Here is a 48,126-nt window from a genome sequence, read left to right on the forward strand (position 1 = left end):
AAGGGCTCAGATGCGCTCAAGCGTGAATTTGGTGACAATATTGTCGCCCGGTATACTGGCATCGAGGGCAAGAAGGGGATTGATTTCTCTTCGGCAACCGAGGTGGCAGACAAGGTTCTGGCGCTGTATGACGAAGGCGAATTCGACGTCTGCACGATCTTCTACAACAAGTTCGTGTCCGCGATTTCGCAGGTGGCAACCGCTCAGCAGCTGATCCCGTTCGCGGGTGAAGAAGTTGACGGCGAGGAAGAAGCAACCGGTTCTTCCGCGGTTTATGACTACGAACCGTCCGAAGAAGCCATTCTGGCTGATTTGCTGCCGCGTAACGTTGGCGTCCAGATCTTCGGTGCTATGCTTGAAAGCAGTGCATCTGAACACGGCGCGCGTATGTCCGCGATGGATAACGCAACCCGCAATGCCGGCGACATGATCGACCGACTGAGCATCCAGTACAACCGCTCACGTCAGGCTCAGATCACCAATGAACTGATTGAAATCATTTCCGGCGCCGAGGCTTTGTAAGCGGGTCGCAGGAAGTTAACGGATAGCTTTGTCCGAGCAGGAGACAATACCTATGGCGAACAAGAAGGCGGGGAAAATTTCCCAGGTAATGGGCGCCGTCGTCGACGTTAAATTCGACGGCGAACTGCCTCCCATTCTGAACGCGCTGCATGTTGACAACAACGGTCAGCGCCTGGTTCTCGAAGTTGCACAGCACCTTGGTGAAAATGCGGTCCGTACGATCGCAATGGACACCACCGAAGGTCTGCAGCGCGGTCAGGAAGTCATCGATACCGGTGACGCGATCTCGGTTCCGGTTGGTCCGGAAACCCTTGGTCGTATTCTGAACGTTATCGGTGAGCCGGTTGACGAGCGTGGTCCGGTTACTGCAACCAAGACCGCACCGATCCACCGTGAAGCACCGGACTTCATCGACCAGTCCACCGAAACCGAAATCCTTGTGACCGGCATTAAGGTTATCGACCTTATCGCGCCGTACACCAAGGGTGGTAAAATCGGTCTGTTCGGTGGTGCGGGCGTTGGTAAAACCGTCCTTATCATGGAACTGATCAACAACGTGGCAAAAGGCCACGGTGGTTACTCGGTCTTCGCCGGTGTTGGTGAACGTACCCGTGAAGGTAACGACCTCTATCACGAGATGATGGAATCGGGCGTTATCAACCCGGAAGGCGAATCCAAAGCCGCACTGGTTTATGGCCAGATGAACGAACCCCCGGGAGCCCGTGCACGTGTTGCTCTGACCGGTCTGACCCTTGCGGAATACTTCCGTGATGAAGAAGGCCAGGACGTTCTGTTCTTCGTCGATAACATCTTCCGCTTCACCCAGGCTGGTTCGGAAGTGTCGGCACTTCTCGGTCGTATCCCGTCTGCTGTGGGTTATCAGCCGACGCTGGCAACCGACATGGGTGCGCTGCAGGAACGTATTACCTCGACCAAAAAAGGTTCCATTACCTCGGTCCAGGCAATTTACGTCCCGGCCGATGACTTGACTGACCCGGCACCGGCAACCTCGTTTGCTCACCTTGACGCAACCACCACGCTGAACCGTCAGATTGCCGAGCTCGGCATCTACCCGGCAGTTGACCCGCTCGACTCCACTTCGCGTGCTCTGGATCCGGGCGTTATTGGCCAGGAACACTACGAGACCGCTCGTGAAGTTCAGCGTGTTCTCCAGACCTACAAAGGTCTGCAGGACATCATCGCCATCCTCGGCATGGACGAGCTTTCGGAAGAAGACAAACTGATCGTGGCACGTGCCCGTAAGATCCAGCGTTTCCTTTCGCAGCCGTTCCACGTTGCAGAAGTCTTCACCGGTACTCCGGGCGTGTTTGTTCAGCTCGAAGACACCATCAAGGCTTTCAAAGCGATCTGCGCTGGTGAATATGACCACATGCCGGAACAGGCATTCTACATGGTCGGCACCATCGAAGAAGCCATCGAAAAAGCCAAGAAGATGGCCGAAGCTGCCTAAGGCAGCTTTGGTCCCCCTCCGGCTAAGGAGCGAGGATTGTCATGACTGATACGACTGTACTGGAACTTGTTTCACCGTCTGCCCTGCTCAAGTCTGAGCCGGTCGAGATGGTCGTTGTTCCGGGCACGGACGGGAATTTTGGTGTTCTGCCCAAGCATTCGCCGATGATCTCGACCATTCGTCCGGGTGTCATCGACATCTATGCAGGTGGTAAGGTTTCCGAACGTATCTTCGTTGCTGGCGGTGTTGCAGAGGTTAATCCCGAGCGTTGCACCATTCTGGCAGAAGAAGCGGTTCCGGTTGCCGATTTGAAAGCTGACGAAGCACAGGCCCGTCTTGAAGAGGCTCAGGCCGCTCTCAAGTCTGCCGAGACTGCACACGACAAAGCCAATGCCGAGCGTGCGCTCGACATTGCCCGTGCACAGATCCAGGCCCTGAGCAACTAAGCACTGCTTTCAGAAAATCATTTAAAAAAGGCCGTCCTGATGGGGCGGCCTTTTTTGTTGTCTGACGTGATTTTTGATCGTCTTGGGGCTTCCGGGTTTCGGCCTAGCCGCGCCAACCCGTCTGTGCGCGTAAACTTGCGGCCTGCAAAATCCAGCCGCCACCAAACCCAAGCACTACGATTGTGCCAAAAGCCGCTGCAATCAGGGGGCCCGCGATTGTCACGACCTGTGCGAGATCGATGGTGCCGATGGCCTGTGCTGCGATAATTGCAATCCCGCTGCCGGCCATCAGACCGATCAGGCCACTGATCGCAACCATCAGTCCGGTTTCAAGCGCCCCGGTTTGGGTGATTTGACGCGGCCGGATACCAAGGGCACGCAGCATGGCAAGTGTCTCAGTCTGGCGCTGGCGCAGCGCGATCAGCCCGCAAATAATCACCAGAACCGCACCAAGGGTGGCAAGTGAGGTGATCGCGAGCATTCCTGCAACAACGCCGTCAAACAAGCGGGTCAGTTTTGCCAACACGTCGTTGACGAAAATCACCGGGATGTTGCGATAAATCTCAGGGATCGGGTCCATCGACGCCCTTGCATCCATTGTGTCATTGAGCCGCACAGCACCGATCACCCCATGGTCAAAGGCCGGCGACATTGGCGACAGCACAATCGGGAAATCAAGGTCAAGTCGGGTCCAGTCAATCTGACGCAGATTGGCAATGCGGACGTTATGGGGTTTTCCCATGATATTGACCGTCAGGCTGTCCCCTACCGCTGCACCGATTGCCTTTGCGACACCGGCGTCGATGGATGCCAGCCCTTCATTAACGCTCTCTGGCGCCCACCACTGGCCATCTGTAAGCGTGCTTTGGCTCATGTATGCTGTCGGACGATCCATCCATGACATGCCCCGGTCGCCGCGCAGGAACCAGTGATAGCGCCGTGGTACTAGGGCCTGCGTCAATGGCGTGCCATTCAGATGCGTGACCCGACCGTGCAGAAACGGCATCTGGGTGATGCTTTGAACACCATCAGCGCCCAGGACATCTGCCTGAAAGGCGTCTTGTTCTGTGGGTGGGATATCGAAAAACACTACATCCGGGGTCTGGGACGGCAAGACGGATTTCAAATGCTGACCCGCCAAGCTGCCAAACAGCATAACCGCGGTCAGACATGCCATTGCCAGACCAAAGGACGCGGTGATGGTCACGGTCGGCGCAGATGGCCGGGCGATATTGCGCAATGCCAGACGAAGGGTGGGGGAAAGGCGATGTCGCGTTGATAACCTTCCTGCGATGGCCCGGATTATCTGCCCGAGACCGACAAAAAGAACCTGACAGCCGACAAGAACCGCCAACAAGACAAGCGAAAGCCAGCCAAGGTCAATCAGGGCACCGGCAATGCCAAGCAAGCAGCCTGCAATGAGGGCCTCTATGATTATGAGCTTGGTCCAACGGCGTTTTAAGGGGCTTTGCGTTTCACGTTGATCCTGATGGCGAAACAGGCAAGCCGGCGAAGCACCGCTGGCGTCGCGGATCGGGTTGATAGAAACAAGGGCAACAAAGCCGAAAACAAAGCCCGCAATCAGCGGGATATTCTCGAAAGTTGGCCTTGCGTCAAAGCCAATCATTTCGGCGAACAACGGACCAAGCACCGCGCCCGCGATTACAGTCAAAACAACCGCGATCAGGATGGCGAAGCCAGTAATAAGTCCCATTTGCCAGATAATGCTGGCGGCCACTTCCTGTGGCCGGGCGCCCAGACTGCGCAGGGTCGCAAAGCGCGGACGTCGCGTGGCAAGGTCGGCTGTCAGGGCATTTCGGATGGCACTTGTCGCGATGGCAAAGATCGCAATTCCCATCAGGCTGACGAAGGCAGATGCGAAATCCCCGATGCGTTCGAGCCCGGGGACGCCGTCCGCGGCACTGACAATCCGCCATCCGCTATCTGGAAATCGGCCTTCGATGGCAGCAATAATCTGATCCGGCGATCGCGTGTTATTCGGTGGCAGTTTGATCCGCAAATACCAATAAACCTGCTTGCCCGGTGCCAAAAGTGGGCTGTTGCGATACGCGTTGAGCCCGACAATCACGCGGGGACCAAGCGAGAATAGCCTGAATTTGCGTTCGGGCTCAGCGGCGATGCGCGCGCGGATCTGATAAGGCTGACCCCCAAGATAAAGAGTATCGCCAACTCTGTACCCGCCCTCTTCAACCAGTTCGGGGCCAACAACAATGCCGGGAGTGCCATCGCTGGTGCCAAGGGCTTCCGAAAGGGGAATGTCTGGCGACAGTGCCAGATGACCAAAAAGCGGATAGGCGGCATCAACCGCCTTCAGTTCGGAAAGTACGGCCGTTTGATTATCGGATGGCTGGACCATCACCCTTTGTTCGATTGTCAGGCTGAGTGTGCCAAGCGTTTCAAGGAAAGCAATTTCATCAATCCTCGGTGCCCGGTGAAACAGGCGCAGCGAGATATCCCCGCCGATGGTCTGTTGTGCCGACTGGCGCAACCCATCGCGAACCGACTGGGTCAGACTGACGGTCAGGACCAGAATGGTCGCGGCAAAGACAAGGGTGGCAAACAGGGTGGCAATGCCGATACCGGGCTTGCGCAATTCACGCAGCGCAATCCTAAGGCTCGTCGGGATGGGCCGGGATGTCAAAAGCAGAGATGTCGGGCGGCGCACGGCAGTCTCTCTGGCAGGGGGTTACGGCGTGGGGGTCAACGCCAGTCCCAGCCAGAAGGATTCGATCATTTTCATCAGTTCGATGAATTCTGTCACATCAACCGGTTTGCGCAAATAACAGTTTGCCCCGGCGGCATAGCACAGATCAACGTCGTGCTCGGCACCGGATGTTGTCAGAACGATTACCGGAATGGATGCGCAATTGGGATCATTGCGGATATCGCGCAACATTTCGCGGCCATCCTTGCGCGGCATATTGAGATCCAGAAGAATCAGGCGTGGGCGCGGTGAATTGCGATACGGACCATCTTGCTGCAAAAACTGCAGTGCGGTCATCGCATCCTTTACGTGATGCAATTCAACCGGTTGTTTGAATTCCCGAAGTGCTTCGCGCACCAGGCGCGCATCACCAGGATTATCTTCAATCAACAACAGGTTGTTTATTGAACCGTTCTTTTGATCCGGCATGCTGATCCGCTATCCTTAGGGATGAGCTTTTGGTGCGCATGGTCATCCCTGATCTTTTGTTTTGTGAGCCTGTCAATATTTTGATCCTAAAGAAAAAGATGGCCCCCACCATCGAAAGGTATTCTTTGGAATCACATATATGATGTATTTCTTATCTATCCTTAAGTCTTAATTTCATACCTCAGCACGAAGTTCAATTCAATAAGACTTCAGTAAAGTTGCAGATATTATCCGACTGTATGGGATATAATGGTTCAAAAGTGCAGGGAAAAGAGTTTCTGCAAAACAATTTTTATCGGCAATATTACCGATAAATGCCTGCTCAGTTCGCCGAGATGCCGATTTCTTGTACCAGCGAGTCGAATCGGGCAATCAGCTCCGGCTGGTCGGCAAACACCGTGCTGGCCTTCTCGAACGCCGCCTTGGCATCGTCTTCCCGGCCCAGCACCATATAGGCCTGCATCAGGCGGGCCCACCCGTCGGGATTGTTCGGCTCAGCCTCCAGCCGTTCGGCCAATCCATTGACCATCGACATGATCATTTGCTGCTGCTCTTCAGGTGTCATTTCCTGCGCGGCGGCGATGTCTTCCTGACTTGGGCCGGGGGAGTTGTTTTCGGCAATGTTCAGGCGTCCTTCAATGTCGATCCCCTGGGCAAGGGCGGCTTCATTGATCCGGCCAACCACCATCGGCAACCACGGGGCATCGCCCGGGGCACCATTGGCAAGCGCGATCCAGCGATCAACCGCCGCACCGACATTGCCTTCCTGTGCATCGGCAAGGCCAAGATAAAACTGGATGCGCGGATCGGTACTGTCGGTTTTTTCGGCTTCGCGCAGCACGCCACGGGCTGCTGTGTTGATTTGGCCATTATTGCTGCGGATCAGGCTTTCGGCATACATGGCCAGATAGTCACCGTCGCGTCCCGACCGTTTGACGGTTTCAAGAAACGCGGTTTGCGCTTCTTCCGGGCGGCCAAGCGCCATCAGGCTGGCACCCAGCAATTCCCAAGCCCGCAGATCATCTGGATTTTCCAGAAGCCTTTGCGACAGATCGCTAACGGCACGATTAAGCACCGACTGGCGGTCTTCATCCGCGGTCTGGGCCATGCGCACGGCATTGATTTCATCGGTGCGGCTGGTGATCGGGCGGTCTGGCATGGTCGGATTGCCAAGATCAAGATAAAGCCCGAACCCGCCTGCAATGAACAGCACAATAAAACCGGCGGCAATGGCCCGGACGGGTTTGTTTGCCGATGTCTGCGCGATGGTGTCAGTGGGCTGTTGCTTTTTGATGCGCTGATCGGCCGCCAGAATACGACGCTGAACTTCGGTGCGCGTCGCATCGGCCTGCTCGGCGCTTAGAACCCCGCGTTCAATATCACGGTCAATCTCGGAAAGCTGATCACGATAAACCGCAAGGTCGCGCGAAAGCTCGTTTTCCGGGCTGCCATCTTCAAGCTCCGATGCGGACGGCGCATCGCTTGCCTCATCCGACGCCGCTTTACGACTGCCGCCAAAAATCGGCCACAGAATGAACCCCGCAAGCAGCAGGGTAATCGCGCCAAGAACAATCCAGATGGTCATTATTTAGGTATCCTGTCCTTGGCTTATTCTGCGGGCACTGCTTTGGCGGCAGTTTTGTGGGAACGGGTTGGTGCCCCGATGCGATAACGACGATCCGAAAGCGACATCAAACCGCCAAACACCATGACAAGCCCGCCAAACCACATCCATGGGATCAGCGGTTTGACGTAAAACCGCGTGATCCATTTGCCACTTTCATCCTGATCGCCGATGACGGCATAGATATCGCCGGTGAAGCTTGATTGAATGCCGGCCTCGGTGGTTGGCATGCCTTCGACCGTATAGACGCGTTTTTCCGGTGTCAGGACAACGGTGCGTTCGCCCGGTGTGGTGATGGTGATTTCCGCTTCGCGGGCGGCATAGTTCGGCCCCTGATATTCGCGGATGCCAGACAGGATAAAGGTATGCCCGGCAAGTTCGGTGCTTTCGCCGACGGCAAGTGACTGAACGGCTTCCTCGGTCCAGGCCTGTGATCCGGTGATACCGGCCACCACGATTGCCACACCGGCATGGGCCAGCATCGTGCCGTGGGCCGAGCGCGGCAGATTGCGCATGCGGCGCAGGCTGGTGCCAATTGGCTCGCGGAACAATTTGATCCGGCCCGACCATTCAAGGATCGATCCGACAAACAGCCAGGCTGCAAGCCCCATCCCGAACAGGGCAAAGGCCGGGCCACCCGAAAGCCAAAGTGTCACCAGCACGACAACGGCGGCAACCGCAAGGGCGATCTTGAGCTTGTTAAACACGCCCAGAAGGTCGGCACGTTTCCACGGCATCAATGGCCCAAAAGCCATCGCGACAATCACCGGCGTGATGATCGGAACGAAGGTCGCATTAAAGAACGGTGCCCCGACCGAGATTTTCTCGCCAGTCAGGGTTTCAAGCAGCAACGGATAAAGCGTGCCGAGCAACACCATGGCGGCGGCAATCGACAAAAGGACATTGTTAAAAATAAGCGCCCCTTCGCGCGAAATCGGCTGAAACAGCCCGCCGCCCTTCAATGTCGGTGCCCGCCAGGCATAAAGTGTTAGCGACCCGCCAACCGCAATGAACAGCAGGAACAGGATAAACACCCCGCGCGTCGGATCGGTGGCAAAGGCATGCACCGAGGTCAGAGCACCCGACCGCACAAGAAACGTCCCCAGAAGCGAGAAGGAAAACGCCAGGATCGCCAGAAAGATGGTCCAGCTTTTCAGTGCGTCACGCTTTTCCACTACGATGGCCGAATGCAAAAGCGCAGTCCCCGCAAGCCATGGCATGAAGGATGCGTTTTCGACCGGGTCCCAGAACCACCAGCCGCCCCAGCCAAGCTCGTAATAGGCCCACCAGGAACCAAGCCCGATGCCAGCGGTCAAAAAGACCCAGGCTGCCAGTGTCCAGGGGCGCACCCAACGTGCCCAGGCCGGATCAACCCGGCCTTCAATAAGGGCTGCGACTGCAAAGGCAAAGGCGACTGAAAACCCGACATAGCCGAGATAAAGGAACGGCGGATGAATGGCGATGCCCGGGTCCTGCAACAGCGGGTTCATGCCTTCCCCATCCAGCGGCGGGTTCAAGACGCGCTCAAACGGGTTCGAGGTCAGAACAATAAACAGGATAAAGCCAGCCCCGATCAGCCCCATCACACCCAGCACACGGGCCAGCAGGGTAGGCGGAAGATTGCGGCCAAATGCCGCAACCGCGCCACCAAACAGGGTCAGGATCAGCACCCAAAGCAGCATCGATCCTTCGTGATTGGCCCAAACACCGGTGATCTTGTAGATCATCGGTTTGGAGGTGTGGCTGTTAGCCAGAACGTTAAGGACCGAGAAGTCGGAACTGACATAGGCATAGGTCAGCGCAAGGAAACTCGCCGCGACCAGTGCAAAGCATGCCAAAGCCAACCGTGGTGCGACGGCCAGAAGTGCGGCGTCACGCCGCGATGCCGCCAGAAACGGTACGGTGGATTGGGCCACTGCCATCACCAATGACAGTATCAGCGCGTAATGTCCGATCTCTACAATCATATTATCGTTTCTCGTCCCTAGCAGGCTTTACAGTATCAATTATGTGCCCGGATGCGACATATAATCCCTTTAAAAAGGCTTGGAAACCTTGCGGAATATCAAATATGCGCTATTTGCTGCCCTAGGACGGGCGAAAATATGGCAATAGACATTACATATTGTACGCAAACAGGCTATAAAACGGTGGTCAGTAAGCGTATTGGTAGGCCAGAGGTTGACAACTGATGAGTCAATGTCCCGTCATTGACATAGCACAGAAAGAGACTTGGGCGCGTCGTGCAACGACGGCCTCCATTGTCATTGCTGCGACACTGATCCTGATCAAGGCTGTCGGCTGGTTTCTGACCGATTCCGTCAGCCTTCTATCTTCGATGATTGATAGCATGCTTGACGTTGGTACCTCTGTGATCAACTTCATGGCGGTGCGGTCGGCCTGGCGTCCGGCGGATTACGATCACCGGTTTGGCCATGGCAAGGCAGAACCGCTTGCCGGTCTGTTCCAGTCTGCCTTCATGATTGGGGCTGCGATCCTGGTTCTGGCAGAGGCGGCATCGCGCATCACCGAACCCATGCCGATTTCCTTTGCCGTCGAAGGCCTTTGGATCATGGGCGTTTCGCTGATCATGACCATTGGCCTGGTTTTGCTTCAACGCAAGGCGGTGCGGATTTCAGGCTCCGCCGCAGTCGAGGCGGACTCGCTTCATTACAGCAGCGATATCCTGTCCAATCTGGCGGTGATGATTGCCCTGTTTGGCGGGATGTCGGGCCTTGCCTGGGCCGATCCGGCGATTGGTGGACTGGTTGCGATCTTCCTGCTGTATTCCGCGGTCAAGGTTGGTCGGACCTCGGTCAAGGTTTTGATGGATGCGGAACTACCCGAATCTGATAGCCAGCGCATCATCGAACTGACCATGAAAAACCCCGATGTCATCGGTATCCACCGTCTGCGGACCCGGTCATCGGGCGTGCATCGCTTTGCCGAGATCGAATTGATCATGGATGGCGGCATGCTGATGCGCGAATCGCACACCATCTGTCATCAGGTGATGGACAGCATCCGTGCCGAATATCCTGATCTCGATATCACCATCCATCCCGAACCGCCCGAAGACATCCATCTTGATGAATTCAGCGGCTATACCGAGGATCCGGAATTCTGGCACACCGGTCGTGCCAAACGTGCCGGGCAGCACGACATCCCGGTCAATAACAGTGGCGGCGAAGTCGCGGCCATGGGGCGCTAGGCGCCAGCCGGTTTCACAGATGACCACAAAAAATGGCGGACCCTTTCGGGCCCGCCTTTGTTTTATGCAGTGTTTTTGCAGTTTGCTGTGTTGAAACCTAAAGAACGGTCAACATGCTTGCGACCAGCGGGTGACGGACGATGTCCTTGTCACGCAGCTGGACACAGGCGACATCCTCGACATTTTCAAGACGTTCGGACATCTCCGAAAGACCCGACATTTCCGGCAGAAGGTCGGTCTGGTCCGGGTCGCCGGTCAGGATCATGGTGGAGTTCCAGCCAAGGCGGGTGACCAGCATCTTAAGCTGTCCGTATGTGCAGTTCTGCGCCTCGTCGATCACCACAAAGGCGTTGTTGAGTGTGCGACCCCGCATATAACCGATCGGTGCAATCTCGATTGTGCCGTCGGAGATATAAGTCTTAAGGCGCTTGGCCCCCAGACGATCATTGAGCGCATCATAAAGCGGGCGCAGATACGGGGCCATTTTGGCTTCGACATCGCCTGGCAGGAAGCCGATATTTTCCCCTGCTTCAACGGCCGGGCGGGCCAGAACGATGCGGGCGATATCGCCGTTATCAAGGGCTTCGACCGCCTTGGAAACCGCGATATAGGTCTTGCCGGTGCCGGCCGGGCCAAGGGCCATGACCAGATTGTAATTGTCGATGGCATCCATCAGGGCTGCCTGGTTTTCACTTTTCGGGCGGATGTTGCGGCGGTAGCTTTGATCGCGTTGTCCTTTCTGTTCTGTTCCGGTCTGATCCGACCCGCCAAGCGGGTGCCAATCAGCATTGTTTTCATCAAACAGTTCATGAACATTGTTATTAGACTGCTGCGGACGGTTACGACGACGTGCTGCGCGCTTACCCATGACAATCACCTCAACAAAGTGGCCAAAAAAGCAAAACGCGCCATTCCGTTATGGAAAGGCGCGCATTCAATTTTCATCTCGCGATGGAAGTGGCGGTAGGAGTTTCCGCCGGTCACAGCATGTTGCATGTGCGATCCGGGGGGCGAAAATTCTCGGTTTAAGACGCTTTTTCGCGGCACTCGGGAACTCCTCCTGCGGTCCAGTTATTGACCGTTAATTGGAATCGTACCCCTATATGCAGTGTCTTGTCACGGCTTTTTGCGCGATTAAAGTTTCATGAATTCGCTTTATGAGTCTTTTCAGGTATTTATCCCGCATCTGCGAAGGAAGTTTTTTCCAATCAACCGTGTGTTGGTGTCGCTGAGCGCGATGGCAACGCGGCACTGATCACCCAGGCAAGGGTTAAAAACGCGATTGATGTCACAAGACACCCGACCAGTCCGCCATACAGATACGCCACCCCCGAAAGCACCGTTCCGGTCAAACGCCCGATGGCGTTCGACATATAATAGAACCCGACATTCATCGCGACCTTGTCGCCCTCGGCATAGGCAAGGATCAGGTAGGAATGCAGCGATGAATTGATCGCAAAGACAATCCCGAACACCAATAATCCACCCAGAACGGCAAGTTCCGGGGCAAAGTCCTGTGTGATGGCGATGGCAATAGCAGCAGACACGGCAATAAGGGCGGCGATCCAGATTTGCGCAGTTCGGCCATCGGGTTCACGGGTTTTCGCACGCAGCATCTTCGGTGCAATGGCCTGAATAAAGCCATATCCGATCACCCAAAGCGCCATGTAACTGCCGACCTCAATATGGCCCCAGCCAAGCTCTGACGCCAGAAACACCGGAAGGCCCACGACAAACCAGATATCGCGCGATCCAAACAAAAACAGCCGGGCGGCGGACAGCACATTGATCTTGCGATCACGCGAAAAGACATCGCGAAATTTCGGCTTCATGGCGCCCGCCGGGCCTGCCATCGCAGAGCCGAGCGATATGGCAACCGCCACAAGTGTCAGCGCAAGACCCGCTGCCATCGCCAAAAGCGCACCGGAAAAGCCAAGCCAGGACAGCAACGCACCACCCATGAAAAAGCCCACACCCTTGAGTGCGTTCTTCGATCCGGTCAAAAGCGCGACCCAGCGGAAAAGCGCCCCTTCGGCATTTGCCGGGACCAGGACTTTGATTGCCGATTTGCTCGACATCTTGGTCAGATCCTTGGCCACCCCCGATGCCGCCTGAAGCCCCATGACATAGGCGACCGAAATGGCAGGGAGCCAATCAGGATTGGTAAATGAAAGCGCGGTCAGCGATGCAATTTGTAATACCAGTCCGGCAAACAGGGTAAAGCGCAATCCGCGTGCCTGTGCTAGCCATCCACCGACCAGATTGGTGACGATCCCGGCCACTTCATACAGGATGAACAAAAGCGCGATTTCAAATGCCGAATAGCCCAGCGCATGAAAGTGCAACAGCACCAACATACGAAGCGCCCCGTCGGTCAGGGTAAAGCCCCAATAGGCCCCGGTGACCAACGCATAGTTGCGGATTGCGGCCGACATTTTTGCTATTTCCCCAACAGGTGTTGCGCGACTTTGGCCGCCAAATCCGCCATCCGGCAGACATATCCCCATTCATTGTCATACCAAGCCAGGATTTTGACCTGCCGCTTGTCGATCACCATGGTTGATCCGGCATCGATAATCGAAGACCGGCTGTCATTAAGGTAATCGGCACTGACCAGCGGGCGTTCTTCATAGCCAAGAATACCGGCAAGATAGGTTTCAGATGCCTCGCGCATCAGACGATTGACGGTCTCGGCATCGGTGTCTTCTGCGACTTCAAACACGCAATCGGTCAGCGACGCATTCAGCAACGGGACACGCACGGCAATACCGTTGAGCTTGCCCTTGAGTTCCGGGTAAATCATCGTGATCGCAGTCGCCGACCCGGTGCTTGTCGGGATAAGCGATTGCAGGCACGACCGCGCACGGCGCAAATCCTTGTGCGGCAGATCGACAATCGTCTGGGTGTTGGTCACATCATGAATGGTGGTGATCGATCCATGCACGATGCCAAGCTTTTCATGCATAACCTTGACCACCGGTGCCAGGCAATTGGTCGTGCAGCTCGCCGCCGTCAAAAGGTGATGCTGCGTTGGGTCATAAAGATCATCATTCACGCCATAGACGATGTTAAGCGCACCTTCCTTGACCGGGGCGGCAACGATGACCTTTTTAACCCCCTGATCGAAATAGGGCTGCAATGTCTCGGGCGTTTTGAATTTGCCGGTGCATTCCAGAACAATGTCGCACCCCATGCCAACCCAATCGGTCTCTCCGGGGGTGGCGTTTTCGCTAAAACTGATCTTGTGCGTCTGATCGATCACCACATGATCATCGATGCAGGCAACACCATTGCCCCAGCGGCCATGGACCGAATCAAATTCCAGCAAATGGGCTGCGGTAACAGCCCCGCCCTTGATTTCGTTGATGTGGACAAATTCAAGGTCCGGGTGTCCCCATCCTGCGCGCAGAACCAGACGCCCCATGCGGCCAAAACCATTGATGCCAATGCGGATTTTGCGGCTCATATCAGGGCTCCCTTAGTTTGCAAGTTTCGATGGGGTGAACCAGCTACGGGTGCGGTTGGCAATGGCGACAAGCGACAGCATCACCGGCACTTCGACCAGCACACCAACCACGGTGGCAAGGGCTGCACCCGATGAAAAGCCAAACAACCCGATGGCGGTCGCCACAGCCAGTTCAAAGAAGTTCGATGCCCCGATCATCGAAGACGGGGCGGCGATTTTATGCTCCACACCCAGCACCTTGTTGGCGACATAGGCGATGGCGGCAATGAAATAGGTCTGCAAAATGATCGGCACCGCCAGAAGGGCAATGATCATCGGCTGGGCAATGATCTGCTGTCCCTGAAAGGCAAACAGCAAAACCAGCGTGCTGAGCAACGCAATCATCGATACGGGTTTGAGCTTGGCGTCAAAGCTATTGAATGCCGCGACCCCGCCTTTCATGATGCGATTTCGGATGATCTGGCCGGCAATCACCGGAATAACGATAAACGCCACAACAGAAATGGTCAGCGTTTCCCAAGGGATGGTGATTGCCGAAATGCCCAGCAACAGGGCCACAATCGGCGCAAAAGCAAAGATCATGATCGTGTCATTCAGTGCCACCTGGGTCAGCGTAAAGTTCGCATCCCCCTTGGTCAGGTGTGACCAGACAAACACCATCGCCGTGCAAGGGGCCGCCCCCAAAAGGATCAGACCGGCGATATAACTTTCAATTTGTGACTCGGGCAAAAGCGGGCGGAACAGAAAGCCGATAAACAGCCAGCCAAGGGCCGCCATGGTGAACGGCTTGATCAGCCAGTTCACACCAAGCGTCACACCGATCCCGCGCCACTGCCGACCCACTTCATGAAGCGCACCAAAATCGACTTTCATCAACATCGGAACGATCATCAACCAGATCAGAACCGTCACCGGCAGATTGATCTCATAGGCGGTCAGATTGCCAATCGCCTGAAACAGTTGGGGAAAAAGTTCGCCAAGGATGATGCCGACTACGATGCTGACCGCAACCCACATGGTCAGAAGACGTTCAAACAAGCTCATTGGGGCAGATTCATTGTTGGCGTCGCTCATACTTCCTCGCTGGTCGAGATTTTCCCGATCTTGTCGAGTTCATTTTGAAGTGACATCCGGTCAAGCGACTTGAACGGGAGGCTGGTGAAGATCGAAATCCGATTGCGCAACATGCGATAGGTTTCCGCAAATGCCAGGCGTTTTTCTGCTTCGCTACCTTCGGCCTCCGCCGGATCGGGCACACCCCAATGGGCGGTCATCGGCGAACCGGGGAAAATCGGGCAGTCTTCATTGGCCGTGGCGTCACAAACCGTAAAGACGAAATCAAATTTGATTTCATCCTGACCCGAATAGGTTTCCATGTCTTTGGAGGAAAGCGTCGTCATATCATGACCCAGACTTTCCAGAAGGTCACGAGCATGGGGATGTATTTCGCCGCGCGGGTGTGATCCGGCGCTATAGCCAAAGAAATGATCGTGACCTTCTTTGTTCAAGATGGCCTCGGCCATGATGCTGCGTGCCGAATTGGCACGGCACAGGAAAAGCACGTTATAGGTACCACCAGACATGTCTTTTCGTCCTCTGTAAAGGCGTTGTGAACTAACAGCAGTCCTTGTCTGTTGCCCGAACAATCCCGCAAAGTTCCGGGCGGCCATAACAGCAGTCATCGGCAAGGAAGCTCAAAAGATCGCGCATCGCATCGGGAACGATCCGGTAAATGATCGACCGGCCTTCGCGGGTGCTGGTAATCAACCCGGCCTGACTAAGGGTTGTCAGATGCGATGACATGGTGTTGTGCGGAATGGATATCTGCCGGGCCAGTTCGCCCGCGGCAATACCGTCATTCCCGGCCCGGACCAGCAACCGAAATGCTGCCAGTCTGTGTTCCTGTGCCAGGGCGCCAAGGGCGCTGATTGCGTGTTTTGTTTCCATGTGTCGGGAAATATCGACATATTGTCACGCTGGCAAGTGACATTTGTATTGCAGTACTGGTCAAACCCAAGTGTGATATCAAAAAGGATATTTGAATCAGTCAGATGCGGGAGTTTCAGAAAATGTGTTTAAATAACTAGAAATATAGTTATAATGGTGGCATGAGCGAAAAAACCATTGCACCGGCCTTTGCCGCACTGGGCCACGAAGCCCGTCTGAAAATCTATCGTCTGCTGGTCAAGGCCGGGGACGAAGGGCTTAATATTGGCGATATCGGGCGGGTGCTTGGCCTTCCGGCATCGACCCTTTCCCATCATCTGGGCACCCTGGTTCAGGCTGGTCTTGTCAAACAGGAAAAGCTGGGGCGCGAAACCCGTAACCGGGCGGATTTCGATGTCATGCGCGATCTTGTCGGCTTCATCACCGACGAATGCTGCAGCGGTGTCGATCTTGATGTCGCCGGTGAAACGGAAAAGGCCTGCTAGGGCGGGTCTCTTTTTTTGGATCAATATAACTAATTTTCTAGGGATATAGATATGAGTGCCCTGACATTTCAATTGCGCCGCATCGGCACTTCTGCCCGACAAACAGACCGGGTTTTGCTGGCAGCCTGCATCATCCTTGCCGCGATCTTTATCTTTGACGCGCCGCAATTTGTCCCAAGTGTGCAGTTCACGGCTGAGTCCCTTGTTGGCACGGCACCGTTTCTGGTGCTCTCAATCGGTATTGCCGCCTATGCGACGGCAACCGGGGCCGATAACCTGATTTCGCGCGCCTTTGCCGGGCGTCCGGTAAGGATGGTGTTTACCGCGGCCGCCTTTGGGGCACTGTCGCCATTTTGCTCCTGCGGGGTGATCCCGCTGATCGCGGCCCTGCTTGCCATGGGGGTTCCACTGGCACCGGTCATGGCGTTCTGGTTGGCCTCACCCGTGATTGACCCGGCAATGTTTGTTCTGACCGCGGGCACGCTTGGGACGGAATTTGCGGTGATTAAAATGATTTCGGCGATTGGTCTTGGTTTGATGGGCGGCTTTGTCACCCTGTGGCTGGGGTCGCGAGGCTTCCTTGCCGATCCGTTGCGTGACGGCGTTGGTAATGGTGGCTGCGGCGGGGCCAAGGTCCGTTCGCACAAGGCGGTTGTCTGGAAGTTCTGGCACGATGATGAACGGATCAAAAAGTTCAGATCGTCCGCCATTGCCAACATGCTCTTTTTGGGCAAATGGATCGCCTTTGCCTTCCTGCTTGAAAGCATCATGGTCGCCTATGTCCCGGCCGAAAATGTCAGTGGATTGCTTGGTGGCGACGGGATTGGCCCGATTGCGATTGCCACCCTTGTCGGGGTTCCGGCCTATTTGAATGGCTATGCCGCCCTTCCGATCATGGAAGGCCTGATTGCGCAGGGTATGCAATCGGGCGCGGCGATGGCGTTTTTGGTGGCTGGCGGGGTATCGTCCATCCCGGCGGCGATTGCTGTTTTTGCGCTGGTCAAAAAGCCGGTCTTTGCGCTGTATTTGGTTTATGCGCTGGTCGGTTCGTTCGCAATTGGCGTTATTTCGCAAGCCTGGCTGGGTTAAACCGCCCGCTTCATGTCCGATATGATGATTTCACGGTGGCAATGACGTTAAAAATCGCTACATTGCGCGCCAAGAAATTCATATCGGATTAAAGTTGATAACCATGTCGATGATTGACAAGCAGGTATCGCGTCGCCGTACCTTCGCTATCATTGCTCACCCGGATGCGGGTAAAACCACCCTGACCGAAAAACTGCTTCTTTTCGGGGGTGCCATCCAGATGGCTGGTGCAGTGAAGGCGAAAAAGGAACAAAAGGGTGCCCGTTCGGACTTCATGAAGATCGAACAGGATCGCGGTATTTCCGTGTCCTCTGCCGTCATGACGTTCGAGTTCGAAGAAAATATCTTCAACCTGCTTGATACGCCGGGCCACGAAGACTTTTCCGAGGATACCTATCGCGTGCTGACCGCCGTTGACTCGGCTGTCATGGTGATTGACGGTGCGAAGGGCATCGAGGCCCAGACGCGCAAGCTGTTTGAGGTCTGCCGTCTGCGTGACGTGCCGATCACGACGTTCGTTAACAAGCTTGACCGTGAAGCCCGTGATTCGTTCGAACTGATTGATCAGATCGAACAGGATCTTGCCCTTGATGTCTCGCCGGTTACCTGGCCGATTGGCTCGGGCCGTGATTTCCATGGCTGCTACGATCTGGTCAATGATCAGCTTCTGTTCATGGAAAAAGGTGGCAACGTCGTCAAGGAAGCCATTCCGATCAAGGGGCTTGATGATTCAAAGCTTGATGAACTGATCCCGGATTACCTTCTGGAAAAGCTGCGCGAAGAAGTCGAAATGGTGCGCGAAATCTGTCCGCCATTTGATTTGCAAAGCTACCGCGAAGGCCATCTGACCCCGGTCTTCTTTGGGTCGGCAGTCAATAACTTTGGCGTGCGTGAATTGTTGCGCGGCATTGGCGAAATCGCACCGACCCCGCGCCCGCAAGAAGCGGCAACGCGCCTGGTCGAGGCGATCGAGCCAAAGGTCGCGGGCTTCGTGTTCAAGGTACAAGCCAACATTGATCCGAACCACCGTGACCGTATTGCCTTCATTCGTCTGTGCTCGGGCCATTTCAAACGCGGCATGAAGCTTAAGCATGTGCGCGCAGGCAAGCAGATGGCGGTGCATAACCCGATGCTGTTCTTTGCCAATGAACGTGATATTGCTGAAGAAGCCTGGCCGGGCGATATCATCGGTATTCCGAACCACGGCACCTTGCGCATTGGCGATACCCTGACCGAGGGCGAAGATCTTCGCTTCCGCGGGGTTCCGGCCTTTGCACCGGAATTGCTCCAGAAAGTCCGACTTGATGATCCGCTCAAGGGCAAGCACCTTCAGCGCGCGCTTGAACAGCTCGCCGAAGAAGGCGCATCGCAGGTCTTCAAACCGATGATGGGCGCGGACTGGATTGTCGGCGTGGTCGGACAGCTTCAGTTCGAGGTTCTCAAGGAACGTATCTCGGCCGAATACGGCATCAAGGTGCATTTCGAACCGACCCCGGCCTATGCCGCCCGCTGGGTGGTGGGTGATGATCCGCTTGAAATCAAGAAATTCCGGGATGCCAACCAGTCGGCGCTGTTCGAAGACCATGACGAAACACTGGTCTTCATCGCGCGTAACGCCTGGCATCTTGAAACCACACAACGCGACTGGCCGAACCTCAAATTCGAAGCCACCCGCGAACAGAACCTGATTGCAGCGTAATCAACTTAAAATGTAACTGAGCAAAACAAGACCACTGATCAAGTCAGTGGTCTTGTTCCTTTTGGCTATATTGCTCAATAAAACCATAAGTTTGAGTAATTTTATCAGTACTGACAGGTCGTCGTTTAGAGGCATGTGAACTCCTTTTTGTACTAAGTTCACACGCAATTATAGGGACGAACTGAGTTGACAATACCGTCATGTTCAGGAGCTCAGCCGCTAATTAAATAGCGGCCGACACCAACCAGAACCATGCCCACCGTCATGGCGGCAAACAGGTTGCGCGCAAGCGCCATGGTAATCACGGTGGCTGCTGCCCCGGCAATGCCGATGGCCCCTGCCGAAAGCGCGCTTGGTACCCAGACGGAAATCAAAACCGCACCGGGCAGGCGTTCCAGCACATGCGCCCAGCGGCCATGCTGCGGCAAACGATCGGCCATCAAAAGCCCACCCAGACGCATGCCATAGGTCACAGCCGCCATACCAAGGATGGTCAGAACGGCCTCAAGGCTGAAACTTGTCAGATCGGGGAATTGGCTCATTGGCCGGTCTCCATTGCAGTCTCCGTCGCAGGTTTGGCGGCGTTTGTGCCTTCGGGTGCGCCATAGGCGTCCCTGCCTTCAACGGCAAATTCGGCCTCAAGGCTGTCATCATCCATGTCTTCACGCCATGTCAGGGCGGCGACAAGGACACCGGCACCCGCACCGGCCAAAATTGACCAGGTGCCGGGCAAAGTGTAATGGCCGATGACCGATCCGATCGCTGCGGCAATCCATGGCAAAAGGTCAACCTTGCCCTTCCACATTCCAATGGTCAGCGCGGCAAAGACGGCGGTAAAGGCGAAATCAAGCGCATAGACTTCCGGGTCGGGAATGCCCCCGCCAAGCAGGTAACCCACCGTATTGCCGGTCGCCCAGACCACGCCCAGGAAAATTCCGCCACCCAGCAAAAAGCCCGGATTGGCCAAATCCTTTTGCGTCATCGAAACGGCCCAGTTTTCATCGGCGACCATATGCATGCCGGTCACCTTGACCCACAGCGGACGACCGCGAAACACCGGGCGCAGTGACGCCCCGATCAGGATATAGCGCATATTGATCACCGCTGTTGCGATGATGATGGTCGCACTCGGAATGGTTTCTCGCCAAAGATCGACCGACACGAACTGTGCCGATCCGGCAAACACGGCGAGGCTCATGAACAACAGCTCGCCAAGCGACAAGCCGCGCTGTGCGGCCAGCACCCCAAGCACCGCACCAAAGATGATGGTGCTGGGCAAAAGCGGCAGGCAGGCAAGTGCACCGCGCCGGATGGTATCGGCGTCGAAATGCCCGATCTGGGTCTGGGGCTGGGGTTGGTTCTCGGTCTGACTTTCGGTCTGTCCGGGGCGTGACATTTCCGACGTTTCCTGTGGTTGTTGGTGCCGGTTCGTTTTGGCGACCGGCACTTTCATGGGCGTAAACGGGTGGGCGAGGAGCCATCATTTCAGGCACCATACTGCCCGATATCAAATAGGCGGTATTGGACGATATTGCTATCGGTTGTTGCTGCCGGTTTTGGGCCTGCGGCTCAGGCCCGTTCGGTGGCGAAATCGGCGATCAGCATATCAAGGAACAGCTTGGTGATCGGATCAGGTTGCTTGCTGTCATCAAGGCTTGCCTGAAAGGTGACTTTGACCTTCAACCGATCCGGCAGGACCATGCGCATGCGCCCGGCCTCGACAAATTGCCTGGCGTAATGTTCGGGCAAATAGCCCAAAAAGGCGCCTGACAGGATCAGGCGTGCCTCCGCCTCCATGTCCGAGACGGTCGCATGCGGGCGCGAAATGGCGAATTCCTTGAGGTCGCGACCCAGCCAGGATTTCCGCCCGATCAGGCGATAACGCCGGATTTCATCAATATCAATTTCCGCATCATCCAGCGCAAAAAGCGGATGGTCTGACCCGCAATAGAACCGGTGGATTTCGTCATAAAGCGGGATATAGCGCAGACCCAGCACGGTCTTTGGAAAGCTGCAAATACCGATCTGGATATTGTCAGTCACCACCTCGCGCAGCAGGTCATTGGGCGGATAGGTCACGACATTGAGTGTCACATCCGGTGCGCGTTCCATAAACCGTGCAATAGTCTTTTCGATCCGCCGTGCTCCCGGATCGGTGATGGTGTTATCGGTAAGCCCGATGGTCAGGGTTCCGCTCAGCTTGTCACGCAGCGCCCGCATCTTGGTTTCATATTGCGCGACCGATTTGAACAGCCGGTGGGCTTCTTCAAACACCGCCTGGCCTTCGCGTGTCAGGGCAAAACCACCCCGCCCGCGTTTGCAAAGCGTAAAGCCCAGCCGTGTTTCAAGGGCGGTGACATAGCTTGAAATTGTTGAAAGTGACAGATTGAGATCACTTTGCGCCGCGGCAAAACCCCCGGTCTCGACGATGGTCAGGAAGATGCGCAAAAGCTTGAGATCGGCCTGTTCCGTGATCATCGGGCGGGGTCCGTGTGCAAGGGGCATTACTTTGAGGATTGCCAAAGTAAAGTTCAGAAATACGTGATTTTTAACTACCGCGCAATTTGATCTGATCGGGCCAACAAAAACATCCGGCCATTGGTTCAGATCGTACCGAACCGATGTGCCACTTCAGGAGGTCCCATGTTCACCGACGACAAGCTTGCAAAACTGCGTGAAAAATACAGCAACGCCAAGGGTGCCGACATCTGTGATCCGCATTTCCGTGAAGTGGCGGCATCGCAGTTTTCCGAAAGTGGCGGGCGCAAATGGCCGTTTGCCGGGGTGCCGACTTTCCTCGATGCACCTTTTGCCGCCGATGCCGAGAAAGATAATTTTGCAGACCTCGACATAGCACTTGTCGGCGTGCCGATGGATCTGGGTGTCAGCAACCGTGCCGGTGCAAGACTTGGCCCGCGCGCGGTGCGCAATATCGAACGCATCGGGCCGTATGAACATGTCCTTCGCATGGTGCCCGGTGCCATGGCCCGCATTGCCGATATTGGCGATGTCCCGTTCAGAAGCCGCTATTCGCTTGAAAGCTGCCACGAGGATATCGAAGCCTATTTCAGCAAGATTGTTGGCGCTGGCGTCATTCCGATTGCCATCGGCGGTGACCATTCGATCAGCTACTCAATCCAGAAGGCGGTGGGCAAGGATCGCCCGGTTGGCATGATCCATCTTGATGCCCATTGCGACACCTGCGGGGCCTATGACGGTTCGCGCTTCCATCATGGCGGCCCGTTCCGCGAGGCGGTGATGGATGGCGTGCTTGATCCCGAACGCACCATCCAGATCGGTATTCGCGGCGCGTCGGAATATGTTTGGGAATTTTCCTATGACAGCGGCATGACCGTGATCCACGCCGAAGAAGTGCCGAAAATGGGCATTGATGCCGTAATCGCCAAGGCCCATGAAGTGGTCGGAGATGGCCCGGTTTATCTGTCCTTTGATGTTGATTGCCTTGATCCGTCCTTCGCACCGGGTACGGGCACGCCAGAGGTCGGTGGCCTCACCTCGCGCGAGGCACTGGCGATCCTGCGCGGGCTCAAGGGGCTTGATTTTGTCGGTGCCGACGTTGTCGAAGTTGCCCCGCAATATGATGCCACCACCAACACCGCCCATATCGCCGCACAGGTCCTGTTCGAAGAACTGTGTCTGGTGGTCGATGCAATGAAGCGCCGCGACGCTGGCGCGTAAATACAACTGATGTCTCCTGCCCAGGGCATTCGTATGACGGGCAGGCGATGTTGGTTTTGTTCTGGTTTAAGGATCAAGACTTGCGATAAACGCGCCTGGGCTGACGCCCCACATCGCCTTGAAATGCCGGTTCAGGTGACTTTGATCGGCAAAGCCGGTGGCGGCTGCCGCATCGGCAATGCTCGCCCCGTCAAACAGCAACCGCTTGGCACGTCGTAACCGCATGTGATTGAAATAGGTATGCGGCGGAAGCCCGGTTGCCGCCCGAAACACGCGCAACAAATGAAACCGGCTGAGCCCGGTAATCATCGCAAGATCATCAAGCGACATATTGGCATCCAGATGTGCGGCCATATAGTCAATCACCGCCTGAACACGTTTGTCTTCTAACCCCGGCTGATAGAGATAGGGCGGGGCATCGGCATGGCGCAGCGCAAGGCGGGCGGCGCTATAAAGAAGCTGACTGTCGCGTTCCAAAAGGCTGTTGGCACCATCGTCATCCGGGCGAAACAGGCGATGCAGGTCTTGCAGTTGCAAATGCAGTTCCGGGTCATTGACGACGCAGTTTCCAAAAAACGGCAGGCCGCTGTTCTTGGGCGAAAGCTCCGTCACCAGATCGCCAAATACCTTCGGGTCAATGAACATGATCTGGTATTGATAGCCATCATCGGATGCCGGGCCGCCATCATGCACCTGCATCGGGTTCATCATCAAAAGCTGCCCGCGGGCGGCGACATAATTGGTGCCGCGCGTCATAAACCGCTCCGCCCCGTTCAGGATCGTGCCAAAGGCGTAATAATCGTGGCTATGCTTGGGAAAGGAGAAGTTCTTGTAATCGGCTTCGAACATATCAATCCCATCGGCTGCCCGCCAGTGGCGGGCAATCTCGCGGGGGCGGCCGGTCGCCGGTCGCGATGACGTCTGGCGACGCTGGGCTGCCGTGTTCTGTCGCGCAGCACTGTTCATAACGCCATTATAACGACAAGCCCGGGTGCCAGCTTGTACAATATTGTCATCGTGACATTTTAATTGGCATCATTCCAAAACATCGCCGCAGGCCCGAGCAACCTTGCGGCGGATGGTCGAGTCGCGGCCGATTTATGGAAATCTGCTGGTTCGACGCCCTTCGAAACGGATAATGACCTTCGTCCAATTGTATAATGCGATGTTCATATGAACATTTTCGGGTGGTCAGAATGTTGTTTTGCGCAGCGCAAATGACCATCCGGCACCTTGTTTGATCGACAAATGCGGGTTTCATCCAACTGTTACAAAACCGCGCCCTGCACACATGTATGAATCGCGCCAAACGTAAATTTTGCTGTTTGGATGTCCCATGTTTCTTGATCGCATTCGTATCGGATCGCGCATCTTCGCCGGTTTCTTTGTTCTGGTTGTTCTGCTGGTTGGCCTGTCTGCCTTGTCTTCAACCTATCTTCTGGGCTTTGGCGCGCATGCAGACCGCATTGCCAAAAGCACCGGTCTGGTCGGGCTTGCCAATGACTATGCGCTGCGTCTGGAACGTCTTTCCAACCAGGTCTTGTTGTTTGCCCAGACGGTTGATCCGCTTGACCGCGAAGGCATCACCATCATGCGCCAGGCGGCCGAGCAAAGCGGTGCCACCCTTGTCACCCAACTGCGTCAAAACGGCGATAGTGACCGCGCAGATGCGCTTGAAAGTCTGAGTGCCGATTACATCGCAACGCTGGAGCCCCTTGTGCTGCGGGCTGAAAACCTGTCGGCGGCATCGGAAACCATGCTGCTTGGTGCCAATCAGCTTGGCAAATCCGCAAGCCAGCTTGAAGATTTCATCGCCAAGCGCGATCCGGTGATTGCCGAGAAATATGCAGATAAACTTGGCGCGGCCAATCTTGCGGCCATCGTTAATTCCCTGCAATTCCCGATTCTGCGCACCGCGGAATCGCTTGATGCCGCCCGCACGCAGACCTCGGCCCTGACCGATCTTCAGGAAGAAATCAAAGCGTCCTTTGACGGTCTGACGCGCAACGAGAAAAAACTTTTCTCCTACGCGATCCGCGACAATGACTTGCTAAAACAGGGTGCCAACCAGCTCGAAGCCTCCATCGCCGGGTTCCGTCAATCGATGGATGACTTCAAATCGGCCGTCCGTGAAGTCCAGACCATCACTCAGAATATCCGAACAGACGCCATGACCAATCAAACTGCCCTGGTCGAGGCCGCCCATAATCAGTCGGAAAACTCGGCCCTGACCAACATCGTGGTTGCCGCCATCGGGGTTCTGATTGCCGTCGCCCTTGCCCTTGGCATCGCGATCAGCATCCTGCGTCCGCTGCGTCGGGTAAATGGTGACATGACGCGGCTCAGTGAAAACGACACCGATATCACCCTTGCCGATATCAAGCGCCGCGATGAATTCGGGGCGATGTCACGGACCGTTGCGATCTTCCGCGAAAACGCGCTTAAGATCGAAAAAATGGCCGAGGAACGCATCACGCTTCAGCGCATCGAGGAAGAAAAACGACGTGCATCGCTTGGCGCGATGGCCGAAACGATTGAGGGCGAGACCACCGGTCTTGTCAAATCGGTCAATCATCAGGTGACCCGCATGCGCGAAGCCGTGGTCGAGGTCGCGGCCGCCGCCGAACGCGTCACCGGACAAACCGAAACCGCAACCAGTGCCGCACACGACAGCCAGTCGCATTCCAATGCCATCGGCGATGCTGCCAACCGTCTGCGCGAAGCCATCGTCTCGATCGCCAACCGCGTCGAACATCAACGTGAAATCGCGCAAAGTGCTGTCGGCTCGACCGAGGAATCGGCAAAGGCCGTCGATGACCTGCGCGAAGTTGCCACCAGCATCGAACAGATTGTCGACCTGATCCGGGGCATCGCCGGGCAAACCAACATGCTGGCTCTGAATGCCACCATCGAGGCCGCTCGTGCGGGGGATGCTGGCAAGGGCTTTGCCGTGGTCGCGGCAGAGGTCAAAAACCTTGCTAGCCAGACCGAACGCGCGACCGAACAGATCACCGAACATGTCAACGCCATGGGCGCTGTTACCGATCGCTGTGTTGCCTCGATGGAGGATGTCGGGGTCACGGTTCGTTCGATGATGTCGATTTCCGAAGAGGTCGCAGGCGATGTTGAACATCAACGCCGCGAGACCGAGGAAATTACCGGTGCCATCGCCCTTGCCGGCGATGCGGTGCGCAATGTTGCGACTGCCATCGGTGCAGTATCCGAAGATATCGAAGTCACCCGCAAGCTCAGCCTTGATCTTAATCGTCGTGCCGACGAGGTTGACCGCAATGTGACCGAGCTCACAGCATCCCTTGACCGTGCGGTGGCGTCCGCGGCAGGCAACGAAGACGCAGATGCTGATGACGACAACGCCAACGACACCACCAGATGGCACGATGACAATCTGGTGGTCTTCCCGCAAACGCAACAGCGCGGTGCCGCCTGATTTGTCGGCATCAGCCCGCCGTTTCACTGCTAAAATTCAAAATTGAACAACAAAGGCCTGCACACCGTATAGAGGGTGTGCAGGCCTAATGCATTTGCTCAGTGCTATCGGCGCAAAACGCAGGATTTGTCAGCAGTTAAGATACAAACTGCGACGTTTCTGATACACTTTTTGTGTGGTTCTCACTGGCGGGTTGCAATATCGTTCGGGGCAACGGTATTTCATCAAAAGCATAAAGCCTACTATTCGGTACTGAATTGAAATACCGGCACTTTCCCGGCGCGGGAACAGTGTCATTTGCAGTAAGGTTGTTTGGTCAGCCCGACTTGGAAGTATCAATGTGATGGCGCGTAAATCAACGCTTCTGATCGCAGGTGTTGCACTGATTGTTGTTGCGGCCTCTGCCTATATCTTTGCCAAAGACGACATCACGGCGTTAATTGCGCCCGATGCGCAACCCGCAAGCACGGCACAGCGCGGCGGTGGCGGCGAACGCAGTCTTCCGGTCATTGCCGAATATGCCAGCCTGATGGATGAAAAGACCGTTGTCGAAGCGGTCGGCACGGGCAAATCGGCCCTGGGCGTTTCGATCTATCCAGCCGTGTCGGGCGAAGTTGCAGATGTGCTTGTACGCGCCGGTGACAAGGTGACCGAGGGACAGGTTCTTGTCATCCTGGACTCTGATCGCGAACGCCTTGCCCGCGATCTTGCTGCTGTTCAGGCCCGCGATGCCGAACAACTTCTTGCCCGCTATGAAAAGGCCCGTCCGCTGGGTGCCGTTGCCGAAAGCGAAGTCGACAGTGCCCGCACCGCCCTGGCCGAGGCCCGCATTGCCCTTGATCAGGCAGAGGTCAATCTGGCCGATCGGACCATTCTGGCCCCGTTTGATGGCATCGTCGGCATTCCGCAGGTTGAGGCTGGCGACCGTGTTGACAGCTCCACAGCCATCGTAACGCTTGATAATATCGATAGCATTCTGGTCGATTTCGAAGTTGCCGAAACACGGTTTGATAATGTCCGTCCCGGCCAGTCTGTCCGGGTCGAAACCTGGAGCCTGCCGGGCGAGGAATTCACCGGTGTGGTTGAGTCTATTGGCAGCCGTATCGATCCCGAAAGCCGCACCTTTGCCGTGCGCGCCCGGGTGCCAAACCCCAATAGTCGCCTGCTCGCCGGGATGTCCTTTGCGGTTTATGTCGACATCGAAGGCAAACAATACCCCGCTGTTGCCGAAATCTCGGTCCTGTGGGGTGATGAAGGCACCTATGTCTGGCGGATCGGCGATGAAGACAAGGTCTCGCGCGTTCCCGTCCGTGTTGTGAAACGGACCAATGGCCGGATCCTTCTGGATGGCGGGATTGAAGAGGGTGATCTGGTCGTGGTCGAGGGCGTCTTGCGTCTGCGTCCGGGCCGGACTGTTTCGGCAACCATTCGCGGTGATAACCCCGCGCCTGAAAATGCGCCGTCGGATGCGGGCGGCGTTGCCACCCGCGAAGGCGCTGGCGAGGGGTCCTGATCATGACGACAGGAACCGAAAATCACGATCATAACGATCTTGCGTCACTCAGTATCCGACGCCCTGTTCTGATCAGTGTGGTGTCCATGCTGATCATCCTGGCCGGTCTTGCCGCGATGCTGGGGGTCGAAATTCGCGAACTGCCCAATGTCGACCGCCCGACCATCACCGTGACCGCCGACTATGACGGGGCATCGCCGGAAACGGTCGATTCCGAAGTCACCGGGATCATCGAAAGTGCGGCATCGCGCGTCAGTGGCATCAAGGAAATCAGTTCGCAAAGCGAAGAAGCCAATGCCCGCATTCGCATCGAATTCTACCCAGATGTTGAAATCAACGATGCCGCCAGCGACATCCGCGAAGCCATCAGCCGTGCGGAACGCAGCCTGCCCGACGGGGTGGAAAACGTCCGCGTGGTCAAGGCCGATGCCGATGCCAGTGCGATCATGCGCATTGCGGTTGTCAGCAACAGCCTGACCGAGGAAGAACTCGCCAACATCGTCGAAGACCAGATCAGCCCGTCCTTGCTGTCTGTGCCCGGAGTGGCCGAGGTCGGGGTTAACGGGGATCGCGAACGCGTTTTGCATGTGCGCATCGACCCGCTCCGCATGGCAAGTTATGGCCTGTCGGTTCAGGATGTGGCCGACCTTCTGCGAACCGCCCAGTTTGATATTCCCGCCGGCAGTTTTGAATCATCCGATCAGAAATTGTTTGTTCGTGCCGATGCATCCGTTTGGGAGGTCGACAGACTGAACCAGATGCTGGTGCGCGACGGTGTCCAGATGGGCGACGTTGCCGATATCTATTACGGCCCGGACGATGCAACATCCTATGTGCGACTGAATGGTCGCACGGTGATCGGGCTGAGTATTACCCGTCAGGCACAATCCAACACGATTGCGATTTCCAATGGCGTGCGCGATGTCGTTGAACGCCTCAACGAGCAATATGACGATCTTGATGTGTTCGTGAACTCCGATGACGCGGTCTTTATCGAAGGCGCGCTGTGGGAAGTAATCTTTAGTCTCGGTCTTGCCATCGCGATTGTGATCGGGGTGCTTTATCTGTTCCTCAGATCCTTTACCGCGACGCTGATCCCGACCATCACCATTCCGATTGCCCTGATCGGTACGGTTGCCGCCATCTGGGCGATGGGCTTTTCGATCAACATCCTGACCCTTCTCGCACTTGTTCTGGCAACCGGCATGATTGTCGATGACGCGATTGTTGTGCTTGAAAACATTCAACGCCGCCGTCATCAGGGGCTTGGGTCGATGGCCGCGGCAGTGCTCGGCTCGCGCCAAGTGTTCTTTGCCGTGATCGCCACCACGCTGACACTGATTTCGGTGTTCGTTCCGATTTCTTTCCTGCCAAGCACGGCGGGGCGTCTGTTCCGTGAATTCGGTTTTGTGCTGGCCTTTGCGGTGGTGGTGTCATCCTTTGTCGCACTGTCGCTGTGTCCGATGCTGGCATCGCGCCTGAAACATATCGATCCGCATGATGGCAAGGCCGACGACGCCCCCAACATGCTGGAGCGTTTCGGCTTCTTCTGCGCCGGGATTTATCGCCGCATTCTCGAAGCCGCCCTTGGCAGCCCGATCATTACCGTAATGATTTGTGTCGTTGCCGGTGGGCTTGCCTTTGGCGTCTATACCAACGTTACGCAGGAATTGCTGCCCGATGAGGATCGCGGACGTATTCTTGTTTCCATGCGGGGTCCGGACGGGGTCGGCATCGACTATATGGACCGTCAGGTCGAGGCGGTTGAAGACATCCTGCGCCCGGTGGTCGAGGCGGGGGATGCCTATAACATCTACACCATTGTTGGCCTGTGGGATCCGAACCGCGCCCTTGTGATCGCCCCGCTAAAACCGTGGGAAGAACGGTCCCGCTCGCAGCAGGAAATTACCGCGTCGATCCGCGGGGATCTGAATGCCCTTCCGGGTGTGCAGGCCTATGTCTGGCAGCCCAACAGTCTGGGTTTGCGCGGCGGTACGGGCGAGGGACTTGAATTTGCCCTGACCGGGACAAGCTATCGCACGCTGGCCGAAAATGCCCGCGTCATGCAGCAGGAGATCGAGGCGAACTATCCCGGCCTCACCGGCCTTCGGGTATCCTATCAAACCACCCAGCCGCAGCTTCTGGTCAATATTGATCGCAAGCGCGCCTTTGATCTCGGTATCCCGATCGAAGAACTTGATACCACGCTGCGTGCGATGATCGAAGGATACGAAGTCACCGAAATCAATGTCGATGACCAGAACGTCCCGATCAAGCTGCGCAGTGCGTTGGGCAGCATCAATGACCCGTCGGACCTTGAAAATCTGTTTGTCACCGGCACCAATGGTCGCATCCTGCCGCTGTCTTCTGTCATCACCTTGACCGAAGAAGCCGTCGCCTCCGAACTTGAACGCGAAGGGCAGCAACGCGCCGTCACCATTTCGGCCAATCTGGCACCGGGCTATACCCTGGCCGAGGCGGTCGCGGATGTGAACACGGTTGGCGATCAGTTGCTGCCACCCGGTGTCGGCATCCTGTTCCTTGGCAATGCCGCCGCCCTTGGTGAAACCGCCAATGATGTACAGATCACCTTCCTGATTGCCGTCCTTGTCGTGTTGTTGGTTCTGGCCGCCCAGTTCGAAAGCTTTACCTCCGCGCTTGTAGTGGTGTTGACCGTGCCGTTTGGTTTGGCGGCGGCGATCTATGCGCTGGAGCTGAGTGGCACCTCAATCAATATCTACAGCCAGATCGGGCTTGTGATGCTGGTCGGGTTGATGGCCAAGAACGGGATTCTGGTTGTCGAATTCGCCGATCAGCTCCGTGATGCCGGTAAATCCGTGCGCGATGCCGTGCATGATGCCGCAATGGTCCGTCTGCGCCCGATCATGATGACCATGATTTCCACTGTTCTGGGCGGCTTGCCGCTCGTCCTTGGCACTGGTGCCGGGGCAGAGGCACGTGCAGCCATCGGCTGGGTGGTGTTTGGCGGTCTTGGCTTTGCCACGGTCTTTACATTGTTCCTGACCCCGGTGCTTTATCTGTTGTTGGCCCCCTTGGTGTCGGCCCGTGCCGATGGTGGCAAGAAACTGCAATCGCAACTGCGCGCTGCCGAAGCCATTCCCGATCATGGCGAGGCGGCATCACATGTCGCGGCGGAGCCCGGAAGTGGCGGTCTTCAAGGAAGTGCGAAATAATATGAATAATCCTCACATTTCTGCGATTTCGGGAATTGCCCTTCTGCTCGCACTGGCCGGGTGTCAGTCTGTCGGGCCGGATTATACCGCGCCGAATTTCGATCTTGTCGGCGCCTATACCCCGGAAATCCCGGTGATTGCCGCCAATCAAAGCAAACAGGACCGCTGGTGGGAAAGCACCACCGACCCGGTTTTAAATGGTCTGATTAATGAAGGGGTCGAAAACAATATCGATCTTCAGATCGCAATCAGTCGCATCCGTGCGGCTGCGGCGACTGCACGTGGCGTTGCCGGGGCCAATGGGCCGCAGGTTGGCGCGTCGGTTAACGGATCGGCCAGCCGGTCGACCTCCAGCCGCGCCAATGGCGATCAGGTGACCGATATGGGCTATGGCGCGGGCATTGATTTGTCCTGGACCGCCGATATCTGGGGCGGTCAGTCCCGCGAGGAAGAAGTCGCCGAGGCAGATTACCTGCAACAGGTTTACCTGCGTGAAGACGTCTATCGCACGATGATTGCGGATATCATCCGCAACTATATCGAACTGCGCGGGGCGCAGCGGCGTCTCGCCCTTTTGCGGGACTCGCTTGATCTGCAACGCCAGACCAGCAACATCGTGCAGGTCCGTTTGCAAACCGGCCTGGGTTCCGAGCTTGATCTGTCGCGTGCACGCGCCGAAGTCGCCGATCTTGAGGCAACAGTTCCGATCCTGCAAACCACGATTGACCGGTCGATCAATGCGATCTCCATTCTGGTCGGCGCACAGCCGGGAACCCATCGTGATCTGTTGCTTGATGCATCGCCACTGCCCGAATTTCAAAGCAGCCCGCCAATTGGCATCCCGGCCGATTTGCTGCGCCGCCGGCCAGATGTCCGTGCGGCCGAGCTGGCGCTGATTTCCGCGACCTCGCAAATCGGGGTGGAAACCGCAACGCTGTATCCGGAATTGACCCTTGATGGGTCGCTGGCGCTTGGGGTGACCGGCTATGGCACAGGCCCGATTGTCCGCACCGCCATGGCGGCGATCGGGGCATTAATCGATGCAACCCTGTATGATGGCGGCGAACGGCGTGCGAATATCACGGTGGCCGAGGAAGAGGCAGAACAAGCCTTCCTCACCTATCGCCAGACGCTTCTGAGCGCGATTGAGGAAGTCGAAAGTGCGATCTACGGCTATGTCGGGGCGGTTGCCCAGCGTGATTCCCTGATCGCATCGGTGCAATATCACCGCGATGCCTTTGAACAGTCACGTGTGCGCTACGTGCAGGGTCTGTCGGACTTTCTTGATGTGCTCGATTCCCAGCGCAGTCTGACAACGTCGCTGCAATCATTGGCCGATTCAGAAACCGATCTGGAACTTGAAACCATCAATCTCTATAGTGCGGCGGGCTTAAGTGTCGAGGATGTCGAACGTTATGCCAACGAGGCTGGCGTGACGTTGGTAAACGGCTAGAACCTGTTGCGGCAAAGCACATATCAGCAAACTGTGGCTTGAGTTTCGGCGCCGTTCATCCTAGGTCTTTGGCAATCTGAATTCCGGGGAAAACCATGACCGGCGATCTGTTTGCCAATGAACCACCACGCAACCTTTTGCCCTTTGACGGCGAAGTGCTGTTGCTGCGTGACATCATGGATGTTGATGAAGCCGACAAAACCTTTGCCCGGCTTCAAAGCAACATCGTCTGGCAACAGGAAATCGCCAAACTCCATGGCAAGGAAATCCCGGTCCCGCGTCTGACCGCATGGTATGGCGAAGTCGCCTATCGCTATAGCGGGGTCTATCACCCGGCCAGTCCGTTTCCCTCTATCGTTGCCCCTTTGCGCAGCTTGGCCGAAGAACTGGCTGGGGCGTCGTTTAATACCGTGCTGCTCAACCAGTATCGCGATGGGCGCGACAGCGTTTCCTGGCATGCCGATGATGAGGAAGTTCTGGGCGAAAACCCGGTGATTGCCAGCCTGACCTTCGGGCAGGAACGCCGGTTTCATTTCCGTCACAAGAAAACCGGTGATCGCCTCAGCATCGATTTACCGCATAACTCGGCCCTGATCATGTCAGGCCCGACACAGCATTGCTGGCTGCATCAATTGCCCAAAACAGCGCGCCAGGTCGGCCCGCGGATCAACCTGACCTTCCGCAATACCCGCCCCGAAAGCCGATAAGTGATCGTATCCTGACGCGGTAATGCGTTCTGGTAGTATCGTGCCGGTTCTGGCTATAGTGTCGGCAATTCAACTGGGTAAAGATCACACACGACAGTTTCGGGGATAGGGCACGCATGGCAAAACGCGTAAAACTTCTGGATGTCGCCAAGGCGGCCGGGGTTTCGCAGGGGACAGCCTCCAATGCGTTTGGCAAGCCTGATCTGGTCCGCCCGGAAGTCCGCGAACGCATCTTTGAAGCCGCGCGCGAACTGGGCTATCGCGGGCCGCATGTGATGGCGCGCATGCTACGCACCGGCAAGGCGGGGGCGCTGGGCGTCGTGTTTCCCGATAATCTTGAATATGCCTTTACCGATCCGGTGGCGATTGAATTGCTGCGCGGGATCGGGCGCGAATGCGCGCGCCATGGGGTCAATGTCATGATCATTTCGGCGGAAAACCCCGAACAGGCGATTGCGGCGGTCAATAACGCCGCGGTCGATGCCTTTCTGGTGCATTGCTATTCCGATAATAACGATATCATTGCGGCCATCCAGCGTCGCAATCAGCCGCTGATCAGTATCGATACCGACATTGCCGGTGCGGCGGGCACAGTGGTGCTCGATGACTTCTCGGCGGCGAAAAATGCGGCCCAGCATTTACTTGATTGCGGCGCCACGAAATTCGCCATTTTGTCGCTTCAGGCAACCGAGCACGATCATTTCGGCCCGATGAGCCCCAACCGACTGGGCGCGGCCAGCCACCGGGTGGTGCGCGAACGGCTGGCGGGCTATCACGCGGCGCTTGAGGCCGCCGGAATTGCCGCAAGTGATGTTGTGCATATCGAATGCGACAACCAGTCCGAACAAAGCGCGCAAATGACGACAGAGCTTCTGTCAAACCATCCCGAAATCAACGGCATTCTCGCCATGTCGGACGTGATTGCCATCGGCGCAATTGACGCTGCGCGTGCTATCGGGCGCAACGTGCCGGGCGATCTCAAGGTCATTGGCATTGATGGTATTGTCGCTGGCGAACGCACCGACCCGCCACTCACCACCATGCATCAGGATTCGGTGGAAAAAGGCCGACTTGCCGCCGAAATGGCGCTATCGGATGAACCGGGCAAAACCATCACCCTGCAAACCAGCCTGTTGCTGCGCGGGTCTACTCAGGCCCCGAACTAGCCGAGCTCGGCGTAGCGATAACAATCCGTCGTGTGGTCCATCACGATGCCGGTGGCCTGCAGGAAGGAATAGATGATCGTGGTGCCGACGAACTTCATGCCGCGTTTTTTCAGATCCTTGGAGATCTTGTCGCTAAGCTCGGTCGAAACCGGCACATCTGACATCCGTTTCCAGTGATTGATCACCGGCATTCCTCCTACAAATGACCAGATGTAGGAATCGAAGCTTCCGAACTCTTTCTGGATGGCGATGAATGTTTGCGCATTTTGAATAGACGCCGCGACTTTTAATTTATTTCGAATAATCCCCGGATCGGCCAGAAGGGCTTCCTGCTTGGCCGCGTCATAGGTCGCGACCTTGTTCACATCGAAATTGTCATAAGCCGAGCGATAGGTATCTCGCCGTGCCAGAATGGTCAGCCAGCTTAGGCCCGCCTGCGCACCTTCAAGGATCAGCATTTCAAAGAAATGTCGGTCATCATGCACCGGCACACCCCATTCCGTGTCGTGATAATCGACATAAAACGGCTTGTCGGCATGGCTCAGGGCCCAGCCGCAACGCGGGTGGTGCTGGTGGCGCAGGTGATCTTGGTTCTGCATGCTAATCCTCCTTCTGGCGTGCGCATTCTGGCCGCGGAGCACGCGAACCCGCAAGCTGTAATCGGGGGAAGACTGACATCTCCTGACAGTTTCTGGCAGGCGTTTTGGCAAGCCGGTTGGTGAGCATGATCACAAAGCGATGAAAACTTGGAGCCAATCGCACCAAAATCAACGCTGTGTGCTTGCGTTAGCGGCCATTGCCGACTAGGTTTTGCTGCGTGCAAACATCTTTCCGGGCCCAAAGCATCCGTGCGCCCGGCGATTGTAAGGAGCGGCGATGCTGGCGATTTTTTGGCTTATTGACACTGTGGTGGGGATCTACATTTTCATGCTGATTGCATCTGCAATCCTGTCATGGCTTGTGGCGTTCAACGTGATCAATACCAGCAACCGGTTTGTTTATTTGGTTGGTGATTTCCTGTATCGGGTTACCGAACCGGTATTGCGCCCGATCCGGCGGATCATGCCTGATCTTGGCGGCATTGATATCTCGCCGATCATCCTGATCCTGATTTTGCAGTTCGCCAACATGCTGATCCAGACCGATGTCCGGATGGCGCTTGTCGGCTATTGATGTCTCATTTCGCCTAGTAAAATGTCTCATTTAGACAATGTCTGATCCCTCGCCCGTGTTACGGTCCGAGCCATCAGGGGTTCGGCTGTTTGTTCGGTTAACACCAAAGGCATCGCGCAACGCGATTGGCGATGTGGTGGCCGACGCTGACGGGCAGCAGTGGCTTAAGGTGTCGGTAACGGCCGTGCCCGAGAACGGCAAGGCCAATCAGGCATTGATAAAACTTTTGGCAAAAGCGGCCAAATGCCCTAAATCGTCGGTCAGGATTGTTTCCGGGCAAACTGATCGCACCAAAACGCTGCTGATCGACGGAAATCCCGAAGAGCTGATGGCGAAAATATCCCAACTCACGGGGCGGACAGACATATGAGTGACGCGAAAATCATCGACGGCAAGGCATTCGCAGCCAAACTGCGCACCGACATCACAGCCGAAGTATCGAAACTTAAAACCGAACATGGCGTAACACCGGGTCTGGCCGTCATTCTGGTCGGCGAAGACCCCGCCAGTCAGGTCTATGTCCGCAACAAGGGCAAACAGACCCTTGAATGCGGCATGAATTCCTATGAGCACAAGCTTCCGGCGGAAACTAGCGAGGAAGACCTGCTGGCGCTGATCGCCAAGCTGAATGCCGATGAAAATGTCCATGGCATCCTGTGTCAGCTTCCGGTGCCCAAGCACATCAACGAGCAGGCCATTCTGGCCGCCATCGACCCGGCCAAGGATGTGGATGGCTTCCACGTTGTAAATGCCGGCGCACTGGCAACGGGCGGCGAAGGTTTCGCGCCCTGCACGCCGTATGGCTGCCTGATGTTGCTTAAAGATACCCTCGGGGATCTGTCGGGCAAACGTGCGGTCGTGGTTGGCCGATCAAACATCGTTGGCAAGCCGATGGCGCAGTTGCTGCTGAAGGAAAGCTGCACGGTCACCATCGCGCATTCGCGTACCCGCGACCTGCCTGAGGAAGTCCGCCGTGCCGATATCGTGGTTGCCGCCGTTGGCCGTCCGAACATGATCAAGGGTGACTGGATCGCCCCGGGTGCCACCGTGATTGATGTTGGCATCAACCGCGTTGAAGGCGCTGAAGGCAAAATGAAGCTGGTCGGCGATGTCGAATTTGAAACCGCCTCCAAGGTGGCTGGTGCCATCACGCCGGTTCCGGGCGGTGTCGGCCCGATGACCATTGCGTGTCTGCTCAACAACACCCTGATTTCGGCCTGCCGTGCCAATGGCCTTGATGTGCCGAACCTTGGGTTTGATAGCTAAGCGACAGGCATCAGCGACATTACAAAGGGCAGCCTATGGCTGCCCTTTTTTGTTTTTGATGTTAGCCAGTTTGGGAATAGTTCTGCTTACGCATGCATCCGCAAAAAAGGGGAATGTTCACCAAGCAATAGTTGTTATGCTTCGCTCGGCACAATTCGGTCTTTCAGGTGTATTGGAATGAAAGATGATTCTTTATCATTATTGCAGCAACGAGACGTTTTTATCCATTCTTCGAGCTAGAGAGATTTGGGCGTCTGAGTTGTCTCTGTCGAATGATCGTATGGAAGGGACATGGCTTGGGGGAGTTTTGTCCGATCTCTGCGACAAGCACGGTATAGATGTGGCAGATAAAGCACGGTTGTTATCAATATTTGATAACGTAGTTTCTTTTTTTGGCGCTGCTGGCTTCTGTCTTTCAGAGGAAGGCGATTTGCTTAGTCAGTGGCGTGGCTACGCCAATGACGGAACGGGAGTATCAATTGGCTTTTCGTCAGAATATTTTGAGGCGCTTTCAAAGATTTTAGGTGAACGTGGTAATATTAGTTTTAACTTAAGAAAAGTGAACTATGATCTAGAGGCGCAGCAAAATAATCTCAAAATTCCAGTTGAGAAAATAGTCGAGTTTCTTGAGAAAGGAGCTTTTCTAAACCCCTTCGGGGGACTGCTGTTTCAGCCGACGGAAGAAGAACAGAAAAGGTATACAAAGGCATTCGGCGATCTTAATTCCTTGTTGATGAGTATGGGGTTTGAAATGTTTCAAATGAAGAACCCTGCCTTTAAGGAAGAAATGGAATGGCGGCTTGTTTCGATTGTTTTGCGAGGAACAAAAGAAAACCTTAGTGATCTGACAAGAATGGAGTATCGGTCTGCGGCGGATCGCATAATTCCGTATAGAAGATTTCCGTTGTTGAGCTTGTCGCAAAAACCCATCCAAGAAGTAATACTAGGTCCAAGGAACATAACTCCTGAAAGGATTATCCAAGGAGCCCTAGTTAGGTTTGGCTTTTCTGATGTCGCTGTGACGACCTCAAAATCTTCTTATCGATAAACAAATGCTGCTTCTCGAGGATTAAAGTGGCCAAACCCATAGAAGCATCGGCACACCAACCGCCACAACGATGATTTCAATCGGCAGGCCGAGGCGCCAGTAGTCGCTGAAGCGGAAGCCACCGGGGCCGAGGATGAGGGTGTTGTTCTGATGGCCGATGGGGGTCAGGAACGCACAGGAGGCGCCAATCGCAACCGCCATCAGGAACGGGTCGGAGCTGGCATCGAGTTGGGCGGCACTGCCAATCGCAATCGGGCACATGACAGCGGCGGTTGCGGCATTGTTCATGAAGTCCGAGAGCGTCATGGTGACAATAAGGATCAGGGCAAGGGCAACTGGCGCGCTTCCTTGTGCGACGGTATCGAGCAGGAAGCGCGCAATCAAATCGGCACTGCCAGTACTTTCCATGGCATTGGCGACCGGGATCAGCGCGGCCAGCAACACCACAACCGGCCAGTCGACCGCATCATAAAGGGTGCGCGGCGAGACCACACCCACCAGCAAAGTGGCAAGCACACCAAGTGCAAACGAAATGGCGGCAGGCAGGATGCCAAAGGCCGCAAGCGCAATCGCAACGGCCATGATGGCGGTGGCCTTGAAGGCCTGTGTCTTGTCGCCAAGGTTGAGCGACCGTTCGGCAAGCGGCGCGCAGCCAAGGCGATTGCCAAATTCGTTAATGGCCGCAGGCGTGCCTTGCATCAAAAGCACGTCCCCGGCCTGCATTTTCATGGTGCGCAAGCGTGACATCGAACGGTGTCCCTGACGGGACAGGGCCAGCAAGTTGATGCCATAGCGGCTGCGGATGCGGATATCGGCCGCAGATCGCCCGATGAAGGATGCGTTCGGCAGGACCACGACCTCGATCAGGGAGATATCGTCTGACTGAAGGGCCGTTTTCTTTGTATCAGAGTCCTTTTTCTCCGATTTGGAGGCGTCTTCCTTTTCGGCGTCAGCCTTTGGCGCGTCGCCGGATTTTTCGGCTGCCTTTTGGGCCTTTTGCGCGCGGACCTGTTCCTTGGCTTCTTCCTTTTGTTCGGCGTTGGCTTCTTCGCTGCGCAGTTCGGCTTCAAGGGTCAGTTCAAGGCCGGAAAGGGCACTTGCCAGTCCTTCGGGTTCGGCTTCGATCAGCAGGATGTCGTCTTGTTGCAGTTCGCGATAGGGACTTGGTGCCGGAATGCGGCGTTCGTTGCGGATCAGGCCGATCACCTGCGCGTCCGACTTTTCAAGCTCGTCATTGATGTCGCGCATGAACATGCCGATGGCCTTGCTGCCCTCGGTAATGCGGGCCTCGGTCAAATAGGATCCGGTCTCGAACCCTTCGGCCCCGGCGCGTTGACGGGTTGGTACCAGAAAGCGGCCCAACAGAATCACAAACAGCAGTCCGGCAAGGGCGATGGCAACGCCGACCGGGCTGTAATCAAACATCGAAAAGCCTGCCCCGTTTACCTCGGCGCGAAAGCCCGAAACTATCAGGTTGGGGGGCGTACCGATAAGCGTCGTCATGCCGCCAAGGATCGAGCCAAAAGCAAGCGGCATCAGGATTTTGCCTGGTGGCAGGTCCTGTTTGTTGGCGATTTGCAGGGCAATCGGCATCAAAAGCGCCAGTGCCCCGACATTGTTCATGAAGGCCGACAAGATCGCGGCCAGAAGGCTGAGTGCTGCCATGGTGACAAACGGCCCGGCCGATTGCGGCAGGACAGTGCGCGAAAGGGTATCAACCGCCCCCGACCTTTGCAGGGCTGATGACAGGATCAGGATACAGGCGACCGTGATCACGGCCGGATGACCAAATCCGACAAAGGCCCCGTCGGTCGGAACCAACCCCAGAACCACACAAACCAGAAGGGATGCCATCGCCACCATGTCATGGCGCCAGCGCCCCCATAAAAACAGCACGACGGTGCCAAGCAGCACGGCCAGAATCATGATTTGCGGGGTGGTCATTCGGGCTGTCCTGTTTGTTGGGGCGCTTTTGTCGCGATCAGGATTGAAGCCTATGAGGGCGGTGATGCGCGGTCAAGTTCGTCCGTGCGAACGACGGCAAAATCATCCTGCCAGAATTGTCAGGAGCCTGTGTTAGCATGCACCTGTTTTTATTCGATTTTCCAAGTGTGTCCTGATGCCGATTGACAGTGCTGCCATCCCGTCCCCGACCGTTTCGATATCTGCCAAACAGGCACGTAACCTCGCACTTGTCGGGCAGGGCTTTGCCGCCAATCCCGACCGGGATGTGACCAAGCGCCAGATCCTTAAAACCATCCGGGCGACCAATATGTTGCAGGTCGACAGTGTCAATGTCCTGACACGGGCGCATTACATGCCGATCTTTTCGCGGTTGGGCGTTTATGACCCGAAGATGCTTGATGAAATGGTCTGGGGAACGGCGCGCCAGCGCAAGCTGTTTGAATATTGGGGTCATGAAGCATCAATGATCCCGGTTGAGGATTATCCGCTTTATCGTTGGCGGATGCGAGATGCCGAACGGGGCATGGGCACGTGGGGACGGATCGCGCGGGTTCAGCGTGAACAACCCGATCTGATTGACAACATCCTGCGCCATATTGACCAAGAGGGCGCGGTCGCAGCCAGTTCCCTTGAGACCGAGGGACGTAGCAGCGAGAAATGGTGGGGCTGGTCGAATACCAAAACCGCGATGGAATATCTGTTCTGGAGCGGGCAGGTGATGGCGCGCAAACGGCGCAGCAGTTTTGAGCGCGAGTATGATTTGCCGTATCGGATCATTGGCGACGCGGCACATGAACCCGACCGGGATCGGCAGGATGCGATGTGCGATCTGATCTGTCAGGGGATTGCCACCATGGGGGTCGCCGCCGAGATTGATCTGCGCAAATATTTCCGTCTGCCAACCGATGAAACCAAAGCCTGTCTGGCGCGACTGGTCGAGGAGGGCCGGCTGTTGCAAGCCGACGTCGAAGGCTGGAAACAGCCAGGCTATCTGTGCCCGAAGGTCAATCCGCGGTCACGTGCCAAACCCACATGCCTGATGGTGCCGTTTGATCCGGTGATGTGGGAACGCGATCGGGTGGAGCGGATTTTCGGCTTTAACTACCGGATCGAGATTTATGTTCCGGCCGAGAAACGCCAATACGGCTATTACGTTTTGCCATTCATGTTAAATGGCGAATTTGTTGCCCGGGTGGATTTGAAATCAGATCGGCAGGCCGGGGTGCTCAGAGTGCAGAGCGCGCATCTTGAAGACCATGTGAAGGCCGCCGATGTTGCCGGGCCGTTGATGGAAAACCTGCAACGGCTGGCGGTCTTTTTGGGACTGGGCGGGGTCGAGGTGATGCCCGCCAATGACTTTTCAAAGTATCTAGGCTCAGTACGCTACCAGTTTGGGTAAAAGGTAAACGGGGCGCAGGTCCCACATCCGCGCCCCGTTTATCCGTCGAACTGGCTGACCACAAAAGCTTCAGGACAATGTGGTCATATTGTTTCACCTGGCCTTACCAGCAGGTGTAACCCCCATCTGCCAGAACGATGGACCCGGTCATCAGGCTGGAAGCATCAGATGCAAGGAACAGGACAACCGATCCGATTTCTTCGGTCAGGCCAAGACGGGCCATCGGGGTGCCGTTGATCCATGCGTCATACATTTCCGGCTTGGATTTTACGAATTCATTGAGCGGGGTTGCGATATAGGTCGGTGCGACCGCATTGACGCGCACACCACGGTTGCCCCATTCGGCCGCCAGCGACTTGGTCAGGTGGTGGACCGCTGCCTTGGAGGCGTTGTAATAGGCCTGTTCCTGCGGCTTATTGACGATGAAGCCGGACATGGAACCGACATTGACGATGACGCCGCTTTTCTTTTCAAGCATCTGCTTGCCGAATTCACGGCAGCACCAGAAGGTGCCGTTCAGGTTGACGTCAATGACATTGAGCCAATGTTCATCGGTGACGGTTTCTGCCGGGGTTTCCGAACGCGCGATACCGGCATTGTTGACCAGGATATCAACGCCGCCCTGCTTGGCCATTTTTTCGGCACTTGCACGGACCTGATCGGTGTTGGTGACATCCATGATGTCGATATCAGCCGAATAGCCTTTGGATTTCAGGTAATCGCGGCCTTCTTCGGCAACACCTTCGCTGATGTCACCGATGATGACATGGGCGCCGGCCTCTGCCAGAGCTTCGCAGCAGGACAGGCCGATGGCACGACCGCCGCCAGTGACATAGGCCCGACGGCCCGTAAGATCGAACTTTTTCAGATACATTTTGGACTCACAAGTGGCTTGGTTGGTAAGACGGGATCGCAATGTTTGTGGGACATCGCGATCCGGTTTTTGCACGTATCAGGATTTGGCCAGCGCCAGCCCTTGGGCATCAAAGCGATGGATGCGATCCTGTTCCGGGGTCAGGAAAATCTTGTCATGTTCGCCAAGCGGGATTTCCCCGGTGGCACGGACCGTCATCGGACCGAGACCGTCGGCTTCGACATGAAGATATGTTTCGGCACCAAGGTGTTCGGCGATCTTGACGGTTGCCGGGATTTCACCCTTTTCGGTGCTGACCGCGAAGTGTTCCGGGCGAATGCCGATTTCGTGGCAATCGTATTTTTTGGCAAGCTCCCCGCCCAGGAAGTTCATTTTCGGTGACCCGATAAAGCCTGCGACAAACTTGTTTGTCGGGTTGTTGTACAGTTCCATCGGCTTGCCGACCTGTTCAACACGGCCCGCCTGAAGGACTACGATCTTGTCGGCCATGGTCATGGCTTCGACCTGATCGTGGGTCACGTAGATCATGGTGGTTTTGAGTTCCTGATGCAGACCGGTGATTTCGAGCCGCATGTTCACACGCAGCGCCGCATCAAGGTTGGAAAGCGGTTCGTCAAACAGGAAGGCTGCCGGGTTGCGGACAATCGCACGGCCAATGGCGACACGTTGACGCTGACCACCCGATAGTGCACCCGGGCGACGTTCAAGATAGTCGGTCAGGTTCAGGATCTTGGCCGCAGACTGGACTTTCTCTTCGATAACTTCCTTGCTTTCACCAGCCATTTTCAGGCCAAACGCAATGTTGTTATAGACCGTCATATGCGGATACAGCGCATAGGACTGAAAGACCATGGACAGGCCGCGTTTGGCCGGGGCCTCGTTGGCGACATCGGTTCCGTTGATCAGGATTTTGCCATCGGTGACGTCTTCTAGGCCTGCAATCAGTCGCAGAAGCGTTGATTTGCCACAGCCCGACGGACCGACGAAGACCACGAATTCACCGTCATTGATATCAAGATCGACACCGGGAATAACATCGAGTGTGCCGAAGGTTTTCTTGACTTTTTCCAGTCGGATAGCACCCATTTTGGTGTTCCTTCTTTCCAGATTGCTATCAGGCTGCGGTTACTTGACCGCGCCGAATGTCAGACCACGAACCAGCTGTTTCTGAGAGAACCAGCCAATCACGAGAATTGGGGCAACCGCGAGCGTCGATGCGGCTGAAAGCTTCGCCCAGAACAGGCCCTCGGGGCTTGAGTAGGAGGCGATGAAAGCTGTCAGCGGGGCTGCATCGGACGTTGTCAGGTTGAGCGTCCAGAAGGCTTCGTTCCATGCCAGGATGATGTTGAGCAGCATGGTCGATGCGATGCCGGGAACCGCCATGGGCAACAGCACAAAGATGATTTCCTTGGGCAGGGTTGCGCCATCCATGCGGGCCGCTTCGAGGATGTCGGTCGGGATTTCCTTGAAATAGGTGTAGAGCATCCAGACCATGATCGGCAGGTTCATCAAGAACAGAACCATGATCAGACCAAAGCGGGTATCAAGCAGTCCCCAATCGCGGAACACCAGATAGATCGGGACCAGAACGCCGACCGGCGGCATCATCTTGGTCGAGAGCATCCACAGAAGGGCGTCCTTGGTGCGCTTGGTCGGGTTAAAGGCCATTGCCCATGCGCAGGTCACGGCAAAGACCAGACCGACCAGGGTGGACCCGACCGCCAGGATCACCGAGTTCATCGCGAACTTGAAATAGTTCGAGCGTTGCTGGACCTCGGCATAGTTTTCCAGTGTCCAGTCGAACGAAATGAAGCTCGGCGGGATGGAAACCGCTTCGAGTTCGGTCTTGAAGCTGGTCAGCACCATCCAGAAGATCGGGAAGAAGATCAGAAGACCCACGATCCACGCGAAGACCGAGAAGCTGACATAGCCAAGGGGTGTTTGTTTGCTTTCCATGTCGTGCCCCTATTTGTCCAGGTTCTTGCCGATGAGGCGGATCAGGAAGATCGCCACGATATTGGCCAGAATGACCGCGACAATGCCGCCGGCAGATGCGCCACCAACATCGAACTGCAACAGCGCCTGCGTATAAACGAGGAAGGCGATGTTGGTCGTTGCCAGGCCCGGTCCACCACCAGTGGTGACAAAGATTTCGGCAAAGACGGTGAGCAGGAAGATGGTTTCGATCAGAACGACCACCGTGATCGCACGGCTAAGGTGCGGCAGCGTAATATAGAAGAAGATCGCGACCGGACCGGCACCGTCCATCTGGGCGGCTTCTTTTTGATCGCGGTCAAGCGATTGCAGGGCAGTCAACAGGATCAAAACGGCAAAGGGCAACCATTGCCAGGACACCATGATGATGATCGAGGTCAGCGGTGCATTGGTGAACCAGTCAATCGCGGGCAGCCCAAACAGGCTGGCGATCCAGGCAAACATGCCTGACACCGGATCCATCAAAAGGTTCTTCCAGACCAGCGCATTCACGGTCGGCATGATGAAGAACGGTGCAATCACCAGCAGGCGCAAGACACCGCGCCCGAAGATCGGCTGATCAAGCATCAGACCCAGAAGGATGCCACCCACCACCGTGATGACCAGAACAGACCCAACCAGCAAAAGAGTGTTGGTAAGGGACGCGAAGAACGCCGGATCTGTCAGGAAGAATTCGTAGTTAAGTGTACCGATCCACTCTTCCATTCCCGGCGACAACAGGTTGTAGCGCAGGAAGGAGAAGTAAATCGTCATGCCCAGCGGGACGGCCATCCACAAGAACAGGACGATGATCGACGGTGCGGACATGATACGCCCGGTAAGGGTCGAGGCCCGTGTCGACATGATGTGCTCCCCGAAATTGTCGTTTCGATCCTTAGGCCCTGAGCCTAGTCTTTAAGGGAAAAAAAGGGTGGTGTGTTTTGCAACCACCACCCAAGTTTCTCTCAGGTCAAGGAGGTTCAGACCGGACGTCGCATCAAGGGCGGAAGTCCGGTCTGGGTAGTGTATCAGTAGTAACCAGCCTTGCGCATGGTGCGATCGGTGCTGGACTGAGCGGCCGAAAGAGCCTCTTCAACACTCATCTGACCTGCAAGGGCTGCGGAGAACTGCTGACCGACCGTGGTGCCGATACCCTGGAATTCAGGGATTGCAGCGAACTGAACACCAACATACGGCTTCGGTTCCAGGGTCGAGTTGATCGGGTCTGCGCTGTCGATCGCCAGAAGGGTCTCGTCTGCGAACGGTGCCGCTTCAAGATATTTCGGGTTCTGATAAAGCGACATACGGGTGCCCGGCGGTACGTTTGCCCAACCTTCTTTGGAGGCAACCAGTTCCAGATAGGCTTTCGAGGTCGCCCAGGAGATGAACTTCTGAGCTGCTTCTACTTTCTGGGAACCCATCGGAATGCCAAGGTTCCAAGCCCAGAGCCAGTTCGCACCAGTGCAGGTGACAGCGCACGGAGCTTCGGTGAAGCCGACCTTGTCTGCAACTTTGGATTCTTTGGGGTTGGTCACGAAGGATGCAGCAACGGTGGCATCAATCCACATGCCGCATTTGCCGGAGTTGAACAGCGAAAGGTTTTCGTTAAAGCCGTTCGAGGTCGCACCGGGAGGACCGTAATTACCAAGGACGTTGGTATACATGTCGAGGGCATTTTTCCACTCGGCACTGTCGAAGGTCGGGTTCCAGTTCTCGTCGAACAGGCGTGCACCAAAGGCGTTGCCCATGGTGGTGATCAGCGCCATGTTTTCACCCCAACCGGCCTTGCCACGCAGGCAGATGCCATAGACACCTTCGTCAGGCTTGTGGAGCTTCTTGGCGATTTCAAGGGTCTGGTCCCAGGTCAGGCGACCGTTGATTTCAATACCGGCAGCTTCGAACAGATCGGTGCGGTACATCATCATCGAGCTTTCGCCGTAGAACGGGGCCGCATAAAGCTGGCCATCGTTGGAAACGGCAGAGCGGATCGCAGGCATCAGGTCATCGACGTCATAGTCGGAACCAAGATTATCAAGCGGTGCGAGCCAGCCTTTTTCAGCCCAGATCGGCACTTCGTAGGTACCAATGGTCATGACGTCATACTGACCGCCTTTGGTGGCGATGTCAGTGGTAACGCGCTGACGCAGGGTGTTTTCCTCGAGCGTGACCCACTCAAGGGAAATGTCAGGATTCTTGGAGGTGAAATCATCCGTCAGCTTCTGCATGCGGATCATGTCACCGTTGTTGACCGTAGCGATGGTCAGTTTCGTTTCGGCATTGGCGTGTGCAACACCGCCTGCCAGCAGCGCACAAAGCGCTACTCCCATTACGCGTTTCATATTTCCTCCCAAAGGACTATTTACCCGCTGAGCAACTTCGGTTGCCCACATTGATCATTTGTTCAGGTAATGAGCATTCACTCAATTTCGCTATTGCTTGTCAAACAAAATCGTTTTTGCGGCGCACAAAGAAACGCCCTGCCGATATGAGTGGCAGAGCGCAGAACTATTTGCTGTGTGGGTGAAAAATGCCGCGTGCTAGCGCAGCAAACTTTCCGCAGTGGCTTCGTCGGTAATCAGTGTTGAAATCAGTTGGCCACGCATCGCACCGCGAATCGCGGCAACCTTTTTCGCACCCTTGGCGACCGCAATGGTGTTGGTTGCGGGCTGAACAGCCGGCGCACTGGTCACGCAATGATTGACCGGATGATCGAGGATATTGCCGTCCTGATCAAAGGACCAACTGATCACTTCACCGATGCCGCCACTTTCGCGCAGTGACACCAGCTCGTCTTTCGAGATAAAGCCGTCAATATGCAGCGGCGCATCATCGCCAAGATGCCCGACCCCGATAAAGCGGATGTCGGCTTCGCGCGCGAGCTTGAGGATATTGTCCATCGGGGGCTGTTGCTGCATGCGTTCGCGCATCTGCGGATCGGCAATGATAACAGGGATCGGCAGCGGGTAATGCGGCGCACGGGTGCGGTCGGCAAGGTCGGTCACCGCGTCATAGAAACTCGCCGCCCCGTCATGGGCGATGGTGCCGACCAGGGATACGATCTTGTGATGATAGGCATCAATACGCCCAATTTCATCGACCATGGCGCGCATGGCGCGCCCCGTACCAAGTGCGATGATTTTTGGTTCGGTAGAATGCAGCGCACGTTCGAGATAGTTTGCCGCCGCCTGCGCCATGCCAAACATCGCATCGGGTGCCGCCGGATCGGTTGGCACCACATCGCAACCAGCAATGCCATAGGTCTCGCAGATCGCCTTGCCCAGTTCCATGCAGCGCGCAATCGGATGATCGAGGCGAACCTTTACCAGCCCCTCGCTGACGGCTGCGGACACCAGACGCTGTGCGGTCGGGCGTGACACGCCAAGCTTCTGGGCGATTTCATCTTGCGTGTTGCCAGCACAGTAATAAAGCCAGCCAGCGCGGGCTGCTTCATCGAGGCGGGCCGCTTCCTTGCGGGTGCGTTTGACCATCTCATTCCCCGGACTTTTTGATCCGTTGCCAAAAGGCGAACAGGTATTTTTTGCTTTTGAAAATTTGTCTTCTTTTTCCCTAGCGCCTTTTTTTGCCTCTGACCAGCATCTTGCCGGGATATGGAATGACAAAACCCGCCCATGACAGGCGGGTTTTGTTTGAAATCTGTTGCCGATCCAAGGGATCGCTTATTTCTTCGGCAAGAATTCTGCGACCAGTTTTTCGGCAATCTGAACCGCGTTCAGGGCGGCACCCTTGCGCAGGTTGTCGCCAACACACCATAGTGACAGGCCGTTTGCGACCGTCGGGTCCTTGCGCACGCGCGAGATAAAGACATTGTCTTCGCCCTGGACTTCCTGCGGGGTGACATAGCCTTCGTCCTGACGGTAATCGACAACCGAAACACCGGGGAAGTTTTTCATCGCCTTGCGAGCTTCTTCGACCGTGATCGGTTTTTCAAACTCGATATTGACCGCTTCGCCATGGCCGACAAAGACCGGAACGCGCACGCAGGTGGCATGAACGGCGATTTCCGGCGCAAGGATTTTGCGGGTCTCGACCGACATCTTCCATTCTTCGCGGGTCGCGCCATCATCCATGAAATTGTCGATATGCGGGATGACGTTAAAGGCGATCTGTTTGGT

General features: G+C 56.0%; 42 protein-coding genes. 19 read left to right on the forward strand and 23 right to left on the reverse strand.

Annotated elements, in window-relative coordinates; translation table 11 throughout:
* The 3 genes from atpG to atpC all read left to right on the forward strand — a co-directional run.
* Positions 1-522, forward strand: a 522-nt coding sequence (atpG, locus tag B2T33_RS14560) for an ATP synthase F1 subunit gamma (RefSeq protein ID WP_286792418.1), incomplete at its 5' end; no start/stop codon positions are given.
* Between the two features lie 52 nt (positions 523-574).
* On the forward strand, positions 575-1,993 hold the full coding sequence (gene atpD, locus B2T33_RS14565; protein WP_044827246.1) for a F0F1 ATP synthase subunit beta: 1,419 nt from the start codon (positions 575-577) through the stop codon (positions 1,991-1,993).
* 41 nt (positions 1,994-2,034) lie between these two features.
* Complete coding sequence (gene atpC, locus B2T33_RS14570; protein WP_286792419.1) at positions 2,035-2,439, forward strand: ATP synthase F1 subunit epsilon; 405 nt, start codon at positions 2,035-2,037, stop codon at positions 2,437-2,439.
* 103 nt (positions 2,440-2,542) lie between these two features.
* Here the strand turns inward: atpC and B2T33_RS14575 are convergent, their stop codons facing one another.
* The 4 genes from B2T33_RS14575 to B2T33_RS14590 all read right to left on the reverse strand — a co-directional run bounded on the left by B2T33_RS14575 (position 2,543) and on the right by B2T33_RS14590 (position 9,184).
* Positions 2,543-5,125 carry an ABC transporter permease gene (locus B2T33_RS14575; RefSeq protein WP_286792420.1) on the reverse strand — a complete coding sequence of 861 codons (2,583 nt, stop codon included), beginning with the start codon at positions 5,123-5,125 and terminating at the stop codon, positions 2,543-2,545.
* 21 nt (positions 5,126-5,146) lie between these two features.
* Entirely contained in the window at positions 5,147-5,593 is a 447-nt protein-coding gene (locus B2T33_RS14580; protein WP_008889767.1) for a response regulator, read from the reverse strand.
* A 322-nt stretch (positions 5,594-5,915) separates the two neighbouring features.
* Positions 5,916-7,178, reverse strand: a complete 1,263-nt coding sequence (gene ccmI / locus B2T33_RS14585; RefSeq protein ID WP_197146580.1) for a c-type cytochrome biogenesis protein CcmI — start codon at positions 7,176-7,178, stop codon at positions 5,916-5,918.
* Positions 7,179-7,201: 23 nt separating this feature from the next.
* On the reverse strand, positions 7,202-9,184 hold the full coding sequence (locus B2T33_RS14590; protein WP_197146581.1) for a heme lyase CcmF/NrfE family subunit: 1,983 nt from the start codon (positions 9,182-9,184) through the stop codon (positions 7,202-7,204).
* 224 nt (positions 9,185-9,408) lie between these two features.
* Here B2T33_RS14590 and B2T33_RS14595 point away from each other — a divergent pair, with 224 nt between their 5' ends.
* Positions 9,409-10,428 (forward strand): cation diffusion facilitator family transporter, encoded by a 1,020-nt coding sequence (locus B2T33_RS14595; protein ID WP_008889770.1) that lies wholly within the window; start codon positions 9,409-9,411, stop codon positions 10,426-10,428.
* 97 nt (positions 10,429-10,525) lie between these two features.
* On the opposite strand, the gene B2T33_RS14600 is transcribed toward B2T33_RS14595, so the two are convergent.
* The 6 genes from B2T33_RS14600 to B2T33_RS14625 form a co-directional block, all read right to left on the reverse strand.
* Positions 10,526-11,296: a PhoH family protein gene (locus B2T33_RS14600; RefSeq protein WP_008889771.1), complete on the reverse strand. Its 771-nt coding sequence runs from the start codon at positions 11,294-11,296 to the stop codon at positions 10,526-10,528.
* A 340-nt stretch (positions 11,297-11,636) separates the two neighbouring features.
* The gene (arsJ, locus tag B2T33_RS14605) at positions 11,637-12,863 is read right to left on the reverse strand and encodes an organoarsenical effux MFS transporter ArsJ (RefSeq protein WP_286792422.1); all 1,227 of its coding nucleotides are present in this window, start codon (positions 12,861-12,863) and stop codon (positions 11,637-11,639) included.
* Positions 12,864-12,868: 5 nt separating this feature from the next.
* Positions 12,869-13,894, reverse strand: a complete 1,026-nt coding sequence (locus B2T33_RS14610) for an ArsJ-associated glyceraldehyde-3-phosphate dehydrogenase (RefSeq protein WP_286792423.1) — start codon at positions 13,892-13,894, stop codon at positions 12,869-12,871.
* Positions 13,895-13,906: 12 nt separating this feature from the next.
* Positions 13,907-14,938, reverse strand: a complete 1,032-nt coding sequence (gene arsB / locus B2T33_RS14615; protein WP_286792425.1) for an ACR3 family arsenite efflux transporter — start codon at positions 14,936-14,938, stop codon at positions 13,907-13,909.
* 26 nt (positions 14,939-14,964) lie between these two features.
* Positions 14,965-15,477 carry an arsenate reductase ArsC gene (locus B2T33_RS14620; protein ID WP_286792426.1) on the reverse strand — a complete coding sequence of 171 codons (513 nt, stop codon included), beginning with the start codon at positions 15,475-15,477 and terminating at the stop codon, positions 14,965-14,967.
* Between the two features lie 31 nt (positions 15,478-15,508).
* Positions 15,509-15,841 (reverse strand): ArsR/SmtB family transcription factor, encoded by a 333-nt coding sequence (locus B2T33_RS14625; protein WP_286792427.1) that lies wholly within the window; start codon positions 15,839-15,841, stop codon positions 15,509-15,511.
* Positions 15,842-16,002: 161 nt separating this feature from the next.
* Between B2T33_RS14625 and B2T33_RS14630 the strand changes: the two genes are divergently transcribed.
* From B2T33_RS14630 to B2T33_RS14640, 3 genes are all read left to right on the forward strand, one after another.
* The gene (locus tag B2T33_RS14630) at positions 16,003-16,326 is read left to right on the forward strand and encodes an ArsR/SmtB family transcription factor (protein WP_063089224.1); all 324 of its coding nucleotides are present in this window, start codon (positions 16,003-16,005) and stop codon (positions 16,324-16,326) included.
* 51 nt (positions 16,327-16,377) lie between these two features.
* Positions 16,378-17,415, forward strand: a complete 1,038-nt coding sequence (locus B2T33_RS14635; RefSeq protein WP_286792428.1) for a permease — start codon at positions 16,378-16,380, stop codon at positions 17,413-17,415.
* A gap of 103 nt (positions 17,416-17,518) precedes the next feature.
* Positions 17,519-19,114: a peptide chain release factor 3 gene (locus B2T33_RS14640; RefSeq protein ID WP_286792429.1), complete on the forward strand. Its 1,596-nt coding sequence runs from the start codon at positions 17,519-17,521 to the stop codon at positions 19,112-19,114.
* A gap of 212 nt (positions 19,115-19,326) precedes the next feature.
* On the opposite strand, the gene B2T33_RS14645 is transcribed toward B2T33_RS14640, so the two are convergent.
* The 3 genes from B2T33_RS14645 to B2T33_RS14655 form a co-directional block, all read right to left on the reverse strand.
* Positions 19,327-19,656, reverse strand: a complete 330-nt coding sequence (locus B2T33_RS14645; protein WP_286792430.1) for an AzlD family protein — start codon at positions 19,654-19,656, stop codon at positions 19,327-19,329.
* A complete protein-coding gene (locus B2T33_RS14650) occupies positions 19,653-20,510 on the reverse strand; it encodes an AzlC family ABC transporter permease (protein WP_286792431.1) in 858 nt (285 codons plus the stop codon). The genes B2T33_RS14645 and B2T33_RS14650 overlap by 4 nt, the downstream gene beginning before the upstream one ends.
* A gap of 173 nt (positions 20,511-20,683) precedes the next feature.
* Positions 20,684-21,592, reverse strand: a complete 909-nt coding sequence (locus B2T33_RS14655; protein ID WP_286792432.1) for a LysR family transcriptional regulator — start codon at positions 21,590-21,592, stop codon at positions 20,684-20,686.
* Between the two features lie 165 nt (positions 21,593-21,757).
* On the opposite strand from B2T33_RS14655, the gene speB reads away from it, so the two are divergent.
* Entirely contained in the window at positions 21,758-22,813 is a 1,056-nt protein-coding gene (gene speB, locus B2T33_RS14660; RefSeq protein WP_286792433.1) for an agmatinase, read from the forward strand.
* Positions 22,814-22,879: 66 nt separating this feature from the next.
* On the opposite strand, the gene B2T33_RS14665 is transcribed toward speB, so the two are convergent.
* Positions 22,880-23,779, reverse strand: coding sequence for an AraC family transcriptional regulator (locus tag B2T33_RS14665; protein WP_286792434.1), 900 nt, complete (start codon positions 23,777-23,779; stop codon positions 22,880-22,882).
* Positions 23,780-24,149: 370 nt separating this feature from the next.
* On the opposite strand from B2T33_RS14665, the gene B2T33_RS14670 reads away from it, so the two are divergent.
* From B2T33_RS14670 to B2T33_RS14695, 6 genes are all read left to right on the forward strand, one after another.
* Positions 24,150-26,261 carry a methyl-accepting chemotaxis protein gene (locus tag B2T33_RS14670; RefSeq protein WP_286792435.1) on the forward strand — a complete coding sequence of 704 codons (2,112 nt, stop codon included), beginning with the start codon at positions 24,150-24,152 and terminating at the stop codon, positions 26,259-26,261.
* 343 nt (positions 26,262-26,604) lie between these two features.
* A complete protein-coding gene (locus B2T33_RS14675) occupies positions 26,605-27,774 on the forward strand; it encodes an efflux RND transporter periplasmic adaptor subunit (RefSeq protein WP_197146592.1) in 1,170 nt (389 codons plus the stop codon).
* Between the two features lie 2 nt (positions 27,775-27,776).
* Complete coding sequence (locus B2T33_RS14680; RefSeq protein ID WP_197146593.1) at positions 27,777-30,968, forward strand: efflux RND transporter permease subunit; 3,192 nt, start codon at positions 27,777-27,779, stop codon at positions 30,966-30,968.
* 1 nt (position 30,969) lies between these two features.
* Positions 30,970-32,421 (forward strand): efflux transporter outer membrane subunit, encoded by a 1,452-nt coding sequence (locus B2T33_RS14685; protein WP_286792436.1) that lies wholly within the window; start codon positions 30,970-30,972, stop codon positions 32,419-32,421.
* Positions 32,422-32,516: 95 nt separating this feature from the next.
* Entirely contained in the window at positions 32,517-33,128 is a 612-nt protein-coding gene (locus tag B2T33_RS14690; protein ID WP_286792437.1) for an alpha-ketoglutarate-dependent dioxygenase AlkB family protein, read from the forward strand.
* A 116-nt stretch (positions 33,129-33,244) separates the two neighbouring features.
* Complete coding sequence (locus tag B2T33_RS14695) at positions 33,245-34,294, forward strand: LacI family DNA-binding transcriptional regulator (protein ID WP_064781198.1); 1,050 nt, start codon at positions 33,245-33,247, stop codon at positions 34,292-34,294.
* On the opposite strand, the gene B2T33_RS14700 is transcribed toward B2T33_RS14695, so the two are convergent.
* Positions 34,291-34,893 carry a DNA-3-methyladenine glycosylase I gene (locus B2T33_RS14700; RefSeq protein WP_286792438.1) on the reverse strand — a complete coding sequence of 201 codons (603 nt, stop codon included), beginning with the start codon at positions 34,891-34,893 and terminating at the stop codon, positions 34,291-34,293. The genes B2T33_RS14695 and B2T33_RS14700 overlap by 4 nt on opposite strands.
* Before the next feature lie 277 nt (positions 34,894-35,170).
* On the opposite strand from B2T33_RS14700, the gene B2T33_RS14705 reads away from it, so the two are divergent.
* The 4 genes from B2T33_RS14705 to B2T33_RS14720 all read left to right on the forward strand — a co-directional run bounded on the left by B2T33_RS14705 (position 35,171) and on the right by B2T33_RS14720 (position 37,781).
* Positions 35,171-35,467 carry a YggT family protein gene (locus tag B2T33_RS14705; RefSeq protein ID WP_008889791.1) on the forward strand — a complete coding sequence of 99 codons (297 nt, stop codon included), beginning with the start codon at positions 35,171-35,173 and terminating at the stop codon, positions 35,465-35,467.
* A gap of 37 nt (positions 35,468-35,504) precedes the next feature.
* Complete coding sequence (locus B2T33_RS14710; RefSeq protein ID WP_197146597.1) at positions 35,505-35,837, forward strand: DUF167 family protein; 333 nt, start codon at positions 35,505-35,507, stop codon at positions 35,835-35,837.
* Positions 35,834-36,733, forward strand: coding sequence for a bifunctional methylenetetrahydrofolate dehydrogenase/methenyltetrahydrofolate cyclohydrolase FolD (folD, locus tag B2T33_RS14715; protein WP_210519076.1), 900 nt, complete (start codon positions 35,834-35,836; stop codon positions 36,731-36,733). The genes B2T33_RS14710 and folD overlap by 4 nt, the downstream gene beginning before the upstream one ends.
* Positions 36,734-36,917: 184 nt before the next feature.
* A complete protein-coding gene (locus tag B2T33_RS14720) occupies positions 36,918-37,781 on the forward strand; it encodes a DUF2971 domain-containing protein (RefSeq protein ID WP_286792440.1) in 864 nt (287 codons plus the stop codon).
* A gap of 21 nt (positions 37,782-37,802) precedes the next feature.
* Here B2T33_RS14720 and B2T33_RS14725 read toward each other — a convergent pair whose 3' ends face one another.
* Positions 37,803-39,725 carry an SLC13 family permease gene (locus B2T33_RS14725; RefSeq protein WP_286792441.1) on the reverse strand — a complete coding sequence of 641 codons (1,923 nt, stop codon included), beginning with the start codon at positions 39,723-39,725 and terminating at the stop codon, positions 37,803-37,805.
* Positions 39,726-39,900: 175 nt separating this feature from the next.
* On the opposite strand from B2T33_RS14725, the gene B2T33_RS14730 reads away from it, so the two are divergent.
* Positions 39,901-41,145, forward strand: coding sequence for a winged helix-turn-helix domain-containing protein (locus tag B2T33_RS14730; RefSeq protein WP_286792442.1), 1,245 nt, complete (start codon positions 39,901-39,903; stop codon positions 41,143-41,145).
* Positions 41,146-41,248: 103 nt separating this feature from the next.
* On the opposite strand, the gene B2T33_RS14735 is transcribed toward B2T33_RS14730, so the two are convergent.
* The 7 genes from B2T33_RS14735 to B2T33_RS14765 form a co-directional block, all read right to left on the reverse strand.
* Complete coding sequence (locus B2T33_RS14735; RefSeq protein WP_286792443.1) at positions 41,249-42,019, reverse strand: SDR family NAD(P)-dependent oxidoreductase; 771 nt, start codon at positions 42,017-42,019, stop codon at positions 41,249-41,251.
* 78 nt (positions 42,020-42,097) lie between these two features.
* A complete protein-coding gene (locus B2T33_RS14740) occupies positions 42,098-43,105 on the reverse strand; it encodes an ABC transporter ATP-binding protein (RefSeq protein ID WP_063089204.1) in 1,008 nt (335 codons plus the stop codon).
* Between the two features lie 39 nt (positions 43,106-43,144).
* Positions 43,145-43,975, reverse strand: a complete 831-nt coding sequence (locus tag B2T33_RS14745) for a carbohydrate ABC transporter permease (RefSeq protein WP_008889799.1) — start codon at positions 43,973-43,975, stop codon at positions 43,145-43,147.
* 9 nt (positions 43,976-43,984) lie between these two features.
* Positions 43,985-44,857 (reverse strand): carbohydrate ABC transporter permease, encoded by an 873-nt coding sequence (locus tag B2T33_RS14750; protein WP_008889800.1) that lies wholly within the window; start codon positions 44,855-44,857, stop codon positions 43,985-43,987.
* A 164-nt stretch (positions 44,858-45,021) separates the two neighbouring features.
* Positions 45,022-46,332: an ABC transporter substrate-binding protein gene (locus tag B2T33_RS14755; RefSeq protein WP_040823061.1), complete on the reverse strand. Its 1,311-nt coding sequence runs from the start codon at positions 46,330-46,332 to the stop codon at positions 45,022-45,024.
* A 198-nt stretch (positions 46,333-46,530) separates the two neighbouring features.
* A complete protein-coding gene (locus B2T33_RS14760) occupies positions 46,531-47,481 on the reverse strand; it encodes a sugar-binding transcriptional regulator (protein WP_063089203.1) in 951 nt (316 codons plus the stop codon).
* 189 nt (positions 47,482-47,670) lie between these two features.
* Positions 47,671-48,126 (reverse strand): Asd/ArgC dimerization domain-containing protein (locus tag B2T33_RS14765; protein WP_286792444.1); only part of this gene is annotated, 456 nt, incomplete at its 5' end.

Origin of the sequence: Thalassospira sp. UBA4513 (assembly GCF_002388495.1) — a bacterium.
Classification (GTDB): domain Bacteria; phylum Pseudomonadota; class Alphaproteobacteria; order Rhodospirillales; family Thalassospiraceae; genus Thalassospira; species Thalassospira tepidiphila.

Bases quoted from the DNA above. Each gene is read 5' to 3' on its own strand.
- atpD (WP_044827246.1), top strand. From the start codon at position 575: ATGGCGAACAAGAAGGCGGGGAAAATTTCCCAGGTAATGGGCGCCGTC.
- atpC (WP_286792419.1), top strand. From the start codon at position 2,035: ATGACTGATACGACTGTACTGGAACTTGTTTCACCGTCTGCCCTGCTC.
- B2T33_RS14580 (WP_008889767.1), bottom strand. From the start codon at position 5,593: ATGCCGGATCAAAAGAACGGTTCAATAAACAACCTGTTGTTGATTGAA.
- ccmI (WP_197146580.1), bottom strand. From the start codon at position 7,178: ATGACCATCTGGATTGTTCTTGGCGCGATTACCCTGCTGCTTGCGGGG.
- B2T33_RS14590 (WP_197146581.1), bottom strand. From the start codon at position 9,184: ATGATTGTAGAGATCGGACATTACGCGCTGATACTGTCATTGGTGATG.
- B2T33_RS14595 (WP_008889770.1), top strand. From the start codon at position 9,409: ATGAGTCAATGTCCCGTCATTGACATAGCACAGAAAGAGACTTGGGCG.
- B2T33_RS14600 (WP_008889771.1), bottom strand. From the start codon at position 11,296: ATGGGTAAGCGCGCAGCACGTCGTCGTAACCGTCCGCAGCAGTCTAAT.
- arsJ (WP_286792422.1), bottom strand. From the start codon at position 12,863: ATGTCGGCCGCAATCCGCAACTATGCGTTGGTCACCGGGGCCTATTGG.
- B2T33_RS14610 (WP_286792423.1), bottom strand. From the start codon at position 13,894: ATGAGCCGCAAAATCCGCATTGGCATCAATGGTTTTGGCCGCATGGGG.
- arsB (WP_286792425.1), bottom strand. From the start codon at position 14,938: ATGAGCTTGTTTGAACGTCTTCTGACCATGTGGGTTGCGGTCAGCATC.
- B2T33_RS14620 (WP_286792426.1), bottom strand. From the start codon at position 15,477: ATGTCTGGTGGTACCTATAACGTGCTTTTCCTGTGCCGTGCCAATTCG.
- B2T33_RS14625 (WP_286792427.1), bottom strand. From the start codon at position 15,841: ATGGAAACAAAACACGCAATCAGCGCCCTTGGCGCCCTGGCACAGGAA.
- B2T33_RS14630 (WP_063089224.1), top strand. From the start codon at position 16,003: ATGAGCGAAAAAACCATTGCACCGGCCTTTGCCGCACTGGGCCACGAA.
- B2T33_RS14635 (WP_286792428.1), top strand. From the start codon at position 16,378: ATGAGTGCCCTGACATTTCAATTGCGCCGCATCGGCACTTCTGCCCGA.
- B2T33_RS14640 (WP_286792429.1), top strand. From the start codon at position 17,519: ATGTCGATGATTGACAAGCAGGTATCGCGTCGCCGTACCTTCGCTATC.
- B2T33_RS14645 (WP_286792430.1), bottom strand. From the start codon at position 19,656: ATGAGCCAATTCCCCGATCTGACAAGTTTCAGCCTTGAGGCCGTTCTG.
- B2T33_RS14650 (WP_286792431.1), bottom strand. From the start codon at position 20,510: ATGTCACGCCCCGGACAGACCGAAAGTCAGACCGAGAACCAACCCCAG.
- B2T33_RS14655 (WP_286792432.1), bottom strand. From the start codon at position 21,592: ATGATCACGGAACAGGCCGATCTCAAGCTTTTGCGCATCTTCCTGACC.
- speB (WP_286792433.1), top strand. From the start codon at position 21,758: ATGTTCACCGACGACAAGCTTGCAAAACTGCGTGAAAAATACAGCAAC.
- B2T33_RS14665 (WP_286792434.1), bottom strand. From the start codon at position 23,779: ATGAACAGTGCTGCGCGACAGAACACGGCAGCCCAGCGTCGCCAGACG.
- B2T33_RS14670 (WP_286792435.1), top strand. From the start codon at position 24,150: ATGTTTCTTGATCGCATTCGTATCGGATCGCGCATCTTCGCCGGTTTC.
- B2T33_RS14675 (WP_197146592.1), top strand. From the start codon at position 26,605: ATGGCGCGTAAATCAACGCTTCTGATCGCAGGTGTTGCACTGATTGTT.
- B2T33_RS14680 (WP_197146593.1), top strand. From the start codon at position 27,777: ATGACGACAGGAACCGAAAATCACGATCATAACGATCTTGCGTCACTC.
- B2T33_RS14685 (WP_286792436.1), top strand. From the start codon at position 30,970: ATGAATAATCCTCACATTTCTGCGATTTCGGGAATTGCCCTTCTGCTC.
- B2T33_RS14690 (WP_286792437.1), top strand. From the start codon at position 32,517: ATGACCGGCGATCTGTTTGCCAATGAACCACCACGCAACCTTTTGCCC.
- B2T33_RS14695 (WP_064781198.1), top strand. From the start codon at position 33,245: ATGGCAAAACGCGTAAAACTTCTGGATGTCGCCAAGGCGGCCGGGGTT.
- B2T33_RS14700 (WP_286792438.1), bottom strand. From the start codon at position 34,893: ATGCAGAACCAAGATCACCTGCGCCACCAGCACCACCCGCGTTGCGGC.
- B2T33_RS14705 (WP_008889791.1), top strand. From the start codon at position 35,171: ATGCTGGCGATTTTTTGGCTTATTGACACTGTGGTGGGGATCTACATT.
- B2T33_RS14710 (WP_197146597.1), top strand. From the start codon at position 35,505: ATGTCTGATCCCTCGCCCGTGTTACGGTCCGAGCCATCAGGGGTTCGG.
- folD (WP_210519076.1), top strand. From the start codon at position 35,834: ATGAGTGACGCGAAAATCATCGACGGCAAGGCATTCGCAGCCAAACTG.
- B2T33_RS14720 (WP_286792440.1), top strand. From the start codon at position 36,918: ATGATTCTTTATCATTATTGCAGCAACGAGACGTTTTTATCCATTCTT.
- B2T33_RS14725 (WP_286792441.1), bottom strand. From the start codon at position 39,725: ATGACCACCCCGCAAATCATGATTCTGGCCGTGCTGCTTGGCACCGTC.
- B2T33_RS14730 (WP_286792442.1), top strand. From the start codon at position 39,901: ATGCCGATTGACAGTGCTGCCATCCCGTCCCCGACCGTTTCGATATCT.
- B2T33_RS14735 (WP_286792443.1), bottom strand. From the start codon at position 42,019: ATGTATCTGAAAAAGTTCGATCTTACGGGCCGTCGGGCCTATGTCACT.
- B2T33_RS14740 (WP_063089204.1), bottom strand. From the start codon at position 43,105: ATGGGTGCTATCCGACTGGAAAAAGTCAAGAAAACCTTCGGCACACTC.
- B2T33_RS14745 (WP_008889799.1), bottom strand. From the start codon at position 43,975: ATGGAAAGCAAACAAACACCCCTTGGCTATGTCAGCTTCTCGGTCTTC.
- B2T33_RS14750 (WP_008889800.1), bottom strand. From the start codon at position 44,857: ATGTCGACACGGGCCTCGACCCTTACCGGGCGTATCATGTCCGCACCG.
- B2T33_RS14755 (WP_040823061.1), bottom strand. From the start codon at position 46,332: ATGAAACGCGTAATGGGAGTAGCGCTTTGTGCGCTGCTGGCAGGCGGT.
- B2T33_RS14760 (WP_063089203.1), bottom strand. From the start codon at position 47,481: ATGGTCAAACGCACCCGCAAGGAAGCGGCCCGCCTCGATGAAGCAGCC.